Origin of the sequence: Vibrio sp. OPT18, assembly GCF_015163615.1 — a bacterium.
GTDB classification, from domain to species: Bacteria; Pseudomonadota; Gammaproteobacteria; order Enterobacterales; family Vibrionaceae; genus Vibrio; species Vibrio coralliirubri.
Genome location: NZ_JADDYK010000073.1, coordinates 70306 through 127369 on the forward strand (window position 1 = coordinate 70306; position 57064 = coordinate 127369).

Annotated in this window: 50 protein-coding genes and 1 pseudogene; 22 read left to right on the forward strand and 29 right to left on the reverse strand. The window is 43.8% G+C overall.

Features of this window, described 5'->3' with window-relative positions:
- The coding region (locus tag IQQ51_RS18470; protein WP_228012988.1) for a hypothetical protein at window positions 1-756 on the forward strand (756 nt) is incomplete at its 5' end.
- 113 nt (window positions 757-869) lie between these two features.
- Here the strand turns inward: IQQ51_RS18470 and IQQ51_RS18475 are convergent.
- On the reverse strand, window positions 870-2063 hold the full coding sequence (locus IQQ51_RS18475) for a benzoate/H(+) symporter BenE family transporter (protein ID WP_193841781.1): 1194 nt from the start codon (window positions 2061-2063) through the stop codon (window positions 870-872).
- Window positions 2064-2161: 98 nt separating this feature from the next.
- Between IQQ51_RS18475 and IQQ51_RS18480 the strand changes: the two genes are divergently transcribed.
- Complete coding sequence (locus IQQ51_RS18480) at window positions 2162-2728, forward strand: helix-turn-helix domain-containing protein (protein ID WP_193841782.1); 567 nt, start codon at window positions 2162-2164, stop codon at window positions 2726-2728.
- Window positions 2729-2824: 96 nt separating this feature from the next.
- On the opposite strand, the gene IQQ51_RS18485 is transcribed toward IQQ51_RS18480, so the two are convergent.
- Window positions 2825-3874 (reverse strand): cysteine synthase A, encoded by a 1050-nt coding sequence (locus IQQ51_RS18485; protein ID WP_050633042.1) that lies wholly within the window; start codon window positions 3872-3874, stop codon window positions 2825-2827.
- A 170-nt stretch (window positions 3875-4044) separates the two neighbouring features.
- Here IQQ51_RS18485 and IQQ51_RS18490 point away from each other — a divergent pair, with 170 nt between their 5' ends.
- The gene (locus IQQ51_RS18490; RefSeq protein ID WP_017067490.1) at window positions 4045-4260 is read left to right on the forward strand and encodes a hypothetical protein; all 216 of its coding nucleotides are present in this window, start codon (window positions 4045-4047) and stop codon (window positions 4258-4260) included.
- A 463-nt stretch (window positions 4261-4723) separates the two neighbouring features.
- Here the strand turns inward: IQQ51_RS18490 and IQQ51_RS18495 are convergent, their stop codons facing one another.
- Entirely contained in the window at window positions 4724-5341 is a 618-nt protein-coding gene (locus IQQ51_RS18495; RefSeq protein ID WP_029827040.1) for an HAD family hydrolase, read from the reverse strand.
- A gap of 4 nt (window positions 5342-5345) precedes the next feature.
- Window positions 5346-5978 carry an HAD-IA family hydrolase gene (locus IQQ51_RS18500; protein WP_050632933.1) on the reverse strand — a complete coding sequence of 211 codons (633 nt, stop codon included), beginning with the start codon at window positions 5976-5978 and terminating at the stop codon, window positions 5346-5348.
- Window positions 5979-6139: 161 nt separating this feature from the next.
- Between IQQ51_RS18500 and IQQ51_RS18505 the strand changes: the two genes are divergently transcribed.
- Window positions 6140-6994 carry an AraC family transcriptional regulator gene (locus IQQ51_RS18505; RefSeq protein WP_193841783.1) on the forward strand — a complete coding sequence of 285 codons (855 nt, stop codon included), beginning with the start codon at window positions 6140-6142 and terminating at the stop codon, window positions 6992-6994.
- 400 nt (window positions 6995-7394) lie between these two features.
- Here the strand turns inward: IQQ51_RS18505 and IQQ51_RS18510 are convergent, their stop codons facing one another.
- Both IQQ51_RS18510 and IQQ51_RS18515 read right to left on the reverse strand, forming a co-directional pair.
- Window positions 7395-8588 (reverse strand): acetate/propionate family kinase, encoded by a 1194-nt coding sequence (locus IQQ51_RS18510; RefSeq protein WP_048614814.1) that lies wholly within the window; start codon window positions 8586-8588, stop codon window positions 7395-7397.
- Window positions 8589-9320: 732 nt separating this feature from the next.
- Complete coding sequence (locus tag IQQ51_RS18515) at window positions 9321-11390, reverse strand: DEAD/DEAH box helicase (RefSeq protein WP_080582207.1); 2070 nt, start codon at window positions 11388-11390, stop codon at window positions 9321-9323.
- Between the two features lie 308 nt (window positions 11391-11698).
- Here IQQ51_RS18515 and rnb point away from each other — a divergent pair, with 308 nt between their 5' ends.
- Entirely contained in the window at window positions 11699-13705 is a 2007-nt protein-coding gene (gene rnb, locus IQQ51_RS18520; RefSeq protein WP_193841784.1) for an exoribonuclease II, read from the forward strand.
- Between the two features lie 158 nt (window positions 13706-13863).
- Entirely contained in the window at window positions 13864-14694 is an 831-nt protein-coding gene (locus tag IQQ51_RS18525) for a helix-turn-helix domain-containing protein (protein ID WP_193841785.1), read from the forward strand.
- Between the two features lie 188 nt (window positions 14695-14882).
- On the opposite strand, the gene IQQ51_RS18530 is transcribed toward IQQ51_RS18525, so the two are convergent.
- Window positions 14883-15245: a DUF3024 domain-containing protein gene (locus IQQ51_RS18530; protein ID WP_048606017.1), complete on the reverse strand. Its 363-nt coding sequence runs from the start codon at window positions 15243-15245 to the stop codon at window positions 14883-14885.
- 253 nt (window positions 15246-15498) lie between these two features.
- On the opposite strand from IQQ51_RS18530, the gene IQQ51_RS18535 reads away from it, so the two are divergent.
- Window positions 15499-16314, forward strand: a complete 816-nt coding sequence (locus IQQ51_RS18535; RefSeq protein WP_048610785.1) for a phosphate ABC transporter substrate-binding protein — start codon at window positions 15499-15501, stop codon at window positions 16312-16314.
- A gap of 75 nt (window positions 16315-16389) precedes the next feature.
- On the opposite strand, the gene IQQ51_RS18540 is transcribed toward IQQ51_RS18535, so the two are convergent.
- The 3 genes from IQQ51_RS18540 to IQQ51_RS18550 all read right to left on the reverse strand — a co-directional run bounded on the left by IQQ51_RS18540 (window position 16390) and on the right by IQQ51_RS18550 (window position 21710).
- Window positions 16390-17076, reverse strand: a complete 687-nt coding sequence (locus IQQ51_RS18540; RefSeq protein ID WP_017059493.1) for a MaoC family dehydratase — start codon at window positions 17074-17076, stop codon at window positions 16390-16392.
- Window positions 17077-17409: 333 nt separating this feature from the next.
- Complete coding sequence (locus IQQ51_RS18545; protein ID WP_193841786.1) at window positions 17410-20562, reverse strand: efflux RND transporter permease subunit; 3153 nt, start codon at window positions 20560-20562, stop codon at window positions 17410-17412.
- An 11-nt stretch (window positions 20563-20573) separates the two neighbouring features.
- The gene (locus IQQ51_RS18550; RefSeq protein WP_048614803.1) at window positions 20574-21710 is read right to left on the reverse strand and encodes an efflux RND transporter periplasmic adaptor subunit; all 1137 of its coding nucleotides are present in this window, start codon (window positions 21708-21710) and stop codon (window positions 20574-20576) included.
- Window positions 21711-21969: 259 nt separating this feature from the next.
- Between IQQ51_RS18550 and IQQ51_RS18555 the strand changes: the two genes are divergently transcribed.
- Window positions 21970-22413 (forward strand): dCMP deaminase family protein, encoded by a 444-nt coding sequence (locus IQQ51_RS18555; RefSeq protein WP_004737813.1) that lies wholly within the window; start codon window positions 21970-21972, stop codon window positions 22411-22413.
- A 144-nt stretch (window positions 22414-22557) separates the two neighbouring features.
- On the opposite strand, the gene IQQ51_RS18560 is transcribed toward IQQ51_RS18555, so the two are convergent.
- From IQQ51_RS18560 to pepT, 3 genes are all read right to left on the reverse strand, one after another.
- A complete protein-coding gene (locus IQQ51_RS18560; protein WP_048606011.1) occupies window positions 22558-23400 on the reverse strand; it encodes a mechanosensitive ion channel family protein in 843 nt (280 codons plus the stop codon).
- A 136-nt stretch (window positions 23401-23536) separates the two neighbouring features.
- Window positions 23537-24004: a DM13 domain-containing protein gene (locus IQQ51_RS18565; RefSeq protein WP_061038058.1), complete on the reverse strand. Its 468-nt coding sequence runs from the start codon at window positions 24002-24004 to the stop codon at window positions 23537-23539.
- 76 nt (window positions 24005-24080) lie between these two features.
- Window positions 24081-25313: a peptidase T gene (gene pepT / locus IQQ51_RS18570; protein ID WP_193841787.1), complete on the reverse strand. Its 1233-nt coding sequence runs from the start codon at window positions 25311-25313 to the stop codon at window positions 24081-24083.
- A gap of 346 nt (window positions 25314-25659) precedes the next feature.
- On the opposite strand from pepT, the gene IQQ51_RS18575 reads away from it, so the two are divergent.
- From IQQ51_RS18575 to IQQ51_RS18585, 3 genes are all read left to right on the forward strand, one after another.
- Window positions 25660-25806 carry a hypothetical protein gene (locus tag IQQ51_RS18575; protein ID WP_012600995.1) on the forward strand — a complete coding sequence of 49 codons (147 nt, stop codon included), beginning with the start codon at window positions 25660-25662 and terminating at the stop codon, window positions 25804-25806.
- 372 nt (window positions 25807-26178) lie between these two features.
- Window positions 26179-27231: an aldo/keto reductase gene (locus IQQ51_RS18580; RefSeq protein WP_193841788.1), complete on the forward strand. Its 1053-nt coding sequence runs from the start codon at window positions 26179-26181 to the stop codon at window positions 27229-27231.
- Between the two features lie 175 nt (window positions 27232-27406).
- Window positions 27407-28141, forward strand: a complete 735-nt coding sequence (locus tag IQQ51_RS18585) for an RNA methyltransferase (RefSeq protein WP_017067486.1) — start codon at window positions 27407-27409, stop codon at window positions 28139-28141.
- A gap of 300 nt (window positions 28142-28441) precedes the next feature.
- Here IQQ51_RS18585 and fdxA read toward each other — a convergent pair whose 3' ends face one another.
- The gene (gene fdxA, locus IQQ51_RS18590; RefSeq protein ID WP_017631334.1) at window positions 28442-28765 is read right to left on the reverse strand and encodes a ferredoxin FdxA; all 324 of its coding nucleotides are present in this window, start codon (window positions 28763-28765) and stop codon (window positions 28442-28444) included.
- A 253-nt stretch (window positions 28766-29018) separates the two neighbouring features.
- Between fdxA and IQQ51_RS18595 the strand changes: the two genes are divergently transcribed.
- On the forward strand, window positions 29019-30650 hold the full coding sequence (locus IQQ51_RS18595; protein ID WP_193841789.1) for an NAD(P)/FAD-dependent oxidoreductase: 1632 nt from the start codon (window positions 29019-29021) through the stop codon (window positions 30648-30650).
- A 124-nt stretch (window positions 30651-30774) separates the two neighbouring features.
- Here the strand turns inward: IQQ51_RS18595 and IQQ51_RS18600 are convergent, their stop codons facing one another.
- From IQQ51_RS18600 to bluB, 3 genes are all read right to left on the reverse strand, one after another.
- Window positions 30775-32235 (reverse strand): hypothetical protein, encoded by a 1461-nt coding sequence (locus IQQ51_RS18600; RefSeq protein ID WP_193841790.1) that lies wholly within the window; start codon window positions 32233-32235, stop codon window positions 30775-30777.
- Between the two features lie 197 nt (window positions 32236-32432).
- Window positions 32433-34088, reverse strand: coding sequence for an ABC transporter substrate-binding protein (locus tag IQQ51_RS18605; protein WP_193841791.1), 1656 nt, complete (start codon window positions 34086-34088; stop codon window positions 32433-32435).
- Window positions 34089-34290: 202 nt separating this feature from the next.
- Complete coding sequence (bluB, locus tag IQQ51_RS18610) at window positions 34291-34962, reverse strand: 5,6-dimethylbenzimidazole synthase (RefSeq protein WP_193841792.1); 672 nt, start codon at window positions 34960-34962, stop codon at window positions 34291-34293.
- 460 nt (window positions 34963-35422) lie between these two features.
- Between bluB and IQQ51_RS18615 the strand changes: the two genes are divergently transcribed.
- From IQQ51_RS18615 to IQQ51_RS18625, 3 genes are all read left to right on the forward strand, one after another.
- On the forward strand, window positions 35423-36619 hold the full coding sequence (locus IQQ51_RS18615) for a DEAD/DEAH box helicase (protein ID WP_017064352.1): 1197 nt from the start codon (window positions 35423-35425) through the stop codon (window positions 36617-36619).
- A gap of 133 nt (window positions 36620-36752) precedes the next feature.
- Window positions 36753-37154: a PPC domain-containing DNA-binding protein gene (locus tag IQQ51_RS18620; RefSeq protein ID WP_193841793.1), complete on the forward strand. Its 402-nt coding sequence runs from the start codon at window positions 36753-36755 to the stop codon at window positions 37152-37154.
- Window positions 37155-37224: 70 nt separating this feature from the next.
- Window positions 37225-37848 carry a PolC-type DNA polymerase III gene (locus tag IQQ51_RS18625; RefSeq protein ID WP_048609695.1) on the forward strand — a complete coding sequence of 208 codons (624 nt, stop codon included), beginning with the start codon at window positions 37225-37227 and terminating at the stop codon, window positions 37846-37848.
- 72 nt (window positions 37849-37920) lie between these two features.
- Here the strand turns inward: IQQ51_RS18625 and IQQ51_RS18630 are convergent, their stop codons facing one another.
- A complete protein-coding gene (locus IQQ51_RS18630; RefSeq protein ID WP_193841794.1) occupies window positions 37921-38757 on the reverse strand; it encodes a DUF6279 family lipoprotein in 837 nt (278 codons plus the stop codon).
- A gap of 304 nt (window positions 38758-39061) precedes the next feature.
- Here IQQ51_RS18630 and IQQ51_RS18635 point away from each other — a divergent pair, with 304 nt between their 5' ends.
- Entirely contained in the window at window positions 39062-39235 is a 174-nt protein-coding gene (locus tag IQQ51_RS18635; protein WP_017071599.1) for a hypothetical protein, read from the forward strand.
- Between the two features lie 140 nt (window positions 39236-39375).
- Here IQQ51_RS18635 and dbpA read toward each other — a convergent pair whose 3' ends face one another.
- From dbpA to IQQ51_RS27355, 4 genes and pseudogenes are all read right to left on the reverse strand, one after another.
- The gene (dbpA, locus tag IQQ51_RS18640; protein WP_017064348.1) at window positions 39376-40755 is read right to left on the reverse strand and encodes an ATP-dependent RNA helicase DbpA; all 1380 of its coding nucleotides are present in this window, start codon (window positions 40753-40755) and stop codon (window positions 39376-39378) included.
- A 148-nt stretch (window positions 40756-40903) separates the two neighbouring features.
- The gene (locus IQQ51_RS18645; RefSeq protein WP_193841795.1) at window positions 40904-41812 is read right to left on the reverse strand and encodes an aldo/keto reductase; all 909 of its coding nucleotides are present in this window, start codon (window positions 41810-41812) and stop codon (window positions 40904-40906) included.
- A 217-nt stretch (window positions 41813-42029) separates the two neighbouring features.
- A complete protein-coding gene (locus IQQ51_RS18650; RefSeq protein WP_193841796.1) occupies window positions 42030-42617 on the reverse strand; it encodes a hypothetical protein in 588 nt (195 codons plus the stop codon).
- A gap of 210 nt (window positions 42618-42827) precedes the next feature.
- Window positions 42828-42941 (reverse strand): annotated as a pseudogene (locus IQQ51_RS27355) (phosphate ABC transporter substrate-binding protein); the annotation flags it as partial.
- Between the two features lie 97 nt (window positions 42942-43038).
- Between IQQ51_RS27355 and IQQ51_RS18655 the strand changes: the two are divergent.
- Window positions 43039-44886: a M3 family metallopeptidase gene (locus IQQ51_RS18655; RefSeq protein ID WP_061038043.1), complete on the forward strand. Its 1848-nt coding sequence runs from the start codon at window positions 43039-43041 to the stop codon at window positions 44884-44886.
- 91 nt (window positions 44887-44977) lie between these two features.
- On the opposite strand, the gene IQQ51_RS18660 is transcribed toward IQQ51_RS18655, so the two are convergent.
- The 3 genes from IQQ51_RS18660 to IQQ51_RS18670 all read right to left on the reverse strand — a co-directional run bounded on the left by IQQ51_RS18660 (window position 44978) and on the right by IQQ51_RS18670 (window position 47565).
- Window positions 44978-45289, reverse strand: a complete 312-nt coding sequence (locus IQQ51_RS18660; RefSeq protein WP_061038042.1) for a hypothetical protein — start codon at window positions 45287-45289, stop codon at window positions 44978-44980.
- Window positions 45290-45454: 165 nt separating this feature from the next.
- Entirely contained in the window at window positions 45455-46489 is a 1035-nt protein-coding gene (locus IQQ51_RS18665) for a porin (protein WP_050650902.1), read from the reverse strand.
- Between the two features lie 158 nt (window positions 46490-46647).
- Window positions 46648-47565 carry a DUF3187 family protein gene (locus IQQ51_RS18670; protein WP_416222617.1) on the reverse strand — a complete coding sequence of 306 codons (918 nt, stop codon included), beginning with the start codon at window positions 47563-47565 and terminating at the stop codon, window positions 46648-46650.
- 258 nt (window positions 47566-47823) lie between these two features.
- Between IQQ51_RS18670 and IQQ51_RS18675 the strand changes: the two genes are divergently transcribed.
- On the forward strand, window positions 47824-48618 hold the full coding sequence (locus tag IQQ51_RS18675; protein WP_048610743.1) for a response regulator transcription factor: 795 nt from the start codon (window positions 47824-47826) through the stop codon (window positions 48616-48618).
- A gap of 87 nt (window positions 48619-48705) precedes the next feature.
- Here IQQ51_RS18675 and IQQ51_RS18680 read toward each other — a convergent pair whose 3' ends face one another.
- The gene (locus tag IQQ51_RS18680) at window positions 48706-49539 is read right to left on the reverse strand and encodes a RecX family transcriptional regulator (protein WP_059017399.1); all 834 of its coding nucleotides are present in this window, start codon (window positions 49537-49539) and stop codon (window positions 48706-48708) included.
- A 162-nt stretch (window positions 49540-49701) separates the two neighbouring features.
- Window positions 49702-51306, reverse strand: coding sequence for a mechanosensitive ion channel family protein (locus IQQ51_RS18685; RefSeq protein WP_048609710.1), 1605 nt, complete (start codon window positions 51304-51306; stop codon window positions 49702-49704).
- Between the two features lie 252 nt (window positions 51307-51558).
- On the opposite strand from IQQ51_RS18685, the gene IQQ51_RS18690 reads away from it, so the two are divergent.
- Entirely contained in the window at window positions 51559-51807 is a 249-nt protein-coding gene (locus IQQ51_RS18690; RefSeq protein WP_017062732.1) for a hypothetical protein, read from the forward strand.
- Window positions 51808-52335: 528 nt separating this feature from the next.
- Here IQQ51_RS18690 and IQQ51_RS18695 read toward each other — a convergent pair.
- Window positions 52336-52560, reverse strand: coding sequence for a hypothetical protein (locus IQQ51_RS18695; RefSeq protein ID WP_228012990.1), 225 nt, complete (start codon window positions 52558-52560; stop codon window positions 52336-52338).
- 159 nt (window positions 52561-52719) lie between these two features.
- On the opposite strand from IQQ51_RS18695, the gene IQQ51_RS18700 reads away from it, so the two are divergent.
- The 3 genes from IQQ51_RS18700 (at window position 52720) to IQQ51_RS18710 (ending at window position 56203) form a co-directional block, all read left to right on the forward strand.
- A complete protein-coding gene (locus tag IQQ51_RS18700; protein WP_193841875.1) occupies window positions 52720-54783 on the forward strand; it encodes a protein-disulfide reductase DsbD family protein in 2064 nt (687 codons plus the stop codon).
- A gap of 3 nt (window positions 54784-54786) precedes the next feature.
- Entirely contained in the window at window positions 54787-55356 is a 570-nt protein-coding gene (locus IQQ51_RS18705) for a protein disulfide oxidoreductase (protein ID WP_050620580.1), read from the forward strand.
- 127 nt (window positions 55357-55483) lie between these two features.
- A complete protein-coding gene (locus IQQ51_RS18710) occupies window positions 55484-56203 on the forward strand; it encodes a DsbA family protein (RefSeq protein ID WP_193841798.1) in 720 nt (239 codons plus the stop codon).
- A gap of 314 nt (window positions 56204-56517) precedes the next feature.
- Here IQQ51_RS18710 and IQQ51_RS27360 read toward each other — a convergent pair.
- Window positions 56518-57064: succinylglutamate desuccinylase/aspartoacylase family protein (locus tag IQQ51_RS27360; protein WP_228012992.1), on the reverse strand; the 547-nt coding region annotated here is incomplete at its 5' end.

Consider the following 57064-nt stretch of genomic DNA (forward strand, 5'->3'; position numbering starts at 1 on the left):
GTTTGGACGGTTCCAGCCAAGAACAACTTTGCGACAGGGCCAAAAGCCTTTGATCTTTATGAAGAGTGCTCAAACACCACACCAAGCAGCCTAGCCGAAGTCGATCAAAGCTCTGTACCTGTAGCGATAGTGGATCAAGACGGTGAGGAAATAACAGGTTATATTTTTGCCGATAACTATTTCGAACTTTATATCAACGGCAAGTTAATCGCGGTAGATACCATTCCTTTCACACCGTTTAACTCAAACATCGTCAAATTTAAGGTGAAGAAGCCTTACACGATTGCCGTGAAAGTGATTGATTGGGAAGAAAACCTAGGTCTTGGGAGCGAAGATAACCGCGGAAAGGCATACCACGCTGGTGATGGTGGCTTTATCGCGAGCTTTAGTGACGGAACCGTGACAGGACCAGACTGGCAAGCACAAACCTTTTATACCTCACCGATTTATGACCTGACTTGTTTGAGTGAAGTAGACGGGAAGCGTCTTTCTGAAAGCTGCACCACGGAAGGAACTGACCACGGTCAAGATGCCTACGCCGCTCATTGGGAAACACCAACCAACTGGATGAACCAAGAGTTCGATTCAACATCTTGGCCTCAAGCATCGGTATATTCAGAAGACGATATTGGCGTGAACAATAAAAAAGCGTACATGAACTTTATCGAAAAATTCAGTGGTGCTGGCGCAAGCTTTATCTGGTCGACAAATGTCGTTCTCGATAATGAAGTGCTGCTGAGATACGAAGTTAAGTAGCTTTATTCCTTTGTAAGCAAGCCCAGTCACAAGTATGACTGGGCTTACTACTCAAACAACTTGCTGGTGTTTCTAATTCACAGCGAACCTGATCCTAATCTTGGGTCGTTTCATTACGACGAAGTTTGCGAAGCCTTGCTTGCTCCACGCGACTTAGCTTTGTAATTGTGTAACCAGCAACAAAACAACCCGATGCACAAACCCCAAAATGCACTGCCGATCCCCAGTAAATTGGTGCCAGAAGCAGTGAATAAGAAAGTAAGCAGTGCAGGCTCTCGATAGTGGGTGTCTGCCATCGAAACAGCTAAACAATTCATTAAGGTCGGCATCACCGCTAAGCCAGCAACCGCAATGACAATCTCGGAGGGCACAGCGCTAAACAGCGACACAAATGACATCCCCATCACGCCAGCTAACAAGTAAAACCCGCCCATACAGATCCCCGCAATGTAACGTGTCTTTGGATTGCCATCCGCATTCGGGCCCATGCAAATAGCGCCCGTAATCGCAGCAAGGTTATACGCAAAGCCACCAAACGGCGCGAAAATCAAACCTGTCACCCCGGTGGTGGTAATGATCTTCGATGAATCGACTTGGTATCCATTCGCTTTTAGAACCGCAAATCCCGGTAAGTTCTGTGAAGCCATCGTCACTATAAACAGTGGGATACCGACACTGAACAACGAAAAGAACTCAAAATCGGGCGTGATGAACACTGGGGTCGTTAATCCCATAGTCACCTGACTGACATCGAGTTTGCCAAAACCCACACACATAACCAGTGCGATAATGAAAATGCTTGGGATCAGTAAATTTCCTAACCGCGCTTTCGCCAGAATAAATACAGCGAGCATGACCGCTACGACTTGTACCTCTTCCATTAACGACGTGAATAAACCTAAGCCGAATTGCAATAGAATCCCCGCGAGCATCGCAGAGGCAATCGATGTTGGAATCTGTTTTAGGACTTTCTCAAATATCCCCGCTAATCCAACTAACGTGATCAACATCGAACTGAACAAAAACACGGCCACGGCCTGATTCATTGTCAGCCCTTCAAGAGACGTGATTAACAACGCAGCTCCAGGCGTCGACCACGCTGTAACCACAGGCTTCTTGTAGTGAAACGAGAGCAGTATCGTGGTTACGCCCATGCCAATTCCCAACGCCCAAAACCATGACGCCACTTGTTCTTCGGTTGCTCCAGCACTCATTGCCGCTTGGAAAATGATCGCCGCGGCGCTCGCATAACCAATGAAAACAGCGATAAAGCCGGTACTGACGTGAGAAAATTTTAGCTTAGTCATGTTAATTTATTCCTGCGTGCGTTATAACGTCCATAGACCAAACCTAGCACTGTGCGCTATAACGCACAACTTATTTGTAAAAAACTTGTAGAGAAAATATGCAAACAGAAATTAAAGTTGGTGTTAACTTGAAACGCCTTCGCCAAGAAAAAGGCTGGAGCTTAGACAAAACAGCGAAAGAAACTGGCGTAAGCAAAGCAATGCTAGGACAAATTGAACGTGGAGAATCCAGCCCGACAGTCGCTAAGCTCTGGCAGATAGCTTCTAGGTTCGAGGTGTCACTTTCAAGCTTTATCGCTGCTAGCCCAAACAGTGAACTGACGAGTTTATTCAGAGACGCAAACGAACTAAGACATGAGGAATACAACATTGGCTTTTTCGTCAGTTTGTTGTTTCCTTTTGAGGAAGCACTAGGATTTGAAATATTCGAACTCACCCTAGCACCCGATTACCAGCATGAATCCGCCCCACATAACGCAGGCGTCACTGAGCACATCTTATGCATTTCAGGAGAGATGGCCGTGATGTTTGATGATGAGTGGCATACGTTACGCGCAGGACAAGCTGTTCGCTTTAATGCTAACCAGAGCCATGGCTACAAAAATATCGGTGAAGGAAACGCCGTATTTCATAATGTGATTCACTACCCTAATAACAAGCAATAGTGCCGCATTTGGCGCTAACGGCTATTTAGCTCTAACCGGATGTTCAACGCTAACGAAAGAGCAGGCATCCCACTGGCTAGTATCACCTTAGAACGACTATACGTTGACAACCATGCTGCCATCTTCTGCTTGATAACGAGCCCATAGTTGAGAAAGGTTTTCTTTATTAAGCTGTATCTCTTTTTCTTTCAGAAACGCTTCGTTATGCAGCTTCGAATACGAGCGCTCAGCAAGGTCACAGCTAAATGTAACGATGGTTTTCCCTTTCCCCATTCTAGCTGCAGCGTATAGCGCACCTGCTACGTTCAACGACGAACTGCTTCCTAGAAGAATACCGTCATGTTCCGCAACAAGGCGGGATATCGTCACCAAATCCTGATCGGGAAGCGTGATTGCACGATTGATTTTTGCCTGCCTGAAATTTTCAACCGTTCGCATGATCCCTATGCCTTCCGTGAACGAACTTCCCGTTGATTGATAGTGTCCATTACGTAGAAACGAATAAATGCCAGACCCATTTGGGTCAACTAACCAAGTTTCGAGGTTGGGTTTCTGCTCAGATAGATAATGTGAGTTTCCGGCAATGGTTCCGCCAGTCCCTACCACCGACACTAGAGCATCAATATTCCCTTGGGTTTGCTGCCATATTTCCGGTCCAGTATTTAAATAGTGCGCTCGATAATTACTGAGATTTTCGAACTGATCTGCCCACCAATAATCTTCATTTTCGACACCAATCCGTTTGGCCGTGTGGTAAAAGTGTTCAGGGTTTGCAAAAGGACAAGGGTCGACCAATAACAGTTCAGCGTTATAAAGCGAGATCATACGCTCTTTCTCTTGTGCCTGCCCTTTTGGCATCACCACCAACATTTTGTAACCGAGGGATTTAGCGACTAGAGCAAGGCCGATTCCCGTATTTCCTGCAGTACCTTCGACGATTGTCATTCCCGGCTTAAGCTTACCGGCTTCTATTGCATCCATAACCAACTGAAGTGCCGCTCTATCTTTAATCGAACCACCCGGGTTCTGGTGTTCGCACTTAATAAGAATCTCACAACCTGATATCTCTGAAAGACTGTTGATTCTAACAAGATCGGTATCGCCAATCAGTTCACTGAGATTGTTTGCAATATGGGCAGATGACATCGCGACTCCATTTATTTGTTGAGGATAGGTTTGTTCATCGATTGGGTTGTCGATGATCATAAGCGTAGCTCTGGGGTCTGCTTAGTCAAGAAGTGCCGGAATTGAAAAGACTCTCATTTTCCAAATAGCAATTATAATTAGGGGTGACCGATTAGATTGAGGGCAAAAAAATGTTTCTAAAAGAGAAAAAGAGCGGTGACCTCGTTGATGTAACTGAAATGACCAAATTAACCAACTTATTTCAAGACAGTATCGAAGGTCGGTTTCAAGCAGGTGAAGAACAGCAAGACCCTGAGATGTTTAAAAAGTCCGAACTGATGTTTATGTCAGGGGAAGAGTTACCTCGATGCTGGACAGATCCAAACTACCGCTCAGGGACTAAATAACCTAAGCGCTTCCAGAGCACCCGATGAGTCGCAATTGAAACTCTGTTCTAAAACTGTTTGACGAACGCCTCATAAGCTATCCCCCCGTTAAAACGTTCAGACGCATCTTTACTAGACACAAAAAAGCGAGCCACTTGAGCTCGCTTTTCGTTATCTAATTTTCTTAGACTCTATTACAGAAGTTCTACTGACTGTTGAGCGACAACGAGTTCTTCGTTGGTTGGCAAGCTATTAGAATCGCACCTATTAACACGGATTTGGACAATTCTGAGTCAGTGAGTTTACTAATTTAGCTTGTTTCGGATAACTTTTAGTACTCCAACGCACAAACAGCTATCGCTTCTCACGATGGCTGATATGCACGAGATGGACAAAACCAAGCAATCTCTATCTATGGCATTGGATTCGCTTTATGCAGAATGTTTCGCTGAACATGCAAAATGGAACTAGACCCGAAAACGCCCTAGATATTCAGCCCTAGAGATATTAAGTCTTTTTCACATTGGCCTATATCTTCAAATTGAATTGCATGCATACCAACAGACTTTGCTCCTTCCACGTTGTAAAGCATGTCATCAATAAACACGGTCTCTGAAGCTATAAGTTCGTACTTATTGAGTAACAAGTGATAAATTTCTGGTTGAGGTTTCAGCATGCCCACTTCCGCCGATACTATCGCTCCATCAAATAGCGGCCAAAATGAGTAGGTTGACTTTAAGTAGGCTACTATTTCGTGAACGTTATCCGTTAGTGCATAGACACCATAACCTGCACTCTTAATGCGTTGAATGAGAGCAATGGAACCAACTATTAGACGTTGAGTCTGCTTTACATAATAAAACAGCTCTTCACACTCCTGCTCTGAGAACCCGAGAATCTGCTGATACTGAGTTTTGGCTTCTGTTTCTGATATGAGTCCTTTGTTCAAATCTATCCACGTCTGGGATTGGAAGGTTGCTTTGGCAAGTTGTTGATGATCTTCACTCTCCACAAAAGTGAGTCGAGTAATTTCTAAAGGATCCCAACGAACAATCACGTTGCCAACGTCGAAAACAATGTTCCTTACTTTTGGTTGAGCCATAGTTTTATACCTGAATGAATTGGTCGTTTAGACATGCTGATACATCAAAGTAATCCCTTGCTGATGTAACTCCATTTATAGTGGGTTGTGTGGGAGCAACAGCGGTAATATTAACAACATCACACCCAGCGCTTAGGGCGGATTGGATACCTGCTAGAGCATCTTCAAAAACAAGACAATGCTCAGGGAGCACTCTTAGTTTTTCGGCCGCTAGCTTGTAACCTTCTGGGTCAGGCTTTCCTTTTTGTACATCCTCTACGGTAACCAATATTTGAGGGACTGGAATTGAGGCAGCCATCAATCGTTGAACGGCCAATTCTCTTGGTGCAGACGTATATATTGCCCAGTCGTGATCGTTTAACTTGTTCAGGAAAGCAATCGCTCCGCGTATAGGTTTTACAGAATCGACATTGTCCAATTCTATTGCTTCCAGCTTAGCAACTTCTTGTTTGATATTAAGGTGGGGCATCAGCTCTTTGATGACGTCGTCCGCTGGGCGACCATGAGATATGGCTAAAATGCGATCGACATTGATGTTATGTTCTAGCGCCCATAGACTCCATGATTTTTCGACAGCGTCCTTTGAATCGACAAGTGTTCCATCCATATCAAAGATGAATTTTGCATAGTTCTTCATTCTTTCAACCTCTTTAAGTTGTTGTTAGTTTTGTTTTTGAGGTTAGCTAAGCTCTTGGGACTATTATTCGGTATATTTCGCGCTTTTAGTCGCACTATTTGGACATTAAGTGATACTATTTCGACAATATTTAAAGGCAGTATTTATTGGATCTAGGCAGAATGAGACCTATACCGACGAAAAGCTTGATACGTCCAGGCTACTCTTGGAGACATCATTTAGATGACTCTCCCTTAGAGTTATTGAAAGCTCATTTTCACAGTGAGTTTGAATTCCTGTTGCTGGATCACTACCAAGGCGTAATCAGGATTGGAAGTGTTGATATAGATGTCACTTCGTGTTCTTTGTTCTTGATTCCTCCAGAATTACCCCATGATTTAAGAGGCTTAGTAGCAAATAGTAAAAAGCTTCCCCCCGAGAGGTACAGTCTATGGGTTGATAAAGAATGGGTGTCGAATATGTTGATGCACTGTAAGGAAATGAGAAAGCTATACAGCATACTTGGTGATGGCTTATCCATTCAATTTTCCCGATCAACGGCTGTCGAAGTGAAAAAAGTCATCAACCAGATTGATTATAAAACCTCAAGCCTAGAGCAGCTATCGGTGCTTTTTCGTGTTTTTTCAGTGGTAACTCAAGACAAGAACCCCGTGACTTTAGGCTCTTCTGAACATGTTAAATTTGAGTCTGAAAAAGATAGAATTGAAGCACTATCTGAATATTTGAATCAGCACTATGCCCAAGATATTTCGTTGCATGATTTGTCTCAGCATATTTTTTGTTGTGAGCGAACGGTAAATCGTATTTTTATTCGTCATTTTGGCGAAACATTTAGTCAAAGGCTGAAAAAAATACGATTGAGCCATGCTGCTAGGTTGTTAGAAACGTCTAGCCTGAAAGTCAGTCATATATGCCAAATGGTTGGATACAATAATCCTTCAAATTTTAATCGGTTATTCAAGAGCTACAAAGGAATAACACCTAGGGAATACCGAGATAAATTTTCTAGTAAATAGCAGATAGTACTATGTATTCAGATAGTTGTTCACCAGTTAACACAAGTGAGTAGCTCACTCGTTTGTTCATTAACGCCTTATCACGCCCAAAGAAATTGCATAACAATGCAAGCGGAAGTTGTCGGATAGAAGTGTCGATTTTGCACATAAATGAGAGATGCTGAGAACCGTTGTTCCGCACTCAGTCATAACTACAAGTATCGGAAATTCAGCAGCGTGATCCATTGGTTAGTCATTGCACTAAGGCGGAATGGGGCAAAAGTGAGTTAACTCTAGCCTCGCAGACTCGAAGATCTACTAGACGAAAAAAGTATCGTTCGGGATGATTTAACCAACATATAAAACAAAAAAAGCGAGCCACTTGGGCTCGCTTTTCATTATCTGATTTTCTCAGACTCTATTAAAGAAGTTCTACTGACTGTTGAGCAATTACGAATTCTTCGTTGGTTGGGATAACCATTGCTACCGCGTCTAACATTTCAGACTTAGCGATGATGCCTTCAGCACCAAAGCGAGCAGATTCGTTACCTGCTACATCTTCAACGAAACCTAGAATCTTAAGGTTGTTTAGGATTTCACGACGAATTGGTAGAGAGTTCTCACCGATACCACCAGTGAAGATGATGCCGTCTAAAGAGTCTAACGTTGCAAGGTAAGAAGCAATGTATTTTGATACGCGGTAAGTAAACACCTCAAACGCAAGCTTAGCGCCTTCATGGCCCTCTTCCATTGCTTCTAAGATGCCACGAGCATCGCTCGTAAGACCAGACACGCCAAGGAAGCCAGACTCCTTGTTTAGAGAGTTAAATACTTGCTCTTGTGACCAGCCTTTCTTAAGTAGGTATTCGATGATGCCTGGGTCTAAGTCACCACAACGTGTGCCCATCATAAGGCCAGAAAGTGGTGTGAAGCCCATTGAAGTATCAACACTGTTACCGTCTTTGATTGCACAGACAGATGCGCCGTTACCTAGGTGAACAGAGATGAAGCTCGATTTTTCGATAGGCTTGTTTACCATTTTCGCAGCTTCACGACTCACGAAGTAGTGGCTCGTACCGTGGAAACCGTAACGACGTACGCCGAAGTCTGTGTATAGCTCTTTTGCGATTGCACCAGTGAATGCACGTTGTGGCATTGTTTGGTGGAAAGCCGTATCAAATACAGCAAATTGAGGTAGAGAAGGAAAAGCTTCAATCGCAGCACGGATGCCGACAGCACCTGCAGGGTTATGAAGAGGAGCTAGGTCAGATAGGCTTTCAATTTCGTTCGTTACTTCTTCAGTAATACGAACGGTTTGAGTGAACTTCTCACCACCGTGAACGATACGGTGACCGATAGCCACGATATCAGCAGTGAAGCCTAGATCTTCCATCAGGCCAACCAATTTGCCAATGGCAATTTTGTGGTGGTTATCTTCGCCTTGAATGGCAATTTCAGTTTTCTCGCCTTGATATTTCCAGCTCATACGAGCATCTTCAAGACCAAAACACTCCCCTAGGCCACTTAATACTGCTTCACCAGAAACAGAATCGATTACAGCAAATTTTAGGGATGAACTACCCGAGTTAATAACCAGAACAAACGAATTAGACATTGGATATGGATCCTGTTTCAGTACGAATTGGATGAAGTGTTTACTTCAATTTTAGTTAAGCCCATTATTCAATAATTTTTGAATCTTTCAACTTTTGTTTTGAAAAAATCACTAAATGAACACAATTAAGTTGATCTTAGTCATCAAATTATTTATTTCGAGAGCGAAATTAAAAAATAGTTGAATAAGAAAATTAATGAACAGGTGACGCAAACGAGTGCTCACGTTATTTTTAACTTGATTCAGTTAATTAGAGCGACTCGAACGAATGCGGGTAATCCGCTTAGAAAACAACCACCCTTCCCTTTCGTCTGCTTATCATTACCGATAACTTTTTGCTCGATTTCTCAATTGCTCAGTGTTTGCATCAAAAAGCTCACTGGAATTGAAAGTAGTGATTTGATTGCCTTCGAGCACAACTCTACAAATAGATACACTGTAACGTCGCTTAGATAGCCTTCACACTTTGTTTTAGTATCTTGTAGCACGTTCTTTAACGTATAGGCTTAGAACGCGATACAGCTAAGTTTAGGCACTAATATTAGTTCTAGGCGCGATGTCTAGTTACATGGACGAAGCATAGTTACAGGGACGAAGCTTGATTAAAGTAAGCTGGCTACGAATATCGAGCCAACCAAAGCTTAAGTTCAAATAGCAGGCACAAAAAAGCCGAGCATTACGCTCGGCTTTTAAATTCAGTGTCTAGACTAAAGCGTCTAAGCGACAGGTTGATTAACCTTCGTTACGCTCTGGACGACGACCACGGTTACCACCGCCATTGCCGTTACCATGGCCACGTTCGCCACGGAAGTTACCACGGTGATCGCCACCACGGTTACGGTCGAAACGACGTTCGCCATCACGTCCGCCAGCAGAGTTACCATCGCGAGCACCATCACGGTTGCCACGGTATCCACCACGACCGCCTTCACGGTTACCACCTTCGCGGTTGCCGCCTTCACGGTTACCACGGTAGCCGCCACCATCACGACCGCCACGGTTGCCACCACGGTTGCCATCACGACCGCCGCCACCACGACGAGGCTCACGGAAGTCGTTGAAATCAACAACTACAGCGCCAGCTTCTTTTTGACGAATACGAAGTTTGCTTAGCTTACCAGCAGTTTCAGAGTTCATTGCTTTTGGCAGTTGAACGTAAGTAGAACCTTGGTCTAGCTTGATAGCACCGATAGAACCTTTAGTTAGGCCAAGTTCGTTTGCTAGTGCGCCAACGATGTCTTTAACCTGAACGCCTTGCTCACGGCCAACTTGTAGTTGGTAAGTATCCCAATCTTGAGTATTGAAGTTGCGACCACCACCGTCACGGCCGTTGTCACGATCTTCACGACGCTCTTTGCGACGGTTCTTATCACGCTCAATAGCAGCGATCATTGGGTCTTCGCCAACGTAGAATAGTGGGCTCTTACCTTGCTGACGCTTAAGAAGCATTGCAGCTAGAGTAGCAGCATCAACTTCTAGAGACTCTTGAAGAGTAGAGATAAGACCTGCAAAGTTTTCTAGTGCTTTGCTTTCTTTCTCAGTTTCAAGTTCAGCGCCAAGCTTAGCAACACGTGCAGCAGCAACTTGGTCACGTAGAGGAAGTTGGATTTCTTCCATTTGAGACTTAGTTACGCGCTCGATTGTGCGAAGCATGCGAATTTGGTTAGTGCGAACTAGTAGGATCGCTTTACCTTTACGTCCAGCACGGCCTGTACGACCAATACGGTGGATGTAAGATTCAACATCGAATGGGATGTCGTAGTTGAATACGTGAGTGATACGTGGAACATCAAGACCACGAGCTACAACGTCAGTTGCAACTAGGATGTCGATAACACCTTGTTTGATGTGGTCAACAGTACGCTCACGTAGAGACTGAGGAATATCACCGTGCAGTGCAGCAGCTTTGAAGCCACGTGCAGATAGCCAATCAGCTAGACGCTCAGTGTCTTGACGAGTACGTACGAATACGATTGACGCGTCAGTTTCTTCAGTTTCTAGAAGACGAGACATTGCTTCGTCTTTTTCTACGCCTTTAACAACCCAGAAGTTCTGCGCTACTTTATCAACTGTGTGGTTAGTACCAGCAACGTCAACTTTAGCCGGGTTACGTAGGTAACGGTCAACAATAGTCTTAACCATTGGAGGCATAGTTGCAGAGAAAAGTACACGTTGTGCAGATTCTGGAGCTTGCTCTAGGATCCAAGTAACGTCATCTACGAAGCCCATTTTTAGCATTTCATCTGCTTCATCAAGAACAAATGTGTGTGCTTCATCTAGGTGTAGACGGTCACGAGTTAGTAAGTCTTTAACACGACCTGGAGTACCAACAACAATGTGAGCACCGCGGCTTAGAGCACGCATTTGGTCAACAATTGAAGCACCACCGTAGATTTCAATAACCTTAAGACCTTTGATATCACGGCCAAGGTTTTTGATTTCCGCAGCAACTTGAATCGCTAGCTCACGAGTAGGAGCCATGATGATTGCTTGTGGTTTGTGTTGGTTCAGGTTAATTTTGTTAAGTAAAGGCAGAGAGAATGCTGCTGTTTTACCAGTACCAGTCTGTGCTTTACCTAGTGCGTCACGGCCTTCAAGAAGAAGAGGAATAGCTGCTGCTTGGATTGGAGTCGGAGAAACGAAACCCATGCTATCAAGAGCTGAAAGAATGTTATCGTTTAGGGCTAATTCATTAAATTGAATTACAGATTCGGACATTGGGATCCCACTATATATAAGTAAACAAAAGGTCCCGGGAGCTCTATCAATTCCAATACTGATCCAATCAGATACTGATTCCATTCAGAGTTACGAAGCAGTAATAAAACACTTCAAGCCATTAGGGACGTCTAAGGGAGGCGGATTATTCCCTAAATGCATAAAAAAAGCCAGAAAAAATTGAAATACATCACATATTTTTCGGTTTTCTATCAATACTGGCTATCATATCGTCAAAACTTGATGAATATCTCGTCAGGGCGATAGAGTTCGACCAAATTGATAGAGTTAAATAAGAGGGCAATTAATTTACGCTCTCTTCGGCTTTAAGTAGTAATCGGGCCTCGCAATGATTATAGTGTGCTCAATTGTTCTCGTTAGATAAAAGTAAGATGTTTCAAGATAATCCTCTACTCGCTCAGCTCAAGCAGCAAATCCAAGAAACCCTCCCTAAAAAGGAAGGTACCATCAAAGCCACTGAAAAAGGCTTTGGTTTTCTCGAAGTTGATAGCAAAACAAGCTTCTTTATCCCGCCTCCGTACATGAAGAAATGTGTGCACGGTGACAAGGTGATTGCCATCATTCGCACAGAGAAAGAGCGCGAAGTAGCTGAGCCTGAGGAATTGGTTGAACAAGGTCTTACTCGCTTTATTGCGCGAGTTAAGCTTTTCAAAGGCCGATTGAACGTTGTTCCAGATCACCCGCAGCTCAAAAAACTGCAACTTAAAGCGAAAGCAATGAAGGGTCTAAACCCTGAAACGCTTAAAGAAGGTGACTGGGTTGTTGCTCATATCGTTCAACACCCATTAAAAGGTGACAATGGCTTCTTGGCTCAGATCTCTGAGAAAATCACAGACGCTGACGACAAGATTGCACCTTGGTGGGTAACACTGGCACAAAACGATCTACCAAACAGCGAACCTGAAGGCATCGACAACTGGCTAATCAACGATGACGCCGATCTTGAACGTGTAGACATGACGCACGTCCCTTTTGTGACTATCGATGGCGAAAGCACAAAAGATATGGATGACGCGCTTTACGCGAAGAAGAAAGAGAACGGTGATTTTGAACTGACTATCGCAATTGCTGATCCAACGGCTTACATCTCTCCAGATGATGCGATGGATAAAGTGGCTCGCGAGCGCGGTTTCACTATCTACCTTCCTGGTCGTAACATTCCAATGTTGCCTCGTGATCTTGCTGACAACCTATGTTCACTGATCGAGAACGAAGTTCGTCCTGCACTTTGCTGCACAGTAACGGTATCTAAAGATGGCGTTATCGGTGATGACATTAACTTCTTCGCTGCGAACATCAAATCTCATGCTCGTCTTGCTTACGACAACGTATCAGACTGGCTAGAAACAGGCGCATCAGAGAAATGGCAACCATCAGAAGAGATTGCTGCAATTGTTTCTGATCTTCACCAATTTGCTCAAGCACGTTCAGCATGGCGCTCAGCAAACGCTGTTGTGTTCCCAGACCGCCCTGACTACCGCTTTGAACTGAGCGAAGATAACGATGTTGTTGCTATCCATGCTGACATGCGTCGTAGCGCAAACAAGCTGGTTGAAGAATCAATGATCAGCGCGAACATCTGTGCGGGCCGAGTGCTAAAAGAGAGCTTCAACCAAGGTGTGTTTAACTGCCACTCTGGTTTCAAGGCTGAGAAAGTCTCTGACGTTCTTGAACTGGTAAACCCACAAGCGGAAACACCGTTCACTGAAGAGCAAATCGTTTCTCTAGAAGGTTTTGCTACTCTGCGTCGTTGGTTAGGTTCTTTAGACAACAGCTACTACGACAACCGTATTCGTAAATTCCAAGCGTACAGCGAGATCAGCAATGAGCCTGCTCCGCACTACGCGATGGGTTTAGATATTTACGCAACTTGGACTTCTCCAATTCGTAAATATGGCGACATGATTAACCACCGTATGCTGAAAGCACACATCTTAGGTAAAGCGCCAATTCAAACACCAGATGAAACCATTGGTGATGAACTTGCTCTGCACCGCCGTCACCACGGCATGGCTGAGCGTAATGTTGGCGATTGGTTGTATGCTCGCACTCTAGCCAATTCTCCAGCAGAAGAAACTCGTTTCCAAGCTGAGATTTTCGATATTAACCGTGCAGGTATGCGTGTACGTTTACTTGAAAATGGTGCAGCTGCATTTATCCCTGGATCTCTCATTCTTAATAATAAAGAAAGAATAGAGTGCAACGGTGATATGGGTACTGTATCTATCGATAAAGAAATGGTATACAAACTGGGAGACGTTTTAGAAGTAGTTCTCTCAGAAGTTAATCAGGAAAACCGTAACTTAGTAGCAAAACCTACTCAAGTATTTGCGGACTTGCCTAGCGAGCCTGAAACGACAAACGAAACCGAAGCTTAAAGGCTTTAACAGCTACGACTTTCAAGGTCAAAAGCTTCAAAGGTTCACTTCTAAAGGCGCTAATTATTAGCGCCTTTTTTGTAAATGTCTCATGCTTAAACAATACTTAAAAAAAACAATCAATAAGCAATCAATTTACAACGTCAAAGAAGCTCACTATGTCATCAATCACAGTTACTCAGTTCAGAAACTTCATTCCCAGGAGACGAGAACGTTATCCTGCCTCTAAAAACGGTATCTTTATGGTATCGAAAGGCAGCATTTCTTTTGTGCTACCCAATGGCACTCAAGCCTCGTTGCAAGCCGGTGATTTCACCCTTTACAATTCTGGTCAGATTAAAGACATCACGGTTAACACTGAAAATGGCGAATTCAGTGCAACCTGCTTAGATTTTGATTTGACTATCTTTCAGAAGTTCATTAATCAGTTCAGCGATTTAGAATCCGCTCGAATCCCAGACAAGTACATTAAGTTCAATCAAACGGATACTGAGCTCTGTCAGTTGAAAGATCTCATCATGTCACTGGCCAACTCTTCGTCTCAGAATGACTACGCACTCACTCAATTAGGCTTAAGTTTGCTGTCTTTGATGGTGGAACAGTACCCTGGTCTATTGGCTATTATTGCTCGAGCTTCAAGGTTAACCGTGACCCAAAGAGTCATTCATTACATCGAGCAAAACATTGAAAACAATATCTCTTTGGATACGCTCGCCAGTTACATGGGAATGTCACCGGCTACGCTTAAACGTCGCTTATCCGCTGAAGATCTGTCGTTCTCAAACCTATTAAAGATAAAACGTATTGCTCATGCAGCCACTCAGCTAAGAACATCGGATAAGTCGATCACTCAAATCGCGTATGAGTCCGGTTTTAAAAGTGCCGCTCACTTCAGCACGGCCTTTAAAACGTATCACGGCAAAACACCAAAAGACTTCCGATCGCTAGTGGCACAAGCACAACTGCAAAGCGTAAAGCCGGAAGTTTAAACAAACAAAGCAATAGATTGATGTGAACGTCTAGTTGGGTACTGGTGTAAACCAAGTGGCTTCAATATTAGGCCACTTGGATTTGGGGTGAGGTCATTTGGTTTTGGGATTCAGTGGTTGAGTTTTGAGTTGAGATTCAGCTAATTATCTTCAGGAACAGGCCACCAGCAAACGGGAAGCCGGAGTGACTATGACCAGAAGTACGATTTAGGGTCTTTTTCTATTTCCGCCAAAATAGCATCAAGATCCTTCGATTTAGGCAGGTACGGATAAGGCCCCCAATTAACAGAGTCGGTTTCGACATCCCCTTCAAGCGGCACCATCACTAACCAACAAGATAACGACTCATCAAAGGTCACGCAGACGATCTCGTTTGTATAGTCACTGTGAGATGAGTCGAGTAGATAATGCGCCTGAGAAAACAGCACACCACCCTCACACTCTTCATATAGGGATTTACCTAGCTCGACAGGTAAACTGCGATTTCGAGATGTACAGAGCTTCTCAGCTCCAATTAAAAGACGATTCAGTTCGATATGAATGACGGACATAACACCCCTTGTAACTTCATAGAAACTTCTAAGTAGTGAATTCCTCTACTTAGCTTAGGACTCAACAAACATTTTAGCGAACAAGCGCAATCAAAATACCCGCCCTGCTCCCAGAAACGAATCTTGCTCTCGTAAACCCAAAAAGCTATCACTCATCAATCAAACAGCTATACATCGAGCGTATGGAATTTCACAAAAGTGTCATATAACCGACCTATCATATGCGACAAATGTTATTAACTAGGAGTTGTTTATGTTACGAGTCGCGCTTGCCTCTCTTTTATCCTTAGCCCTGTCTTCTCATGCTGCTTTAGCACAAGAAACCACTATTTCGGGCTCCACTTCAGTATCACGAGTGATGGATGTATTAGCTGAGGAGTACAACAAGACTCACCCTGATAACTATATTGCGGTTCAGGGCATTGGTTCTACAGCAGGTATTACCATGGTTAATAAAGGTGTCTCTGACATCGGTATGAGCTCGCGTTATTTAACCGACCGCGAACAGGACGATAAGTTGAAGGTATTTCCAATTGCCTTTGACGGCCTAGCTGTCGTAACTAACCGCTCAAACGCTGTAAGCAACGTTACACGTGAGCAGCTGTTCGATATCTACAAAGGCAAAATCACGAACTGGAAAGCTGTTGGTGGCGCAGATCAGCCTATCGCAGTTGTCACTCGCGAAGCGTCTTCTGGTTCACGCTATAGCTTCGAAAGCTTGCTTGGTTTAACGAAGATCATTAATGACCGTCTAGTGTCTGACATCAACCCAAATAACTTGGTTGTAAACAGCAACAGCATGGTTAAAACGATTGTTAACCATAACCCGCATGCGATTGGTTTTATCTCTGTTGGTTCGATCGACCGTTCGATTAAAGCAATCACATTTGAAGGCGTAGAGCCAACATCTAAGAACATTGCTAACCACAGCTATGAATTGGCTCGCCCATTCTTGTTGCTGCATAAGACAGACTCAGTTTCTGACGAGAGCAAAGACTTCATCAAGTTCGTGAAGTCAAAGCAAGGGCAAGATCTTATCGAAGAGTACGGCTACACTCGCATTAAATAAGTGAGTGAGTTTTATCTTATGAAAAAAAAGAGAGAGCATTAAGCTCTCTCTTTTTTTGGAATCTATATGGTTCGTTTAGAAGTGAAGTTGAATCACTGAAACGATCACAGCGCCAGGACGACGAATACCTTCGATTTCAACGCGAATTTCACGTTCAATCTCTAGGCCTTTCTTGATTGGCGTTACTTTTGTTAACGTACTTTTAGCACGAACGTTACTGCCCGATTTGACAGGGTATGGGAAACGTACTTGGTTAAGACCAATGTTTACGACCATCTTCGCTGTTGGGAATTGAGACTTGTCAGGGTCAACACTGTCAGTCAATCGAGGAAGCAGAGATAAAGTTAAAAAACCATGTGCGATGGTTGTTTTGAACGGAGAATCTGTTTCCGCTTTTTCAGGCTCAGTGTGAATCCACTGCATATCTTCAGTAACAAGGCCGAACTGGTTAATACGGTCTTGACTTACATTGATCCAGTCGCCAGTATGGATGACTTCACCGATCTGCTGATTAAGCTCATCAAACACAAGTTGTGCTTCAGGCTTAAGTACGATCGGCTGTTCCACCGGCATCTCTGGTGCATCTTCATTGACAGCAGGTTTGTGGTGATCACGAACCCACGCAAAGAAATGGCTGTTTTGCGTACGATTAAGAAAGTCGCCCCAGTAATCTCTAAGAGCTGGAGACATCCATTGCATAAACTCTGAGTGTTGCGAAGACATGCTATCGCCTCGGTGTTTAAATAAATCAATGACTTTCATAAGAACCTCAATGCACAAAAATTTCAATATAACTTCGTAATTTTGAAACACTTCACACTATTGTGCAAATGTTTTCGAGCATACAACCGTTAGCTGAACCTTGTTAAAATCATATTAAACATGCACTTACCAATAAAACATCATTTTATTACAAAACCCAAATTAGAGTGTTAACTCTATCACATAACAAACATTTGTTTATATAAAAGGCGTTTTTATTCATAAGTGGAATAAAAAAAGGCTTAGCGCAATGCTAAACCTTAGTTTTTACAAGGAATTAGTTTTCCGAGGGTTGGTCTTGTAAGAGACGAATCTTACAAGACACTCAATCCCCTATTCGTCATCAAGCGGAACCAGCTTGGTATTACCACCGTGTGCTTTTTCACGCTTACGTTGCACGAATGCGTAGAAGCCAGGGATTAGGAACGTACCCGCCAGTAATACACATAGCAGACCGCCGATCAGTGAAATACCCAGAGAGTTCTGACTCACGTGACCTGCGCCCGCAGCGAAGATAAGCGGGAAGATACCTAAGATGAACGACCAAGACGTCATGTTCACAGCACGGAAACGCAGCGTACCGCCCTTCACCGCCGCATCTTCAATCGGTGCGTCTTTCTCTTCACGCTCAACCTTTGCGAATTCCACAATCAAGATTGCGTTCTTCGCGGCCAAGGCTATCAAGAGAACCAAACCTATCTGTGCATAAAGGTTCAATGGTGTGCCCGTTAGATTCAACGCTAAGAAGGATCCTAAAGTTGCGACAGGTACCACGAGGATAATCGCAATCGGTATTGTCCAACTCTCGTATTGAGCCACCATAAACAGATAGATGAAGATCAGAGCCAGTGCGAAAGCAAAGATCGCTTGGTTACCTGCTAGTACTTCTTGGTAAGCCATGCCTGTCCATTCGTACTGGTAGCCCTGAGGCAGCACGTCAGCCGCGACACGTTCCATTGCCGCAATCGCATCACCACTTGAGTAACCCGGCGCAGGTTGGCCTTGAATCACGGCACTGCGGTACATGTTGTAACGCCATGCTACATCTGGTTCGAAGATCTGGTCGTAAGTCACCAATGTGCTTAACGGGATCATCTCGCCATTAGACGAACGAACGTGGAATCGTTGTAGATCGTCCATGCTGCTACGGTGTTCACTGTCAGCTTGCATGGTTACGCGGAAGTTCTTACCAAACATGGTGAAATCATTCACGTACAGAGAACCTAGGTTACCTTGTAGTGTTTGGAAGATTTCCGACAACGGAATACCAAGTTGCTGCGCTTTCTCACGGTCAATGTCGACATAGTAGTGCGGTACATTGGCACGGAAGGTACTGAATGTATGTGAAATCTCAGGCTGTTTTGCAGCCTCAGCAATCACATCATTCATAACCATCGCGAGATCGGTACGGCTACGACCTAATGTATCTTCAAGAACGAACTCAAAACCAGACGCTGCACCCATACCCGGTACTGCTGGAGGTCCCATTGCAAATACAATCGCTTGAGGCAATTCTGTTGCTGCTCGACCGTTAATACGTTGTGAGATAGCTTGCGCTGAATGTTGACCGTCCAGTGCGTTACGCATATCCCAATCATGCAGCTTGATAAATAGCGATGCGCCATTCGAAGCAGAAGCGCCCGTCATGAATGCATAGCCATTAACCAGTGTTACGCCATCAACACCCGGCTCTTGCTCAACCATCTCTAGCAATTGCTCAGTCACATCTTCTGTACGAGACAGTGATGCCGCGTCAGGAAGCTGCACGTTAACCAGCAAGATGCCTTTATCTTCTTGAGGTACAAATGCCGTAGACGTAGTTTTCGCGAAGTAAGTTACCGCCGCTAGTGCCACAATAAAGAAGGTAAACAGTAGAACACCCTTTTTCACAAGGAAGCCTGCTATTTGACCGTATTTGTTGGTTACGGATTCAAGACCACGGTTAAACGCTTGGTACCAACGTGCTGTGTTACCACCGCCCTGTTTAAGAACCAATGAACACAATGCTGGTGACAGCGTTAGAGCGTTAATAGAAGAGATAACAACCGCAATACAGATAGTCAGAGCGAACTGACGATACATGATGCCGGTGATACCTGGCAGCATCGCTACTGGAATGAATACTGCTAACAGAACCAAAGTAGAAGTAATGATCGGACCTGTTACTTCTTTCATCGCGATGAGCGTTGCTTTACGCGGTGAAATGGTTGGATCTTTAGCCATCGTGGTATCAACGTTCTCGATAACCAAGATCGCATCATCTACTACGATACCAATCGCTAGTATCAAACCAAACAGGGTTACCGTGTTGATGGTGAAACCCGTCATCTGCATGATGGCAAACGTACCAATCAAAGATACCGGAATCGCAACTACAGGAATCAAGGTTGCACGCGCACTACCCAAGAACAAGTACGTTACCGCAATAACCAGCAAGATAGCTTCGATTAGGGTCTTTACTACCCCTTTGATCGACTCAGCAACGAATACTGTAGTGTCATAACTCGCCTCATAAGCAACGCCTTCAGGGAAGTTTTTGCTTAGATTGTCCAGCATCGCCATTACCGCTTTACCACTTTCCAGCGCGTTAGCGTCTGATTGAAGTGACAGCGTTACGATTGAAGCGTCTTGACCACGATATTTACCATTGCCGTCGTAGAACTTTTTACCAAGCTCAACACGTGCGATGTCTTTTAAGTAAACCGTTGAACCATCTTGGCTAGCGCGAAGCACAACATTTTCAAACTCATCAGCCGTTTCTAGTCGCCCTTTGGTTACCAAGTTGAACTGCACTTCTTGTGCGTTGTCGTAAGGTGCTGCACCAATACGGCCAGCCGCTACCTGAACGTTCTGTTCAGCCAAGGCGCGATTCACGTCAGAGGTGGTTATATTGAGGTTAGCCATTTTCTCAGGATCTAACCAAACACGCATCGCGTATTCACCACCACCCAATACGTTAACTTCACTGATGCCCTTCACACGAGCCAGCTGGTCTTTAATGTTCAAGTTCACGTAGTTGATCAGGAATTGGTCGTTGTACTCACCGTTTGGCGAGTAGAAGTTCAATACCATCAACAGGTCCGGAGAACGCTTCTTAACCGTTACACCCACCATTCTTACTTCTTGTGGAAGCTTCGATTCGATCTGAGCAACTCGGTTCTGAACGTTGACCTGAGCCATATCTGGATCAGTACCAACATCAAAGGTCACGTTAAGGTTGTATGAACCATCGTTAGCACTTTTAGAAGACATGTAGATCATATCTTCTACGCCGTTAACCGACGTTTCTATGGGGTCGGCTATCGCCTGTTCCACCACTTCAGCACTTGCGCCCGTGTAGAATGCCGAAACACTGACCGACGGTGGACTGATTTTTGGATATTCAGCCACTGGCAAGATAGCGAGAGAAATCGCACCCGCCAGCGTTAAGATTATAGATATAACAAGGGCGAACTTAGGCCTTTGAATAAAGAAACGACTTAACATAAATAGTCCCCTTACTCAGCTTGTTCAGCAGAAGCTTGAATACGAACAGACATACCATTACGTACACGCTGTAGGCCTTGAGTGATGACCGCGTCGTTTTTCTCTAGTCCAGAATGAACAATCACGCCACCTTCAATCTGGCGACCCATCTCGATGTTTCTACGCTCAGCAACGGGTTCAGCTTCGCCTTCAACCAATACCATCACGAAGTCACCTTCGAGGTCGGTTTGCACTGCGCGACGAGGAATAGTCACAACATCAATAGGTTGTTTTTCACGTAGATCAACGCGAACGTGTTGGCCTGGAAGTAATTGCTGATTCGGGTTATCGGCAATCGCGCGCATCGCGATCGTACCAGTATTGAGGTTGATACGGTTGCCCAAGAAGTCAAGCTGACCTAGGTGTTCGAACGCTTCACCATTTTCAAGCATGATCTGAACTTCAACACCTGCAGAGTCGCTGCTGCCATCGCCTTCGATACGGTCCATACCCAGCTCAATACGCTCACGCTCACTGATGCTGAACGATGCGTGGATTGGGTCTAGGCTAACCAAAGTCGTCAGCACACCTGAAGACGGTGAAACCAGATCACCTGTGCTCACTTTGGTATCGCTAATACGGCCAGAGAAAGGCGCGATGATTTTGGTATGAGAAAGCTGAACATTCGCAGCATTTAGCTGTGCTTGGCTTGCTTCAAGCTGTGCTTGAGAACCTAACAAGTTTGCGGTTAATGCATCGAATTCAGATTGAGAGATACTGCCTTTCGGAAGTAGGTTTTTACCACGATTAAAATCAAGCTCAGCTTTTTTAAGGTTCGCGTTCGCTTGAGCAACAGACGCTTTTGCGCTTGCTACTTCGGCTTCAAACGAAGAAGGTTCAATCGAGTAAAGCAATTGACCCTTTTCAACCATTTGGCCTTCATTAAAATGACGGCTTTGTAGGTAGCCAGAAACCTGCGCTGTAATAGCCGTGTCTTCAACGGCTTCTATACGACCGATATACGACTTACTTTGCTGGTGAGAAACAACGCTAACATCCTGTACAGCTACGAGAGGTAAAGGTGCTTGCTTGGCATTTTGAGCATCTTGCCCACACCCAGCAAGAATAAGAGAGCTTGCAAGAGCAGTAAGGATCAACTTTTTACGCATGGTTATACCGTCACTTATTAGTATTTGAACAGCATAAAATTTACGTAACACCTCTGTTACCATTGTCCGAGGAATATCAATTATAACTGGCCAAAGTGTATCAATATGTTAATTGAAACCAAGTGCTTATAAAGTGATTACAAACACGCTACAATTCCTAAGTAAATCAATCTCTCAGCTTTTGTTCTCTATGGATATTGTCTAACATAATGTATTGTCAGACAGATAAGCATTCACATTTAATTGTTAAGGAATTCTCATGATTTCAAAATGGGCTAAACGTTTCTATCAAATGGCGGAATTGGTCGGTTCTTGGAGTAAAGATCCTTCAACTCAAGTCGGCGCCGTAATCACTAAGCACAACCGCATTGTTTCTGTTGGTTTTAATGGCTACCCACATGGCGTGTCTGATAGTGCGGATACTGATGACAGAGAGATGAAGTACCTCAAGACGCTTCACGCTGAAGAAAATGCAATTTTATTCGCTAAGCGTGATTTGGACAGCTGCGAAATCTGGGTGACGCATTTCCCTTGTCCAAACTGTGCTGCAAAAATCATCCAAACAGGTATTTCAGCGGTACATTGCCCAGAGCAAAGTGAAGATTTCCTTTCTCGCTGGGGCGACAAGATTAAAGTTAGCCAAGATATGTTTGAGCAAGCTGGTGTACAAGTGGATTGGTTACCACTCGCTGACCTAGATTAAGCTAACAGATAGCAAGAACAAAAAAGCCGAGAGTCGATATTATCGCTCTCGGCTTTCTGTTGTTTGGACTTATAGTTTGGTCGCTATATTTTGGAAGCTATAGTTTAGAGGCTATAGCTTGGTCATTGTAAACTGATGAGCAAACTAAGCGCTCGTTGGGAATGCTTCCGCGTACGCTTCCATAAAGTCTTTACGAATATCTTGCTCTAAATGAATCGCTTTTTCGGTCGGACAGAAGATCATAAAGTGCACTTCTTGCTCACCTGTCGAACTGCTTGTGATATGGATGTGAGGCTCAGAACCCGGAAGGTCAACGCCAGCGTGCTTTTCGATCACACCGTTGTAACGGCGGGCAACATCGATAAACTCTTCGCAATGCTCTTCAATTTTCACAATAAGACCCGGTACCATAGGGTATAGGTTTACAAAGTCTTTCACCGTCACAAAAAAGTTATGATAAACATAACGCTTCATGAAGTTGAGGTTCTTTACCGGATAAGTGAAGAACATACTATTAGGCAGCGTGGCTGTCTTGCCAGTGAAGTGATATTGCCCATGATACAAATCGATTTCTTGAATCACAGTCGCCATCAAATTGTGCTCAATCACCTCACCGCTGATTTTACCCACTTCGATCCAGTCGCCGATTCTAAATGAGCGAGAACTCGCACGCTGAATAGAACCTGTGAAACACAAAATGATCTCTTTTGAAGCTACAACGATCGCAACAGCAATGGCCGTGACAGATAGCGCAAACTCGCTGATTTCGGATTTCCACAGCACAAATAACGTCACAACAATAATCGCGAATGTGCCGTTTTTGGTTCGTGACATCCAGTTACGTTGGTCTTCGCTAAGGAAAGCAACATCACCTCTTATTTGAGATAAGGTGATTCGGCGAATGATTAAAATAATAGTGATAATCAACGCACTAAAAATAAACTTATGAGCGAGTAGAAAATCAATTACTTGCCACAACTTTTCCATTACTTATTCCTTAGCATTACAACAGTTAGCTTTACAACGGTTAGCTTTACAAGAAAGCCGCTAATATCCTTTCTATGAAAAAGCGCTCAATTCCTGAGCGCTCGTATACATTCTGGTATTAGCCTAGCTAAGGCTATCATTTTATCTTGGCAGAAGTAATAAATTGACCAAAAGTTTCACACCAAATCACAACCGTATTAAACCGATTAAGATCAGTACCTTCGGGAAGCTCAACCATAAAGCGGTCGAATGTTTTTACATCTCCGACTCTCAGCAACTCATTCTTGCTGTCATTGAAAGCTTGCTCGGTTTCAATGAACTTAGGTGAAAGGTAAACCTTGTAATCAGGTCCCGGCGCCAATTCACCTTCAAAAGCGATCGCACTTTCAGACACTGAAATGATGCCTTCTCCCCAGTGCAAGAAGTCACTGTCTTGTCGATCTTTAGTGAACTCACCCGTGTAGATAGCCTGCTCACTGATCGCTTCAACAGAACTTGAAGAAGGAGAATCTGGCTCAATCAAGATAGGTAATGCGTAGACACCCAGCCCAAAACCAAAAGCACCCACGGCTAAGTGGGTGCAAAGTAAAACTAACTTTTTCATCGCGTACTCCCTTATGCTTAAAGAGAGTATTATTGAATACTCTCAAAAATACAAAGAGATATAACGCTCTGATGTTCTATTTTTGGTAATGCGTCGCTGTACGTTGAGACAATTCAACAATCACTTTTACCGCTTGCTCCATGCCTTGAATGGTAATGAACTCATGAATACCGTGGAAGTTGTAGCCACCAGTAAAGATATTCGGACATGGTAGCCCCATGAAAGATAAACGAGCACCGTCTGTACCACCTCGGATAGGCTTGATCATTGGCTCAACATCGCACTCAATCATCGCTTGCTTCGCCAATTCAATAATATGTTGATGCGGTTCAACCATCTCTTTCATGTTGAAGTAGCTATCGGTTAGCACCAACTCAACACGGCCTTTCTCAAGACGTTCATTCAACTCATCGACTTTCTGTTGCATGAATGCCTTACGCGCTTCTACACCCTCACGTTCAAAATCACGGATGATGTAACCCAGTTCAGAGCGAGCCACACCCATTTCCGCCGATTTCAGGTGGTAAAAACCTTCATAACCTTCTGTGCATTCGGGAGTTTCTTGTGCTGGCATCATCAATTGGAATTGCGCTGCAATGTTCATCGAGTTCACCATTTTACCTTTTGCGGTACCTGGGTGAACGTTCACGCCATGACAGATAACATCGGCGCTCGTGGCATTGAAGTTCTCAAATTCCAACTCCCCAACTGGGCCACCATCAATGGTGTACGCCCACTCGGCGCCAAACTTTTCAACGTCAAACAGGTTCGCACCGCGACCAATCTCTTCATCCGGCGTGAAACCAATGCAGATGTCGCCGTGTTTGATGTCTGGATTCGCTTTCAGGTAAGCAATTGCACTGATGATTTCAGCGATACCCGCTTTGTTGTCGGCACCAAGCAGAGTTGTGCCGTCAGTCGTAATCAGGTCGTGACCATGTAAAGAATCAAGGTCTGGGTATTGGCTTGGGCTCAAACTCTCGCCACTTTCACCTAATTCAATCGTTCCACCTCGGTAATCTTTAATCACTTGCGGTTTCACGTTGGCACCTGATGCGTCAGGAGCGGTATCCATGTGTGCCACAAAGCCAATCGCCGGCACTGGATAATCGACATTCGACGGCAGTTTCGCCATCAAGTATCCATTGTCATCTAAAGACACATCAGCTAAGTCTAATGCCACCAATTCTAACTTTAAGGCTTCAGCAAAGGTAATTTGACCCGGTGAACTTGGGCATTGCTGATTAGAAGGATCGGATTTGGTATCAAAAGTAACGTAATTCAGAAAACGTTCTACAAGCTTTTCCATAATTCATCTCACCATGGATTAAGTAATTGATTTACTGACTTATATTTTTTCGATATACGATGCATCGTTAAATAAATACGAACACAGAGTCAGTAGCGAGGTTTTTCATCTTACGCCCCTGACCATGTATGTAATTGCTCTAAATCATTATTGTGCGAAATTAGATGCGCTTCCTATACTTGAAAACAGAGGGTTTCGTCAGTTCAACATTGCATACGGATGATAAGAGATCGCTTTGTACGCATTCTACGCCCTCCGCTCTCAGCCTAAAAAAAGTACAAAGTGGATGATGATCACAATTTATCCTTGATGCAGAATCTGTCATACGTTACACGGAGACACAGTTATGACGATTAATAAATATTTCATTTTCTCTCCTCAAGCCTCTGAGGAAACGCTTCGACCAGTATTAACTGAGAAAGAAGTTCAAAGGCAGGAAGCTCTAAGACAGGCGCAAACCCAGGGTGGGTTAGACACAAACGCGACCTCGTAACTCAATGAATACCTAGCACTATTAAGACCCCTATAAAAAAGCTCTACGCTCTATCCTGTAGAGCTTTTTTTATTTTTGATCGGTTATCCTCTCCCCCACTCCCAAACAAGCTGAACATTAAACCTTCACTCATTGCTTGTTGTTCTTCACTTCTCGCTCACCAATTGGCTCATAGTTTCTCGCGAATGTATTTTCACGCATTGCACACACTAGCTTGCAGCGCTGAGAAATGACTCACTAAACTCCCCGATGCCATACCTTGTCGTGTCATTTTGTGCTAATAATTCATATTCGTTTTCATTCCTCACTCGCCCTCTTTTCAAAACTATAATGCGAGTACCAGAGAACCTAACCACAGGAACCCCGAATTCAATGGAATATTCAAAGCTAGGAAGTAGTCAAATTCCCGTTTCCCGTATCTGTCTTGGCAGCATGACTTGGGGGCTACAAAATACGCAACAGCAAGCCGACCAACAGATCGAATACGCATTAAGCCAAGGTATTAACTTTATTGATACGGCAGAAATGTACGCGGTTCCCCCTTCTCCAGATACCTATGGCAAAACAGAAGCAATTATCGGCAACTGGTTGTCTCGTAATCCACAACGCCGCCAAGAGTTAATCATTGCGAGTAAAATAGCAGGGGCAGGACTGCCTTGGGTTCGAGATGGTGGTCCGATAACGGGTGAAGCTGTGATCGCCGCGGTTGATGCGTCATTACAACGCCTACAAACAGACTATATCGACCTTTACCAACTTCATTGGCCAAATCGCACAACGCCTCACTTTGGTAAGCATTTCCCAAATCACATTCGATTCAGTGATATTGACCGAAAGCAGCATGAAGCTGAGATGTTGGAAATCCTACAAGCACTGGCAAGCTGCATTAAGGCGGGTAAAATTCGCCATATCGGGCTTTCAGATGATTCTACTTGGGGCATTAACACATACCTCAAGCTGAGCGAGAAACACGATTTGCCACGTATGGTTTCGATTCAGAATGAATTTAGCTTGCTGCACGCAAAAGACTGGCCATATTTGATTGAAAACTGTGTGCATGAAGATGTCGCTTACCTGCCATGGTCGCCTTTGGCTGCAGGCATGTTGAGTGGAAAATACATCGATGGCGCAAGGCCGGAAGGCAGCCGTTGGACTTACATGCAACGTAAAGGCATTTTCCGTGATACTGAATCTGCCAATGAAGCGGTTAAAGGCTATGTTGAAGTGGCAAATGCTCACGGGTTCACTCCGAGCCAACTGGCATTGGCTTGGTGTAATCAAGTTGATGGGGTGACGTCCACCATCATCGGTGCAACTACGATGGAGCAGCTAAAAGAGAACGTAGCCGCTTTCAGTAAACCGTTATCAGAAGAGATCCTGACTGATATCAACACGGTATTTAAGCGCTACCCAGCTCCGTATTAGGCTGTCAGTACAGCTTAACTTAGGTGAGTAAATCCCATAAGAGCGCGCTATTTAGTGCGCTTTTCTTTTTTAAGTGAGTTACTTTCGCTTTTTATGTGGATCGCATTGAGTCATCACGCTTTTGGTTCGCTAACCTTTGCTCTATAATGCGCGGGCTTATATCTAGGATAAAAACATGATTTCAAAAAACCAATTAAAACTCCTTCGTGCTTTGGGCCAAAAGAAACAACGTAAAGCCCACGGCCTGTTTCTAGTTCAAGGTGAAAAGAACGTTCTTGAGCTGTTCAATAGTGACTTAGTGGTGAAGAACGTCTTCGCTACCGCTGATTTCTTATCTGAAAATCATGCTTCACTGATTGAGTTTGATTGTGTTGAAGCCTCGCTGGATGATCTAACCAAAGCGAGCACTTTGGTAAGCAACAATGCCGCGATTGCGGTTGTTGAGATCCCAACGTTTGAGCTACCAGAAGCAACAGGACTGATGATCGCGCTTGATGGCGTTTCAGACCCTGGCAACCTAGGTACGATTATTCGTGTCGCAGACTGGTATGGCATCAAGCATATTGTTGCGAGCAGCGATTGCGCAGACCCATACAACCCTAAAACGATCAGCGCGACTATGGGCAGCTTTGGCCGAGTTCACGTAAGCCAAACTGACTTACCCGCTTACTTAGAGCAAGCGAACCTACCTGTTTACGGTGCGTTTTTAGAAGGCGAAAGTGTTCATAAGACTGAGTTTACTGCCAACGGCATTTTGTTGATGGGCAGCGAATCCCACGGTATTCGTGAACATGCGGCTAAATACGTAACGGATAAGATTACGATTCCTGCATTCGGTGGCGCAGAGTCTCTGAATGTAGCAATGGCGACAGGTATTATTCTCGACAATATGCGCCGTCAGCATAGTTAATCGATTCAAGAGTAAACTACGAAATAGAACTCGCGGATATGAAGAGCAAGATTCCCTATCTTGCTCGTCCCTCGCTGTAGGGAATGACGTAACTTAGAAATAGAGACAAAACCAACCACCAGCTCTCACAGCATCAAGCATCAAGTATCAAGTATCAAGTATCAAGTATCAAGTAGATTTTGAAATATAACGTGGCAAGTAGGTCAATAATTAACTGAATCATCAGCCGTCATCCTCAAGAAGGAGGGACGACTGAGTTGGGGATCTTTTTTTGGGGAAGGTTTATTTCAAGTAGCAGAATTACTTTTCTAGCATTGCCAACTTATCAGACACACCATTCCACTTTTCAGCGTCATCCATTGGTGCTTTTACTTCCGTTTGTACCGGCCAAATCTCAGCAAGTTCTGCGTTCACTTCGATGAAGATCTTTTGATCTTCTGGCAGTTCATCTTCTTGGAAGATCGCTTGAGCATCACATTCAGGTACACACAAGCCACAATCAATACATTCGATTGGGTTGATTACCATGAAATTTGGGCCTTCATGGAACGCATCTGCGGGGCACACTGCCACACAGTCTGTGTATTTACATTGAATACAATTATCGCCTACGACAAATGCCATGATGCTCTGCTCTATAAGTTAGTCAAAATTGAAGAATGGGGATAATACTCATCCCAAAGCAAAATTCAACATCATACGGCTCTAATATCGTGTCTATTTGCTCCATGTTTCCAAATTAGTATGACAGATAAATCAATTTCTCGTAAAATGCGCGCCATTGTGAGCTTATCGCTTCTTTGAACATCAGTGTTTCCATCAAACTCTGTATTAAGAAACGATCTAGCTAAGACACCTATAAAAACGAGACATCGAAATGATACGTTTAACCGAAATTAAACTCCCACTAGACCATGAAGAGTCTGCGATTCAAGACGCTATTGAAGCGAAACTTGGTATTAACTCTGATCAGGTACTCTCTTTTAATATCTTTAAACGTGGCTACGATGCTCGTAAGAAATCAAAGATCTTACTTATCTACACGCTTGACGTTCTCGTTGAAAACGAAGCTGAGTTGTTAGAACAATTCATTAGCGACCCGCACGTAAAAGTGACTCCTGATATGGAGTACAAGTTTGTTGCTAAAGCAGTTGAGAACCAAACTGAGCGCCCTGTGGTTATCGGCTTTGGCCCGTGTGGTCTATTCGCTGGCCTAGTGCTTGCTCAAATGGGTTTCAACCCAATCATCGTTGAGCGTGGTAAAGAAGTTCGTGAACGTACTAAAGATACCTTTGGTTTCTGGCGTAAGCGCACACTGAACACTGAATCAAACGTGCAGTTTGGTGAAGGCGGCGCAGGTACATTCTCGGACGGTAAGCTGTACAGCCAAGTTAAAGATCCAAAGCACTATGGCCGTAAGGTAATTGAAGAGTTCGTTGCTGCGGGTGCACCAGAAGAAATTCTATACGTAAGTAAGCCACACATCGGTACCTTTAAACTGGTTACTATGATTGAAAAGATGCGTGCTTCTATCATTGAACTCGGCGGTGAAATCCGTTTCAGCACTCGTGTTGACGACGTTCATATGGAAGATGGCCAAATCACAGGTCTAACGCTTTCTAACGGTGAAGAGATCAAATCTCGTCACGTGGTATTGGCTGTTGGCCACAGTGCTCGTGACACGTTTGAAATGCTGTACGATCGTGGCGTTTACATGGAAGCGAAGCCTTTTTCTATTGGCTTCCGTATCGAGCACAAGCAATCAATGATCGATGAAGCTCGTTTCGGTAAGAACGCAGGCAACCCAATCCTTGGTGCTGCGGACTACAAACTGGTTCACCACTGTAAGAATGGCCGCACTGTATACAGCTTCTGTATGTGCCCAGGCGGTACTGTAGTAGCGGCAACGTCTGAAGAAGGCCGCGTAGTAACTAACGGCATGAGCCAATACTCTCGTGCAGAGCGTAACGCAAACAGCGCAATCGTTGTAGGTATCGACCCAGAGCGTGATTACCCAGGTGACGCACTGGCTGGTATCCGTTTACAACGTGAACTAGAAAGCGGCGCTTATGTTCTTGGTGGTGAAAACTACGATGCACCAGCTCAGAAAATCGGTGACTTCTTGAAAGGTCGCGATCCAAGTGCGATCGGTGAAGTACAACCGTCATTCACGCCGGGTATCCACCTGACTGATATTTCAAAAGCGCTGCCTGATTTTGCTATCGAAGCGATTCGTGAAGCAATCCCAGCGTTCGAGAAGAAGATCAAAGGTTTCTCTACGCCAGACGGCCTACTAACCGGTGTTGAAACTCGTACGTCTTCTCCTGTATGCATCAAACGTGGCAAAGACTTCCAAAGCATCAACCTTAAGGGCTTCTTCCCCGCTGGTGAAGGTGCAGGCTACGCAGGCGGCATCCTGTCTGCTGGTATCGACGGCATTAAGGCTGCAGAAGCGCTAGCACTATCAATGGTAGAGCAGAACCAAGCTGAGAAGATTGAGATCGCTTAAGCGCTTTCAATAAAGCAAAGCTAGATTTCGATTAACCAAAACTAAAAATCCAGTGTCTTGTCGACACTGGATTTTTTTATTGCATAAAGGTATCTAAAATTATTTAGTCACGACTTCGTCAGTGTTACTTACAAGTCTCTTTTGACCAGTTCACACCATCATCTGAACACTCAAATAGACTTGTCCCATTCTGGTAATAATAACCTTTAGTCCAGTTACCATGAGAATATCTAGACGTTATCGTTTGAGTATAATCAAACGGCGTATTTTCAATGTACGCATACTTATGTCGGTTCCAGCTGTCAGAGCCATATGAACTGTTGTCATTAAAATCTACCGATAGATAGTTGAGCGCATCAAAGTCGCTGCGCGAAACACTATCTAACGAATCACCAAGATTAACCCACTCTGGATGTGGCGCGTTATTCTCAAAATTAAATTTCGCTTGTACTTGGGTAAACTGGTCTTTGTAGTCACCGACAAGATCTGCCGTCAAGGTTTGCATAAAGCCCGCACCAACGTCTTGACGAGAACAGCTGTCCCAATCAGGTTGTTTAGACCAACCACGGTTCATCACACCAAAAGTCGCAAGTGAGTTAGGTAAAACTTGCTGCTTGATGGTCTCTTGCACTGAGCATGAGTGTTGGTTTCCATCAGGGTCCAATGAGAACGAAGCTTCTTTGTCATACTCTAAGCCATTTTTCTTCTGACCATTACGCTCAAAATGTTCACTTAACGCCAGTTCTGTCTGCAGGTCGGCTGAAACTTCATGTTCAATGACAATCAGCTTATCCGCAGTCATCACTGTTTTAACTTTATACCACTTATTAATTTCGTTCTTCTTGGCGTAGTCCCAATGCTGCCAGTAATAGTCAACATAAGCTTGCTGGGCTGTTGGGTTCTCTTTTTGAATCTCTTTGGTCTCTTGATAGGACTTTTTAATGGCAGGCATCATCTTCTGCGCTAAATCGTAGAGCTCAGTGTTTTGCTCTTTAACGAAATCACCGTACAAGTCCTCGACTGCGATGTTGTATCGGTTCGCAATTCGGAAGTCATGCTCTTTCACATTTTGGATAATGCTATTTTGGGTGTTCACAGCTTGCTTCAAAGCAGAGCAACTGTTTAAACCACCTTTATACAAGTCGGCTTGGATCTGATTCCATAACACGGTCGTAAGTGGCGTAGTCGACTTAATTTCTTGCTCAGAACTCACCGTCATGACTGGCGGAAATATTAACTGATAAGGTTCAGTAATCGGTGTGTTTGGGCTGTCCGCATCAATAGCGCCTACTGGCACGTTCACTACGATTGGAGCGTAGTCCATACAGTCTGAGTTAGAGCCCGTCAAAGATAGCTCATAGCTGCCCTCATGGTCCGTGATACTGCTAGGCTCACCTTCATCTAATACGCCATTATAATTGATATCTAGAAACGCGGTCGCCCCGGAAATATACCCGTCAATGGCGACACCTTGTAAGGTTCTCGTTTGAGGAGCAGGAGCACTTGTGTTGCTACCACCGCCTCCTCCGCCACAAGCCGCAAGGCCACCAGCTATAAGTGCGATAGAAATAAGCTTAAGTTTCATTCGATTAGATCCTAATGAAATACATTATAAATGGAATTGTCATTGGGGGGATGACCGGAAATGACTGTGATAGTCATAGCCCGTCATAATAGCGATTGGCATTAGAAAGAAACACGAAAGGGTGATAGCCGATTCGTGCATGTTTTCATTCTGAACAGAAACTAAAAGATAGGGAAATGGGGTTAAAAATGGACTAATTACTTCTCGTTCGAGGCTATCCAAAGCTTATAAAAATCACTATAACCGGTTTGGTTAATCTCTACGCCATGAACCTCAACACTGTTAAAAACCTTCTCTTTACCGTGAAATAACGGACAAAGTAACTTCAGTTGATAAAGCGAATCTTCAATCTCTTTCAACTCGCTCATTGGGTCCTCGCCACTCACAGCAGCTCTAACTCTCTCGCAATGCGCCTTCATCTCAGAATTGTTGAAAATGAATCTGAGCCCAGAGGAAGCAAGCAGCCAATCGTAAAGGCCATAATCGGCTGGCTGTTCGATAACTTCTTCAATGAATAACAGGTCTGCCGATTCACTCATGGAGCTAGGGTCACTGATATTGGGAAGCTCAACAACTTCAATAATGACACCTGTCTTTGCAATCGTTTGTTGCAGCCAGTCAGCCATCTCTTGAAGTAAAGGAATCGTCATTCTAGGTCGTGTTAACACAACAGTGCCCGTCAAAATTGGAATGGGGTTGCTGCATGTTAATTTACTCGGCGAGAAAGAGAGATCATCCGTCACCATATCAGCATCAAACTCTTTACTGCTGGACTTGATAAACGATACTAGCCTGTCGAGTTCTTCAGGGGTTATGCCCGAGTTTTCTCTACGATTAAGCGCAAGATACGAAAGTGCATTGATAGTGGTTTCTTCAGCGACACCAGATTGATTAAAACTCAGGGTGTGATCATTCAAACCTTCTATGTCGGTGAGCGTTATCTGTTCTAACAAGGCATTTTGAGCAAAGTAACCTCGGTGACGTTTAAGAACCAAGCGCTCTTCGCTCCAATCATCTAATGAGAAAGGACCAGTTCCAATATAGGCACTGCGACCGCTCGAAAAATAAGTACGCTTGCAGCGGTAAATAGACGCGTGAGGACTACTCAATGCATAGAGAAACATTGGGTTTGCGTGTGTTAGCTCAATAGTCAGTTGTTTATCACCCACCACTTGAACATCACTGACCTGATCAAATAAAGACTGTACTGGCCCTTCGATATTTTTTAGCTGCAACAAACATTGAGCAACATCTTTAGCCGTTAAAGTTTCACCGTCATGGAATAACACATTCGGTCTCAACCAAAAATGCAGAAAGCGCCCTTCCATCTTCCAATGGTGCGCGAGACTCGCTTGGGGATTTCCCTCATGATCTTGGACGAGTAATGTATTGTAGAGACTTCTTAAGATGTGATGTTCGGCGGTTCGGTATGTTTTTGCTGGCTCAAGATTATCGACCCACGGGTATTGAGTGATCAGCAAATGGTCATGTTGTTGATTGAACAGACTATGCTTTTCAGTCGCTAGCGTCAGGGCCTTTATTGCAGCATCACCATAGCTTTCTAGAAGACGGGGAATAACGTTAAAGCAGCCTTGTTCCAACTGAAGCGCTAACACTTGTTCTAATGCTTCGGAAAAGCTGACCAAAATTCTAAACTGGCTAAGCTTCCCTCTTCCTTTAGACGGAATCCAACAAATCCAGCGATATTCTGATAAGCATTTAAGAATGATCGAAGTGTTTCTGCGAGAAGTCGATAGCGAGTGTTCTAGATCATCTATCGTTAGGTGATACTCTTCACCTAGTTCATACTTTGCAGTAAGCTGCTGAAGTCTACGTAAGTTAGCGTCGTTCAATGGATATCCGAAATAAGCGTCTAGAAGAACGAGAATAGCTGTAACCCAAATGGGAGGTCTATTTACTTGTTCAAGTTGGAATATGCTTTATGAAACTGTTGATATAAATAATATCAAGATCCAACTTAATTTATAAACACCTCTTTTAGCAAACAAAATAATCACTGATCGTGCATATTCAGCGACAAAAATAAGTGGGAGATTAATCCTCCACCGGATTCGCTATTTGCTCTGCATTCCACTTACCTTCATGAATCGCTGAATTGACGTCTCTTCTTGGTAGCCAATCCATGGTTTCAAGTTCTGGTTTATCTTTGAAGTGATCAACGTAACCAATACACAGGTACGCCACAATATCGATGTTTTCAGGGATATCTAGTGCGTCTCGCAGTACTGAATCGTGGAGAATGCTCACCCAACCTAACCCAAGGTTTTCAGCTCTTGCCGCGAGCCACAAGTTTTGAACCGCACATACGGTGCTGTACAGATCCATCTCTTGTTTGATGGTTCTGCCTAAAACTACTTTTCCGGTTCGGTTTCGGTCGCAAGTCACGCAGATTCCGATAGGTGATTCAACAATACCTTCAAGCTTTAATCGCTTATACATCGTCTGCTTTTCATCGGTGAACATTTCCGCTGATTCGGCATGAGCCTTATTAAAACCGGCTTTGATCTGTTGCTTAGTTTCGATATCACGGACAACGACAAAATCCCAAGGCTGCATAAAGCCAACGCTAGGAGCATGGTGCGCAGCGGTTAACACACGCATCAACACATCTTCAGGGATCTCATCAGGAAGAAACTGTCCACGAACATCTCGGCGAGAAAAAATCGTTTTATATACTGCATCGCGTTCATTTGGCGTAATTTCCATACATCCCTGTCTTATCATCGTCTTATTGAACCAGTATTATCCAACTAAAGTGTGTATGTTGCTAGGGCGTGTTGACCTTTCGTGGTTAAATTTTGTTCGGATGGGGACGCCTAGTCAAAAGCGTTTTAATCGCGGCGAGGGAGAAGTAGCCTAGTCATTCTAAGCAAATCTCCCTCAACAAAGAGTAAAACGCTTTTTGCGGGGGCGCCCAGCTCGAACCCTTCAGGCAGCGTTTGCTGGTCATTTCTACTACGTTATCGGCTTCTCATGTAGGCTAGCTACACATCAAAGCCTCTGCCTTGTATAAATACCCAGCAACTCGCTGCAAAAATTAGCTCGAAAGATCAACATGCCCTAGTAGTACACAAGCAACATGGTAGAATGCCGCCATTAATCTTATCCTTGTATAAGATTGTTAAACCTTTCCATCGCTATTTAGCCAAATCATACCGAGAAACTTATGCCATTTTCCAAGCTTGGATTAAGCTCACCTATTGTTAAAGCCGTTGCAAAACAAGGCTATGAAAAGCCAACCTCTATTCAAGAAAAAGCAATTCCGATTGTGCTTTCTGGTAAGAACCTTATTGCGGCAGCACAAACAGGTACAGGTAAAACTGCGAGCTTTGTTCTCCCTATCTTAGAAATGCTAAGCAAAGGTGAAACGCAGCGTAAAAAACGTATCCGCGCAGTTATCCTGACGCCAACGCGTGAGCTGGCAGTTCAGGTTGAACAGAACATTACTAAGTACGCGAAGTTCCTAAACCTAACATCATTAGCGATGTACGGTGGCGTGTCTTACCAACACCAGAAAGATCGTCTTATTGAAGGCGTCGATATTCTTGTGGCAACACCAGGTCGTTTGATCGATATGTACGGACAACGTGCCGTTCACTTTGATGAAGTTGAAGTTCTGGTTCTAGATGAAGCTGACCGCATGCTAGACATGGGTTTCATTGAAGATATCAACAAGATCATCGCACGTCTACCACAAGACATCCAAAACCTACTTTTCTCAGCAACGCTTTCAACACCAGTGCGTGCGCTAGCGAAAAGTGCAATCAGTGAAGCGGAAGAGATTTCGATTGCCAAGACTGATGCGTCTAAAGCGAACATTGAGCAATGGTTGGTAACAGTAGATAAAGACCGTAAGTCAGCACTATTGAGCCACATGATTACCGAAGGCAACTGGGACCAAGCGCTTATCTTTATCGAAACCAAGCACGGCGCTGCTAAGTTGGTTGCTCAACTTGAGAAACGTGGTATTCAAGCAGAGGCTTTCCATAGTGGACGTAGCCAAGCGATTCGTGAAAAAATCTTGGCTGACTTCAAGAAAGGTCGTCTAAAGTACTTAGTCGCGACGGGTGTTGCTGCTCGTGGTATCGATATCGACAACCTAAGCCGCGTAGTGAACTACGACATGCCTTTCCCAGCAGATGATTATGTTCACCGTATTGGTCGTACCGGCCGTGCTGACGCATCTGGTGAAGCGATCTCTTTCCTATCGAAAGATAACTTCAAAAACCTGTGCATCATTGAAAAGCGTCTGGGTCACTTGATTGAACGTCGCGTTGTTGAAGGTTTTGAACCACGCAAAGAAGTGCCAATCTCAGTATTGAACTTCGTTCCTAAGAAGAAAAGAGAACAGCAACAAGACTAAGTAATTTCAGCGACAGAAAATGCAAAGTTGCATTAACCAAAAGAAAAGTCGCGTTAGCCAAAATGAAAATAAAACGAAGCCCTATGTGGCTTCGTTTTGTTCTTTGAAATACATATAACGTTGAGGCAATAAGATGATCACTCCTATCGCAACGAGATTAACCCGCGGCCAAGACCTAAAGCTTGAGATCCAAAGGTTAGTGACCACACACAACATCTTTGCAGGCTCTATCGCATCTTGTGTCGGTTGTGTCTCTCAACTCAACATTCGTTTAGCTAATGCGAACAACACCAAGCTCGTCCAAGCTCCGTTCGAAATTGTGTCTCTTATGGCGACGCTAACCCCAAACCACCAGCATGTTCATATATCCGTTGCTGATGAAAATGGCAATGTGATTGGTGGGCATTTGCTTGAAGGAACAATAATCGCAACCACGGCTGAACTGATCGTTCACCGCTACGATGCTTTGACCTTCAACAGAGAGCATGACGATTCGACGGGGTACACTGAGCTTGTTATCGGCACTAGCAAATAACTGATATACCCATAGCGACACCAAACGCCCCATATAAAGCGATACTACCAAACAGCAATTAGGAAACACGATGGCTTCAAACTCCGCAGATTCCGTTATCGTTCTCGATTTCGAAACCACAGGCTTATCACCCAATATGGGCGACCGAGCGATTGAGATCGGTGCAGTTAAACTCGTTAACGGCGAAGTCGTCGACACCTTCCAGCAGCTCATGAACCCAGGATTTCGCGTTAGTGGATTCATTGAAAGCTACACCGGCATTACTAACCGTATGCTGAGCACCGCGGCCAGTTGCAGTGAAGTGATGGATGAGTTTGCAGACTTTATCCAAGGCAGTCAGCTTGTGGCGCATAATGCATCGTTTGATAAACGCTTTCTCGACGCAGAATTAGACGATATAGGGCGTGATTACAACGGACAGTTTGCATGTTCGATGTTGATTGCTCGTCGGCTAATCCAAGATGCACCAACCCATAAATTGGGCGACCTAGTTCGATTCAAGCGCATAGATAACGACGGCACTTTCCACAGAGCATTAGCCGATTCAGAAATGACAGCAAGGTTGTGGTTATTAATGATCGATGAGCTGCAGAGTGACCACGGTATTCAACAGCCGAGCTTCCAATTAATGCAGAAAATATCGAAGACAGCCAAAGGTTCGATTCCAAAACTACTGATGAGTAACAGGGGTTAGGTTCCGAAATTCACCTTAAAGTGTGGTGAAAGGCTAGCTTGACAATAACCGCTAGCCTTTAAAAGGAACGCACTAGTCTTGCAATGACTTCAATGTTCCTTTAAGGCTTTCTAACTCATTCATAAAATACGCCCACTGCTTGTTACTGCTGGTCGCAGCGATATCAACTAAAAACTTGGCTGATGTTCCCATATTTTGGTCAAGCTGCGGCTCAAGTTCAGCAGGATAATAAGCTTCATTGTTTAAAAGCAACTTCATAATAATTGGCTGAGCAATATGCAGGTCGCTCTTCTTTGCCATCAGCGTCGTTAGCTCTTGATAGGTGTTGTTTTGATATTGTCGCCAGCTATTATTGGTGTTTACCCACTCTTGAGACCAAGCCAGAATAATCTGTTTTTGTTCTTTCGACACCGAACCTAACCACCGCTCTGCCCGCTCTTCTATTCTAGTTCTGTATCGCTCTCTCGAATCTTCATCGTTCAACGACAACCTTTCTTCATAATAGTCTTGTTGCTTTTCACGAAAGTTCTTTAAAAACTCTCTGTCTTGCTCAGGGCTAAGCTGCATACTCAAGGCGTAAATATCTGGAGCGAACTTATTGACGATTGAGCGAATATGCTCTTTAGTTTGTTCACTTTGACCCACAATAAAAGCGGGGTTCATATCCGACCGATCTACGTTTTGAATCGCTTCTAATTGCGAGATATACAGAGGTAGCTGAGTTTCTTTATGCCATTTCTGCAATATATCTAATCGCTCTTCAAGCTCGGATTCTTGGCTATTTGAGAGGGAGACAAAATCTTCTATATAGCTAACAACAAACCACCCTATATTGTTATAGGCGAATTTCGTCCCGCACCCAGTAAATAGAAAACAGATCACTAAAACTAACCACCGGCACTTTCTCATTCTACCCTCTCACGACATTCAACAAAGCCACAAACCGATTAACTCATTCCATTAAGGTTAGCCCAGTTCTTATAACGCTAATTCTAGCTCTTATAAAAGTAGCCTTAATAAACAGTGGTCGTAAAAACTTTCAGATAAATTGAGACCCAGACTTGCTAATCTAGCTATTTAGGCAAATGATTAAACTAAAAATAATTAACAGCAGTGATGTAACTTGATTTTTATTACTCATTTGACGTAATACGACCCTTTAAAAGAGTTAGGGGAACGTATTTTCAAATGATTGATATTTGGGAGGGAAGCTATGGCCGCTATTCCTGATCATACAAGCGATTTAGAATATGAGCTTTGTTATTTTGACGATGGATCAATAACCACAATCACGATATTGGTTCACAATCGACAGGAAGCGATGACTTGGTATCTTAGCGAAGGAAAACATATCAACGATCTTTATTCGATAAGACCCGATGAATAATGCTTTGGTATAGAGAGCTAGGTCGATAAACCTAAGAGAAGAAACTTGAGTGGCATTTTGTGGAACACCCTTTACTGCAATGCCATTAATTAGCAATGTCGCTAATTAGACATATCGCAGCAAAGGGATTCAGTCTCGAATTACTTCAGGATTCGGGCGCGGAATTGACGACCCTTCATTTTACCTGATTCGATTTTGTTCAATGCTTTCTTAGCCACAGATCTTTCTACCGCTACGTAAGCACGCATTGCAAACAGATTGATCTTACCTACTGATTTACCATCAATGCCGCCTTGGCCCGTCAGTGCGCCAAGAATATCACCAGCACGAAGCTTAGCTTTCTTACCGCCATCAATCTGGATGGTAACCATGTTCGAGTAGTACGGCTTAGCAATTGGTTTTGCTGGCAGTTCAGATGGCTCGATTGGCATGTCCATGTACTCATCGATTTGAGCAACACGGTACATCTCTTTTTCGCTAAAGAAGCTGATCGCTACGCCTTTGCTTCCTGCACGACCAGTACGACCAATACGGTGTACGTGAACTTCAGGGTCGCGAGACAATTCAAAGTTGAACACAGCATCTAGGTTATCAACATCAAGACCACGAGCCGCAACGTCTGTCGCCACTAGAATCGAGATGGTTTTGTTTGAGAACTGAACCAAAGCTTGGTCACGTTCACGCTGTTCCATGTCGCCATGAAGTTCGATAACACTGAAACCGCGGTGGCTTAGCTCGTCGTTTACGTTCTGCACTTCTTTCTTAGTGTTACAGAACACAACCGCAGATTCTGGTTGGTGATGAAGTAACAGCAACTCTAGAGCGTCATCACGAGCTTCAGAACCTTCTAACTTGTAGAAGTGTTGTTGGATGCTTGAGTGATCGTGTGTTGATTCAACCTTCACCATTTCTGGGTTACGCATGATGCGGTCTGCAACAGATTTGATCTGTTTAGGGAAAGTCGCACTGAATAGTAGAGTTTGGCGTTCTTTTGGCGCCGCTTCAATCACAGCATCCAAAGCGTCTTGGAAGCCCATTTCTAGCATGCGGTCAGCTTCATCTAACACAAGTGTGTTCAGCTCAGACAGATCAATACGACCTTTCTCTAGGTGATCCAAAATACGACCAGGTGTGCCCACAAGAATGTGTGCGCCATGCTCTAGTGAACCAATCTGTGGGCCCATTGGCATACCGCCACATAGTGTCAGCACTTTAATGTTGTGAATACCACGAGCAAGAGTACGAATCTCTTTTGCTACTTGGTCTGCAAGCTCACGAGTCGGACATAACACTAAAGACTGAACACGGAAACGCTTAACGCGTAGGTTCTGCAGCACGCCTAAACCGAAAGCAGCTGTTTTACCTGAACCCGTTTTACCCTGACCGATAACGTCCTTGCCATTTAGGATAGTAGGAAGACTTAACGCTTGGATAGGCGTCATTTCAGTATAACCAAGAGAATCTAACGTATTTAGAAGCTCTGGTTTAAGGGCGATTGAAGAGAATTTTGAAGTGCTCAATGGAAATATCCAACTGGTGAAAAACAGAGTGCATTATGAGTGTTTTTGAAAATTATTCCACCTTAATCACAGTTTTGGAGAAACATGTTAGGTGAACACAAAAAAGCCAGCTTTGTTAGCTGGCTTTGACTTCTATACGAATTGCTTTCTATGGCACACCGTGACCTTTAGATGCAACCCATACGCGATACCACTGTTCGCGCGTCAGCTCGATTTTTAGTGCATCAACCGCAGTCTTCACACGCTCAATCTTACCTGAACCAATAATCGCGATCGGATTAGACGGTAAACGACGAACCCAAGCGTAAATCACTTGATCAATGCTGTCTGCACCCACTTCTTGACGAATCGCCTCTAGCTCATCACGAACACGAATTGCTTGCGCGGAATCGCCACTGAAGATGCTACCACCACCGAGACAAGACCATGCCATCGGGCGAATGCGGTTCATCTGTAGTTGATCTAGCGTGCCATCATGAGCCACTTCAAAGTTCAATGGGTTGATTTCAACTTGGTTGGTCACTAACGGCTTACCGAGTCGAGATTGAAGCAGTTCGAACTGACGCGGTGAAAAGTTAGAAACACCGAAGTGCTTAACTTTACCTACTTTGTGTAGCTCTGCGAACGCTTCTGCTACTTCATCAGCATCCATTAACACGTCTGGGCGGTGAATCAACAATACATCGATATCGTTAACACCTAAGCGCTCTAATGAATTATTTACTGATTGGTAAATATGCTGCGCGCTGGTGTCATAGTGATTGATCTTGCGATCAGGAGTGTGGTCACCACATAGGTTGATATCGCACTTGGTGACGATTTGAATATCATCACGAAGGCTTGGTTCAAGCGCTAACGCCTCACCAAACAACTTTTCACATTGGTAGTTACCGTAAATATCCGCGTGATCAACAGTTGTGATGCCAAGATCAATATGTTGCTTCAGGAAAGTCAGGCGTTGTTGCTGGGTCATGCCCCAATCCGCTGTACGCCAGTATCCTTGCACCAGCTCAGAAAGTTCTGGGCCTTGTGGCGCTATCGTTACTCTTGCAACCATGGGTTGTCTCCTTTATCAATACTGAACGTATCCTAAGCTCGTTTTACCGAAGGCTCAACGTATAACAAATGGCAAAGGTAAACGCTTATTAAAAATGTGAGAGCCGCAGAAAAACGAACACTTAAATAAATTATAACTTGCTGTCTTCCCGTGAGCCATTCTCCTGAAAGGCTTGTTTAGCCTAATAAATAACGAAACTATCTATAAATTCGAGCAATTAAAAACGATTAAGTTCAACTGTTAAGTTGGCACCATCACTATGTAACTGGACCCAAGGAGAAACAGATCTAGAAGAAGATAAGCTAGGCACATTCCATACACTCAGTTGCTCTGCTGAACCGTGAGGCGCATTGATAAATTCGACCAGCTGTTTATCCACCTTATCGAAACCAACACCTTCATTTCGAGCTTGTTCGAGTTGAGCTGTAACATCGAATTCATCTTCACCAATACGAATTGAACTGAGAGCAAAGCCATCTTGGCGAAGGTATGACTGAAGCTTTGTGTAACTTAGGTGCGAATATGGCAGGTTTAAGCGAACTGTTTCGACGCTTGAGTCACCCAACTCCAGTTCAACATAAACATCCAGATCATAATATTGGGTTAAGTCACTGCACAACAGCGTATCTTCGATCTCACCACAATCCATCAAGTCGATATCGTTAATATAGTTTTGAGAATTCGGCAGACTTGGGCTGCTGTTAAATACTGTTCTTAGCCACCAGCTTTCGGTTGCTTGCGCTGAAAATGAAATAGCATTGAGGGACAGCATTAGAGGCAAGATTAGAACTTGAAAGATTTTCATCGACTGGGCTTATTTAGCGCTATATGAAGTGTCCATTATACGTGACCAATCGACAAACAACCGCTCGAGTCGCAAATTTTAGGCGAAAAAAAACGGGCATACATGCCCGCTAGATAAATTCATCACCGAATAACGTAATCCGTCACGTTGAGAACCATTACGAAAGAGAGGATATCACTCTCCCACAACAGTTACAATACATCGTACCCATTACTTATAGCCACCTTCAATCGCAGGCTCTTCAAGCGACAATCTCACTTTGTTACGTTGAATAGCTTCTGGCGGTAAACTGATGAAACCGTATTGGTTCAACACGCCTTGATGATAAGGTAACTTCTATGCCGTTATACTTAACATCACAAAATACATTCAATGAATGTGTCATAATGTTGAAATTGCTGGTTAAATTTCAAGGAATGTCATGACTGCAACGAACTATCTCAACCAATTGAATCAAAAGTATCTTGCGACTCATAAAGCGAAAGAAGACTTCTTTTGGGATACATATATGGGTATCAGTGACGACCACGATGGTTCGACACTCGCGCAGACTCAGTGGACAGAATTTCTTAGCTCTGCCGAACAGATTGCTGCTATCGAAACGCAACTTGCTGCTATCGATGAAATTCAAGATCCCCTAGAAAAAGAGAGTACGCTAACAGGCTTGAATGGTTGGTTAGCGACCTTTAGATCTCACGCTATTGAGTCTGAACAGTCACAGAAGCTTAAAGCCGATCTCATAAAGTTTGAGGCTGAACTGTTTGAGAAGAAACAGAATCATGTGATGACTTACGTAAATGAAACGGGTGATGAAACAGAAGGATCACTGCCCGTTTTAGGCTCAGCCGTTAGAAGTAATGGTAATGAGCAAGTTAGGCTTTCTGCACACCAAGCACTATTAGATTTAGAGCAATGGCTGCTGGCTAACGGCTTTATTGAGCTGATCAAAAAACGTAACCAATTTGCTCAATCACTGGGTTTTAAAACCTTCTTTGATTACTCGGTGGTTAAAACCGAACAGATGACGACAGAGCAACTGTTTACGATTCTTGACGACTTCGAAGCTCGTACACGCGATAACCATCTGCAAAGTCTAGCCAATTTGGCAGAGCAGAAAGGCGAGAATGCACTTCAAGCCCATAACTTTACCTACTCTTTTGCTGGTGACGTTATGAATGATCTTGATCCTTATGTTCCATTCTCAAAGTCACTTCGACGCTGGATTGAATCTTTTGGTCGCCTCAACATCGAATACTCTCAAGCGACATTAAAATTGGATCTGCTTGATCGAAAAGGTAAGTACCCTAATGGTTTCTGCCATGGTCCTATCCCTTCTTTCTACGACCAAGACACTTGGGTAGCGGCTCAAGTTAACTTCACGAGCAACGCAAAGCCCGATCAAGTTGGCAGCGGTTATGATGGCATCAATACACTATTTCACGAGGGTGGTCATGCAGCACACTTTGCTAACGTAAAAATGAACGCACCGTGTTTCTCTCAAGAGTTTGCACCAACCTCAATGGCTTATGCCGAAACGCAATCCATGTTCTGTGACAGCTTGTTGAATGACGCCGATTGGCTCAAACAATACGCGCTTAATGCAGATGGCCAAGCAGTACCTGACGAGTTAATCAAAGCCATCATCGATAACAAACAACCCTTCAGAGCTTATCAAGAACGCAGCATTTTAGTGGTTCCGTATTTCGAGCGAGCACTTTACGAATTGGCGGATGAAGCTCTGACACCGGAAAAGATCACTGCTCTTGCTCGTAGCAGTGAGAAAACGATTCTTGGATTAGCTTGTAGCCCTCGCCCATTAATGGCGATCCCGCATCTATTGTCGGATGAAGCATCTTGCGCGTATCAAGGCTACCTGCTGGCTCATATGGCGGTGTATCAAACTCGTGCGTATTTCACCGATAAGTTTGGCTACTTAACGGATAACCCAGAGATCGGCCCTTTGTTAGCTAAGCACTATTGGCATCAAGGAAACAGCGTGAATCATAATGGGACAATCGAAAGCCTGACTGGGGAAGGTTTTAATGCCAAATACCTCGCTGACGAGTGTAACTTATCGCCAGAGGAAGCTTGGGCGATTGAGGAGCAAAAAATCAAACAACTGTCGACAAGAGAACGTGCACCAGTCGCGGATTTGAATGCGAAGATATCGATCGTTGATGGGGCTACCGAGTTAGCAAATAATGACAAATCAAATCATCAGATGTGTGATGAGTTTGAGCAATTCATTGTTGGGCAATACGGTCGATAGCGGGTGCTGAGCATCTGTAACCAAGGTTGAACCAAAACTCAAACGAAAAAAGGACGATAGTTTATCGTCCTTTTAGTATTCAGCTTTGGATTTATTCCGTGACACATGCCGAGCAAGTTTCAGTATCAAACTCAACATCAACAGAATCAGCACTTCGCAATGATTTTCGATGAATGCCAAATACTTGCCCCGTCAAAACAATATAAAACTTCTCTGTTTTGAGTAGACTCCAAGCTTCATCAAGAGATTCAGCATAAACCTTATTCTTGAGATCTTGTGGGCGAGTACCTGCGACTCTTCCATGTTTACGCGCCAATTCAAATAATCCATTACGATTCGGTTTACACATAAACAGGGTATCATTTCCATAGATAACACCCTTGGCTGTAATGCTTTTAATCATTACATTTCTCCAGATAATAATTTCACTCGTAGCACTTGAGTGACAAACCACATATCAATCTGTGGATGCTTACACTGCAAAAAGAAGAGAACATGGTGTAACGACCGGGCAAGCTATTACACCATTACCATCAAATGTCTTAGAAGTTCTTAAGAGGTCAAGTTCTTAGAAGTAGTAGTAAGCCGCTGCAAATACGTGTGTTTCTTCGTCGTATTGTGCGCTAGTTGAACCAATGCGCGCACCATCGATGTCTTGCTTGATATCGATACCCATGTCAGCGTTGTCAGCGATACGGTACATTGCCGCGATGTTGATGTAAGAAGCATCTACATCTGCTTGGCCATCAAGTTCATTGTTGCTAAACGCGTAACCTGCTGCGATTGTTAGGTCTTCAGAAACTTTGTAACCACCTGAAACGTAGTAGCCTGTGTTCTTAGCAGAATCACTCTCTTCAATCCAAGAGTTCATACCCAGTTTAAGAGCACCAACCTTCACGTTACCTGTTACTGTGTAAACTTCGTAATCAGCATCGTCATCACGAGCTTCATAACCTGCGTATAGGTTGAATACCTCTTGCTCTAAACCGATGTAACCATTAATGCCTTTATCCGCATCATTATGATCATCACCTGTTTCAAAGTAAGAAATACCGTAAGCGATACCGCTTGTCGCACCTTGGAATTTAACAACATTGAAGCCATCAGAAGCATCACCAGCAGAAGCGCCAAACTCGTAAGTGTTGTCGCCTGCGCCATCCACTTTATCTAGCGCTGTGTCGTTTTCCCAACCGAATGAAGCAATACCATAGCCAGTATCGAAACCTAACCATGCTTTATCTACATCTGTTGCTGGACCAGTATCAATACCGTTTGTCCAACCAGCTGTTGCTGCGTCATTCGCAGATACGTTGTTGTCTGTCGTGTAGTTCACCATTAAGTCAGTTTCGAAGTAACCAACAATACGGTTGTTACGGTAGTTAACTGCAAGAGTAAGGCCTGTTGCCCAGTCATCGTAGAACGCTTTAGAACCAGTATCGTAGTAACCACCAACACCGAAAGAGCCTGATACTGAGAATTGATCTTTGTGCATTGAATCGAATGCAAACATGTCTTCGTTTTGGCTGTTTTGGCTGCTTGTGCTTACAGCGAAAGCTGAACTTGAAATGCTCGCAATCGCAAGTGCTACTAATGTCTTTTTCATGATAACCACTACCTATATATATTGATTCGGCCTTGTTAGTCCGGCCTTTTGGAGTGGCGCTATTGTTCAAAAAAACACGTTATTGATATACCGTAAATTTACTGAAAATTTTATAGCTTTGGTGAATTTCATGAAATAAGAATATATTAATGTGTCGTTTATATTGAAAAACGTAATCCGAGTGTAAAGCCGATATCGGTGCTGTTATCCATATTACGGATGTTCTCAATCATCAGCGCTTCGACTGCGAGTTGATTGAAGCGGTAGCGATAACCCAAAACGACCTCATTAGAAGGTTCAGAAAAGTCCGGGTCATTAGTCGCCCAGCCTTGGTAGTTGAGAGACTCAATCAATAAGCTATGGCGTTGATTCAACCGATACTCATACCCAATCGCCCAACTTGCGCTGAAATTTTCAAGACTAACGACATACACATCGCTATCTCGATGCACAACACCAATAGTTGAAAAAACACTGTGTCTTGGGGTGATATAGCTGTAGTTAAGCTGAACGCCTTGCTCAAAACTGGTTCTCGCAAACTGCCCACTTCTTACATTGTTGTAAAACAAAGAGCCACCAGCAGAGAACGACATTAGCCCCCTCGAATAAAGCAGAATCTCATTGTAGAACGTCAGCGCGTTGGTTAAATCATCACCTTCAAAATCAGATACGTGCATACCTGCATTATGAAAATCCATGGTGAACTGATCTTCCGCCACTTCATCACGCCCGTTTTGTCCAATGCGAAACAAGTCATGAAACCCCATCACAAAACTGTCTAAACCATTATCTTTTGCAGTCAAAACTCGGTAATCCAGCTCAGTTTTCCAAACAGGTGAAGCTTGCCACTGAACCGCAATATTTGACTGGTTTTGATAATAGTCGAGCGAATACGCACTCGTGTGCGCCCAAATACTGGCCTGAGTATAAGAAGACTTGAACTCAATGGTGCCCACTCGATTAGGTTGAGCGGAGCGAAGTTGTGTTGAAAGTACATTTGAATGAATGGGTGACTGAGCATACACAAACATTGGAGAATTATTTGCGTGTGTAGTCGGATGAAAAAAGCTCAACATAGAGACTGAAATAGGCAGTAACGTCCTCAAACTTTTCACAGTGTTTACTCGGTTATAAAAACGCCCGATTTTATTAAAAAACACCGTTCAATTAATGCAGTAGATGTACTGCTTATCGCCTCTCCACATAGAACTAAGAGTTATAAAAAACTTTAGATTAGAACCTCTGATATATATAAGAATCTTATCTTGCACTGAGCGACTCGAACGAATATCTTCTGTGCATTGATGAAATGAATGTATCTATAAAGGAAAAATGTGTCTGCTTTAAAGCTAAGTTTTGAACAACTGTTAATGAAACAATCGACATCTCTCATTAATAGCGATCCAAAAAACTTTCAAACAACTTGGTCCGAAGCAAGCTTTGATGTACTCGATTGGTTTGGGATTGATCGTTTGACACTCTACCCTAATTCAATGGTCTTACTTGAAGAAGGAAAAACGTGTTCAGTTTCCAAAGCTCACATACCTCCTGTCAATATAAAAAGCTTAGTCGGCGGTAACTACCTCGATTACCTCAAGCTTTTAAAAACCAATGAAACCTACCTTGCTTTTACCAGCAACGAACTCGTTTCAAGCAAAAACTATGTGTTAAAGAAACTCTATAAAGAAGGGGGAAGATGGCACTGCATCATTCCTTTGCAGCTCTTTAACCAACGCTGGGGGGCGTTGTCTTTTACTAACTTTCACGACAACGATACTACCTTCGACCTCGAAGACATCCAGCGCTTAAAATTAGTCTGTGAACTTTGGCTCTGTTATTGGCAACATTCAACGTTAGCCAGAACACTAAAGCAAAACGAGAACTTGTTAGAAGATGACAGTGAGAAGCTATTGTTGCTCACCAAAAAGCAAACCAAGGTTCTGGCTCTAATTGCTCAAGGATTTAGTGCAAAAGAGTGTGCTGATAAGCTTCACTTAAGCTCACGAACCATTGAGTCGCACAAATACCGCATGTTAGGTTTGCTGAATTTAAACAGCCACAATGACCTGATTCAGTTCGCCTTACGCAATGGTTTGGGGATTGCAGAGAACATACACACGACACGTTAGAGCAAGTTGTTCGATGCCCTTCTGCTGTTTATATCTTAAGGTTAGATGTTTCTTAAGCTCAACTTTTCTTAAGCTCAATCACGCACGCTACTCATTGCCTTCACTCAGAGCAAATTTGATTTCGTCTGAAGAGAAACCCTTTCGACTTAGCATCGCGTAAGCCTTAGAGCGTTCTTTATGATCGTTAAGGTCATAAGACTTCTTCTGCAACTGTTCTAAACACGAAGAATAGAAATCTAGCTGCTCTTCATTAATCAATCGGTCGATGAGCGATGACAGCTCACTGGTGTCGATTTGTCGTTGTCTAAGGTCTTGCTGAATGGCGGTTAGACCCTTGCCTTTACGAGCATACTTGAGCACCTCTTTTTCCAAATCGGCTTTCTCGGCCTTAATTTGAATATTACTTTTCAGTTGATGTGCTTGTGGGTGTTGGTCAATCGCTACCTTAACTTGTTGATAGCTAAAACCACGCTTTTGCAGTGTCGCGACAAGCTTTTCACGGCTCATGGTAAAGCTTGAGTAGTAGTGGTTGATTCGGTCTATCAAGATGGTTTGTTCATCAATAGACTTTTCGAAGGACACTTTATGGATTGCATCAGAAATCACTGAATCGGTCAGGCCTTTCTTCTTCAATTTTTCGACAATATATCGAGAACCGAATTCACCAGAAAAAGCTTGTTCCACGAATTGTTCAGCAAACACTTGGTCAGACTTGAGATACCCAAACCCTTTCAAAGTATTCAACGTTTCATCGATCCATTCTTGATTGTCGGTTTTCACTTTTAGCTTCGCAATCAACTCGCTTTCCGTCATATCTCTCTGGGTTAAATGCCACATCGCAGAGTTCATAACACTTTCAATTCGTGTTGCTTTTCTTACCGTTGTGTTTCTACTATTCGTTTTTTGCTGTGAATCATTCATTCGCTTTCAACTGTCCAAACTAAGCCTACCTCATCATAACTTAATTCTAAGGCGGTTGAGTGACATAAAAGAATGAAGATCAACATAAGCGGCAGCCAATAAAAATGGACGCTTATTCAACGTCCATTTGATATCACATTAAGAAATCTACTCTTAGACGAATTAACTCTCTTCGTGATTGTAAATATGCACATCTCGTTGAGGGAATGGAATCGTAATGCCTTCTTCATCGAAGCGTTTCTTCACGGTTTCCGTCACATCCCAATACACATCCCAGTAATCATCAGTCTTAACCCAAGGTCGTACTACGAAATCAACTGAAGAGGTATTCAAGGTATGGAGCTTGATCATATGCTCTGGTTTTTTTAACACTAGAGGGTGCGCAAGAATGATGTCGTTCAATACCGCTTTCGCTTTATCGATATCATCTGAGTAACCAATACCGAAAACCATATCAACACGTCTCACACGTTCTGCCGTGATGTTGTTGATCACGTCACCCCAAATCTTGTTGTTCGGAATCACCAAGCGCTGGTTGTCGATGGTTTGAACGGTAGTCGACACTAAGCTCATGTCTTTTACCGTGCCTTGCACGCCCGCCACTTTAACCATGTCACCTACGTCATAAGGACGGTAGATCAAGATCATCAAACCCGATGCAAAGTTAGATAGTGTGTCTTGCAATGCGAAACCAATGATGACACCCGCCACACCGAAACCAGTAAGAAGTGGTGCTAGCTCTATCCCTATTTGAGACAACGCAATAAGCAAACCAATAAACACGACCGCTTTAGATGCGATGGATACAAAGAAGTCCTGCATCAATACGCTGAAGTCCATTTTAGAGTGCGAAACACTCTTACGAACGGTTTTGCGAGCCACGTTAGCAATAAGGCGAGTTACATACAAAATACCGAGAAACAGAGCAAGTTTAACGATAAAAGAAGGGGTATTTTCAAAAGCCCATGAACTGAACGAACGAAGCCAACCATCCAACAGCTCCAGTGCAACATCAACATCCAACACATCGGCGTTAATGTCACCTGTCGTCGCTAGCAAAACACGTTTGTACGAAGTCACATCCACGCCAAACGGTTCCATTAGCGTGATGGTTTCTTCTAAGCTCGCGACCATAACGCTAGTGCGCTCGCTGAAACGCTCAAGCTCCTTTTTAATCGTCGCTTTCTCTTCTTCATTCACAAAAGACAAACGCGCTTCTAGATCTTGTCGCTGTGTGTCTGTGTAAAGAATGGCATTAGTCAGGTATTTAGAACGAGCAATTAACGCCGTTTTAAGTTCACCTTCAGGAACAGCAACATCAACACCACGCTCTTTCGACCAATTTAAGGTCTTAGCAAGCTGCTGATAATAGACATCCATCATTCCGATTCGTTTTTGAATACGCAACTCAAGGCGTTTTTTAGCGTCACCCTCAGCGGAACGGTTTTCTTTACTCATTGAAACGATTTTAGTTTCATTCAACGACAGCAATTTTTGTAGCAGTTCGACCTGCTGAGCAAGAGTGACATCCAGCCCCTCTTTTTTATCTGACGATAGCTGTGAAAAAATCTCTTCGCGTAGGCCCTGGTTCTTACGCCTTAAGATATCTTCAAGAAAGGGTTTTTCAGCATCATGCGCCGTTTCTAATGTTGCTAGATCGAGCATTAACTGATCTTGTACTTCTGCGATTTTATCAACGCTCTGCGCATAACTTCCAAATGCGACAAACGCCAACATTAACAATAGACAACGCCAAACCTTCATCATATTAATTCCTATTACTGTCTAAATTGACCCTATAAATAGTAGTAAAAAGAATATGGATAACAAGCATTTAAACGTATGTTATGTTAAAAATTCGCAAATTATCAGCCAGCTTCTAATATTTGAGAGTTCCAATCCCCTCTTATGACCTGTAGAGTACGCATCCAACAAAGAACAACGGCCAATATCTTCATTTGGGCACATGCACTAAAGCGCCCTAAATACAATGTTGGCTCACAGCAAGAGAGCATAAAAATGAACAACGAACTTGATATTATTGAGTCTCTAGAAGAACTAGAGCAATTCCTAATTTCAGTAGAAGCTGGCGGTTTAGGCCTTGAAGGCGTCGAAGGTGTAGGCATGGCAACCAATAATTCAGATGGTCGTCACTTCGTTGCTGTATTCAACAGCAGCCACAAAGTTCTGCTTGCTCGCTGGATCACCAAAGAAGTGTTTGATAACGGTAAAGACTTGGTACGTAACGGCCCTCGCCGCACTCACTAAGCCTTTCCAATAACACCAATGATTAAAGCCCAACACGTTCAACGACGACCTGTTGGGCTTTTTTGTATCGCCTGATAATGAATAAACCACGCGATACAGAATAAATTAGCGATAACTTTCAGTTGCGGTGAACTTTAGCTACAGCTCAATGTCGTATTCGCGTGAATTGGTGTTTATGCATCGTTTATCGTGTATCTGCGGTTTCCCGCGTTTATAGATAGTTTCACTTTAACCATTTTATGACTTGTGGCGCGAAGAGAACTTATCTAAGCTAGCCACAATTCAACGAGCTCGCTTTAACGACTAACAAATTTGATTACTGACTAATTTGCTGAACACATCGCTACTTTTCTTATCCACACAGAACCGCCGACAAAAGCATTCACTTTGGGCGCTCTTCCTTACCGGACTGGTTATCGTAACTTGTCTGGCAAGCACTCTGGCCGTCAAGAAAGTATCGTTATCTGCATCCGCTAATGGTCAATCAGTCCTTGTTGGCGCGCAAACTCATACTGAAACCAGTAATCCTCAAACCGACATCGCTTCTTCAGAAAAAATGGCTGCTCTATACGCCAGCGTTTTCGGCTTAGAAGCCTCAAAAATGTTAACGTCACCCAATTCAAGTTCATGCAGCCTGAGTTCGAAAATGCTGACCTTTGCCGCCCCAAAAACCGGCTGGCTGATCCCATTCGTACTTATTATTGCTGTTGCATTTAACTTACCTCCCCACATATCGAGATTATCTAGAGACAATCATCGATCTACTCGACCGACAAAACACCGATTGCATCTAAAGCACTGTATATTTAGAGAGTAAATAACCGGGCTACTACACCCTTTTATTTATTTTTTGGAGATACATTTGTGTACAACACACTACTAACTAAGTTTGTCGATTCATTGGCATTCTCTATGCGTACATGCGCGAAAACCTTAGTCACTGCCCTTTTGGTTATGACGTCATTTACCGCCTTGGCACAGACAACGGGATGGCTTAGTGTCCCTGAGCATCCACCTGTTAAAATGCGAATGATGTCGACGGGTGAACAGTCGGATGACGGCTCTAAGATCCAAACCGTGCTCGATGTCGTGCTCGACGGCGACTGGAAAACCTATTGGCGCAGCCCAGGCGAAGGTGGTATTCCGCCAAGCTGGGACTGGTCTGGTTCAACAAACATTGAGTCAGTAGAGTGGCACTGGCCGATACCTAAGTACTACGAGCAGCTTGACGTCATGACGTTAGGCTACAAAAAACATGTCAGCTTTCCTGTCACGTTAACCCTGAAAGACAACATGAAGCCTGCAATATTCAGGGCGTCGTTTACCTTTCCGTCGTGTACCAATATCTGTGTGTTAACCGATTACGATATCGAACTGCCGATTGACCCGCAAACTTTAGCGCTCGATGAAGAAGCGATGTTCTTGTTCAACCAAGGCATGAGCCAATCTCCAAGAGAAGCTAATCGCACTTCGGTCAATGGTCTATTTTGGGACAAGAGCAAGCAGCAACTGGTTACTCAGCTGACGAGTAAAGATGGCTGGGATAAGCCGATGGTGTTGATTGACGGGCAAGAAGTGATTGATGACTTCTTCTCTCAACCAAGCGTCCACATCACAGACAATACAATGACGGCCGTATTTGATGTGAGCAACTGGATAGGTGAAGTCGACTTAACGGATCGCACCGTTAGTGTCACCGTTGCAGACACTAATTTTGCCGAAGAGATGACGGCTCAAGTTGGCTCAGAACCGATCGCTTACCAAACAAGCAACAACGGCTTTCTAGCAATGATTGGCTTTGCTTTAATTGGTGGTTTGATCCTCAACATCATGCCATGTGTGTTACCAGTATTAGGAATGAAATTAAACAGCATCATTCAAAACCAAGGTGCATCTAATCGTCATATTCGACTCTCATTCTTAGCTTCTGCTTCAGGTGTCATTACATCATTTGCGCTGTTAGCCCTAGGTATGACCGCTCTAAAAATGGGTGGTAATGCGATTGGTTGGGGAATCCAATTCCAAAATGTTTGGTTCATCGGATTCATGCTGATCATCACTTTGCTGTTCTCAATTAACCTGCTTGGGTTATTCGAATTCAGACTACCATCAGGTTTAAACACTTGGATGGCAACCAAAGGCGATGACTCACATTCAGGCCACTTTGTTCAAGGCATGTTTGCAACGCTGTTAGCAACGCCATGTAGCGCGCCATTCCTAGGAACCGCTGTCGCGTATGCACTCGGAGCAAGCTACCAAGAGTTATGGGCTATCTTCATCGCGCTTGGTATCGGTATGAGTGCGCCTTGGTTGATCTTTGCGCTATTCCCAAGCCTAACCAAATTGCTTCCAAAGCCTGGGGCGTGGATGTTCAAAGTTAAGCTGATATTTGGCTTAATGATGTTCATTACCAGCCTATGGCTAACAAGCCTCCTGAGCCCATTCATTGGTAAATTCCCAACTATCCTGCTGTCACTATTTATCGTGATTTCAGTATTGATTTGGATTGGCCGTAAGTTGGGTCGCAAGGTGCTTATTCCTATCGTCGCAACCACAACCTTGGTGTTTGGTGCTGCATTGATCGTCGGTAGTGTCACCGCTGATAACTGGGCGACTCCGATTGTTGACGATCTCGCTTGGCAAAAGCTGGATGCGAAGCAAATCCCTCAGCTCGTTGATGAAGGAAAAACGGTGTTTGTTGATGTAACTGCTGATTGGTGTATCACCTGTAAAGCCAACAAGATCGGCGTCATCCTTCAAGATCCTGTCTACAGTCACCTACAGCAAGAAGACATTGTTTTGATGAAAGGTGATTGGACAACACCAAGTGAAAGTGTCACTCAATACTTACAAAGTAATGGGCGATTTGGTGTGCCATTTAATATCGTTTACGGTCCGAGCTATAAAAGCGGTATTCCACTGCCTGTCATTCTCAACAGTGACACTGTCGTTCAAGCCATCGACGCTGCGAGATAACTGATGAAGACTCCCAACAATGAAGATAAATCTAGCACGACTGAAGACAACGCTGTAAAGGGTGAGGCCAAAAAGCCAAGTCGTCTTAAGAAGTGGGGAAAGGAACTGGTTTCAATGATATTGATCGTTGGCGTGGTTTCATTTGCCATGGACTTTTATCACAGCAGAAGTATGCCTCAGGGCGATGCGATTCCAATTGTGGGTCAATCGCTCCAAGGCGAAGATATTGATGTTATCGAGCTAAGCAAAAATGGTAAGCCAGTCATTGTCTATTTTTGGGCGACTTGGTGTGGTGCCTGCAAATTTGTAAGCCCAACTGTCAATAGCTTCAGCGATTCCCATCAGGTGGTTTCGGTCGCTCTATCGTCTGGTCCAGACGAACGTGTCCAGCGCTACTTGGATGCAAAAGAGTATGACTTCCCTGTTATCAATGATCTTTCTGGATCAATCAGCAGAAGTTGGGGCGTTAATGTCACTCCAAGCATCGTCATCATCAAAGACGGAAAGATCAGCAGTATCGCAACAGGCGTTACTTCTCCTATAGGGCTGTGGTTAAGAACCTACTTTGCCTAACTCGCTCACAAAGAAAAACAGAGCAAAGCTAAGTCAATAAACCGACTCAGCCAGTTTAACAAACAATATTAATGTGAGCGCAACCCAATAAGCGCTCACGATTATCACGAATTAGAGAAAAGACAATATGAAAAAGCATCTGATAAGCGCACTGATTTTAGGCTCACTAATGAGTACTAATGCCTTCGCAGAATTAAACAAAGAACAAACTCAACAACTTGAAGAAATTAATCAATTCCTGAAGGAAAACCCATCGACGATCTCTGGATTGCATACCAGTTTAGAGCAGTACGTAGCAGGTCAAGAGCAAGCGAAGAAAGCCCAAACGGAAAGCCATGATTGGTTATACAACAATGACGCTCACCCGATCCTTGGCAATCCAGATGGCAAATCGGTCATCGTTAATTTTACCGACTACAACTGTCCTTTCTGTAAGCGTTTAGAAAAAGGGTTAACTCAACTCACCTCTGAAAATAGCGACATTAAGGTTATCAATGTCTACTTATCATTTAAGCAGCAACAGGTTTCGGGTCTAAACACCAACGCAGCGCTATACGCGATGAAAGTATGGAAAGATAATCCAGAAGCGTTCCCTGAAGTAGACCGACTATTGATGGCGAAAAGCGGTAGCCACACAAAGTCGTCACTGCAAGCTGTAGCCAAGAAGACGGGAACAGAAGCGCAACTAGACACCACCACAGAACAAAGCAACACACTAATGACCAACCACCAAACCTTTAGCGCATTGGGTTTAACTGGCACACCAACATTAATGATGAACGGGCAGATCTTACCGGGATACGTGCCTTACGACCGATTAAAAGAGATCGTCGATGACGCTTTTTAATCGAGTTTAGTTAGAGATAAAAATTCGAACGAGAAGTAATAAAAAGCCGACTCGCGTAACTCGCAGTCGGCTTTTTTATGAGCTTAAGATAATGTTTTCAATATTATTTTTGAAACAGAAAAACAGTCGAAGTGTCACTATCTTGCAATGGATTCTTAATCTAGCCTCGCTACTCTAAAAGCAGTTCTCTCGATAAGTCCAAGACGTGCTTACTCTAGACAACTGTCCTTTGACCGAGCCTAGCTCGGTCTTTTTTTTACGTGTTTTAGATAGCAATACAGTGCATTAACACGGAAACGTCCACCGGCTGAGCCTTAACTTAGCAAGCGACAAACAAGCGCACCCGGCTCCCTTAACGCATCCACGTTGTAGCTAAGGACACGTCCAGCGGACGGCGCGTGATAACGGCGACACTCATTACCAAAAGCGTCATATTGAATGGCCAATAAATCATCTTGTTCTACGCTCTGTAGAAGCTCTACCTGCGGCAATACGAAACCACCAATATCAGCGCGGATAGAAACCACATCATTACCCTCTATCCAATCCATACTCGGCAGTTGCATTTTCTCGGGATGATTTATTTCAACCTCGAACATTTCATAATAAGACAGCATGTTAAAAACACCGTCTACCGCTCGTTGAATCATGTCAGGCTGAGTAAATTTCCCCATCCCAACTTCCACCGTGATGCTCGGAATTCCACTTCGATTCCAAACTGTTTCTAAAATACCTGGGTCGCCAGGGTCATTCAGAACACAATCGGGCTGCATCAGCCTCGCCATCTCCAAACATTGTTCTATGCGGTAATCAGCAAACACGTAAAGTGGGTAGACTGCGCCACGAGTTTGAGTGTGGAGA

Excerpts from the sequence above, each read along its gene's own strand:
- IQQ51_RS18490 (WP_017067490.1), top strand. The coding sequence starts at position 4,045 with ATGTTTCTAAAAGAGAAAAAGAGCGGTGACCTCGTTGATGTAACTGAA.
- IQQ51_RS18660 (WP_061038042.1), bottom strand. The coding sequence starts at position 45,289 with ATGATTAAAAGCATTACAGCCAAGGGTGTTATCTATGGAAATGATACC.
- IQQ51_RS18705 (WP_050620580.1), top strand. The coding sequence starts at position 54,787 with ATGAAGACTCCCAACAATGAAGATAAATCTAGCACGACTGAAGACAAC.
- IQQ51_RS18615 (WP_017064352.1), top strand. The coding sequence starts at position 35,423 with ATGCCATTTTCCAAGCTTGGATTAAGCTCACCTATTGTTAAAGCCGTT.
- IQQ51_RS18575 (WP_012600995.1), top strand. The coding sequence starts at position 25,660 with ATGACGATTAATAAATATTTCATTTTCTCTCCTCAAGCCTCTGAGGAA.
- IQQ51_RS18540 (WP_017059493.1), bottom strand. The coding sequence starts at position 17,076 with ATGAAAGTCATTGATTTATTTAAACACCGAGGCGATAGCATGTCTTCG.
- IQQ51_RS18480 (WP_193841782.1), top strand. The coding sequence starts at position 2,162 with ATGCAAACAGAAATTAAAGTTGGTGTTAACTTGAAACGCCTTCGCCAA.
- IQQ51_RS18665 (WP_050650902.1), bottom strand. The coding sequence starts at position 46,489 with ATGAAAAAGACATTAGTAGCACTTGCGATTGCGAGCATTTCAAGTTCA.
- IQQ51_RS18685 (WP_048609710.1), bottom strand. The coding sequence starts at position 51,306 with ATGATGAAGGTTTGGCGTTGTCTATTGTTAATGTTGGCGTTTGTCGCA.
- IQQ51_RS18620 (WP_193841793.1), top strand. The coding sequence starts at position 36,753 with ATGATCACTCCTATCGCAACGAGATTAACCCGCGGCCAAGACCTAAAG.
- IQQ51_RS18535 (WP_048610785.1), top strand. The coding sequence starts at position 15,499 with ATGTTACGAGTCGCGCTTGCCTCTCTTTTATCCTTAGCCCTGTCTTCT.
- IQQ51_RS18585 (WP_017067486.1), top strand. The coding sequence starts at position 27,407 with ATGATTTCAAAAAACCAATTAAAACTCCTTCGTGCTTTGGGCCAAAAG.
- IQQ51_RS18525 (WP_193841785.1), top strand. The coding sequence starts at position 13,864 with ATGTCATCAATCACAGTTACTCAGTTCAGAAACTTCATTCCCAGGAGA.
- IQQ51_RS18700 (WP_193841875.1), top strand. The coding sequence starts at position 52,720 with ATGCGTACATGCGCGAAAACCTTAGTCACTGCCCTTTTGGTTATGACG.
- IQQ51_RS18515 (WP_080582207.1), bottom strand. The coding sequence starts at position 11,390 with ATGGAATCAGTATCTGATTGGATCAGTATTGGAATTGATAGAGCTCCC.
- IQQ51_RS18475 (WP_193841781.1), bottom strand. The coding sequence starts at position 2,063 with ATGACTAAGCTAAAATTTTCTCACGTCAGTACCGGCTTTATCGCTGTT.
- IQQ51_RS18530 (WP_048606017.1), bottom strand. The coding sequence starts at position 15,245 with ATGTCCGTCATTCATATCGAACTGAATCGTCTTTTAATTGGAGCTGAG.
- IQQ51_RS18565 (WP_061038058.1), bottom strand. The coding sequence starts at position 24,004 with ATGAAAAAGTTAGTTTTACTTTGCACCCACTTAGCCGTGGGTGCTTTT.
- IQQ51_RS18485 (WP_050633042.1), bottom strand. The coding sequence starts at position 3,874 with ATGTCATCTGCCCATATTGCAAACAATCTCAGTGAACTGATTGGCGAT.
- IQQ51_RS18645 (WP_193841795.1), bottom strand. The coding sequence starts at position 41,812 with ATGGTTGCAAGAGTAACGATAGCGCCACAAGGCCCAGAACTTTCTGAG.
- IQQ51_RS18670 (WP_416222617.1), bottom strand. The coding sequence starts at position 47,565 with ATGTTGAGCTTTTTTCATCCGACTACACACGCAAATAATTCTCCAATG.
- IQQ51_RS18595 (WP_193841789.1), top strand. The coding sequence starts at position 29,019 with ATGATACGTTTAACCGAAATTAAACTCCCACTAGACCATGAAGAGTCT.
- IQQ51_RS18510 (WP_048614814.1), bottom strand. The coding sequence starts at position 8,588 with ATGTCTAATTCGTTTGTTCTGGTTATTAACTCGGGTAGTTCATCCCTA.
- IQQ51_RS18555 (WP_004737813.1), top strand. The coding sequence starts at position 21,970 with ATGATTTCAAAATGGGCTAAACGTTTCTATCAAATGGCGGAATTGGTC.
- IQQ51_RS18495 (WP_029827040.1), bottom strand. The coding sequence starts at position 5,341 with ATGGCTCAACCAAAAGTAAGGAACATTGTTTTCGACGTTGGCAACGTG.
- IQQ51_RS18710 (WP_193841798.1), top strand. The coding sequence starts at position 55,484 with ATGAAAAAGCATCTGATAAGCGCACTGATTTTAGGCTCACTAATGAGT.
- IQQ51_RS18630 (WP_193841794.1), bottom strand. The coding sequence starts at position 38,757 with ATGAGAAAGTGCCGGTGGTTAGTTTTAGTGATCTGTTTTCTATTTACT.
- rnb (WP_193841784.1), top strand. The coding sequence starts at position 11,699 with ATGTTTCAAGATAATCCTCTACTCGCTCAGCTCAAGCAGCAAATCCAA.
- IQQ51_RS18690 (WP_017062732.1), top strand. The coding sequence starts at position 51,559 with ATGAACAACGAACTTGATATTATTGAGTCTCTAGAAGAACTAGAGCAA.
- IQQ51_RS18650 (WP_193841796.1), bottom strand. The coding sequence starts at position 42,617 with ATGAAAATCTTTCAAGTTCTAATCTTGCCTCTAATGCTGTCCCTCAAT.
- IQQ51_RS18600 (WP_193841790.1), bottom strand. The coding sequence starts at position 32,235 with ATGAAACTTAAGCTTATTTCTATCGCACTTATAGCTGGTGGCCTTGCG.
- bluB (WP_193841792.1), bottom strand. The coding sequence starts at position 34,962 with ATGGAAATTACGCCAAATGAACGCGATGCAGTATATAAAACGATTTTT.
- IQQ51_RS18505 (WP_193841783.1), top strand. The coding sequence starts at position 6,140 with ATGAGACCTATACCGACGAAAAGCTTGATACGTCCAGGCTACTCTTGG.
- IQQ51_RS18655 (WP_061038043.1), top strand. The coding sequence starts at position 43,039 with ATGACTGCAACGAACTATCTCAACCAATTGAATCAAAAGTATCTTGCG.
- IQQ51_RS18680 (WP_059017399.1), bottom strand. The coding sequence starts at position 49,539 with ATGAATGATTCACAGCAAAAAACGAATAGTAGAAACACAACGGTAAGA.
- IQQ51_RS18550 (WP_048614803.1), bottom strand. The coding sequence starts at position 21,710 with ATGCGTAAAAAGTTGATCCTTACTGCTCTTGCAAGCTCTCTTATTCTT.
- IQQ51_RS18560 (WP_048606011.1), bottom strand. The coding sequence starts at position 23,400 with ATGGAAAAGTTGTGGCAAGTAATTGATTTTCTACTCGCTCATAAGTTT.
- IQQ51_RS18545 (WP_193841786.1), bottom strand. The coding sequence starts at position 20,562 with ATGTTAAGTCGTTTCTTTATTCAAAGGCCTAAGTTCGCCCTTGTTATA.
- IQQ51_RS18580 (WP_193841788.1), top strand. The coding sequence starts at position 26,179 with ATGGAATATTCAAAGCTAGGAAGTAGTCAAATTCCCGTTTCCCGTATC.
- IQQ51_RS18500 (WP_050632933.1), bottom strand. The coding sequence starts at position 5,978 with ATGAAGAACTATGCAAAATTCATCTTTGATATGGATGGAACACTTGTC.
- fdxA (WP_017631334.1), bottom strand. The coding sequence starts at position 28,765 with ATGGCATTTGTCGTAGGCGATAATTGTATTCAATGTAAATACACAGAC.
- pepT (WP_193841787.1), bottom strand. The coding sequence starts at position 25,313 with ATGGAAAAGCTTGTAGAACGTTTTCTGAATTACGTTACTTTTGATACC.
- IQQ51_RS18625 (WP_048609695.1), top strand. The coding sequence starts at position 37,225 with ATGGCTTCAAACTCCGCAGATTCCGTTATCGTTCTCGATTTCGAAACC.
- IQQ51_RS18635 (WP_017071599.1), top strand. The coding sequence starts at position 39,062 with ATGGCCGCTATTCCTGATCATACAAGCGATTTAGAATATGAGCTTTGT.